This is a genomic window from Bradyrhizobium sp. LB8.2 (assembly GCF_040548035.1).
Classification (GTDB): Bacteria; Pseudomonadota; Alphaproteobacteria; order Rhizobiales; family Xanthobacteraceae; genus Bradyrhizobium.
Genome location: NZ_JBEPQV010000007.1, coordinates 57,161 through 114,831 on the forward strand (window position 1 = coordinate 57,161; position 57,671 = coordinate 114,831).

A 57,671-nucleotide genomic window follows, 5' to 3' on the forward strand; every position below is an offset into this window, starting at 1 on the left:
CTTCGTCGTCGCCGGCATCGGCGTCACCGTGCGCGGCGATGGCAAGAGTGGCGGTGTGACGCGTGTCGCCGGTCTCGTTGCCACAGGGCAGCCCGGCACGCTCCAGATCCGGCTGGTCGATCCGGTAACTAACGGTGTTCGCGACGGAATTGGCGCCTGCACCGGCGATTCCGGCGGCCCGGTGTTCGAGGACAAGCCGAACGGGCCTGTGCTTGTCGGCGTCATCAGTTGGTCCACCGGGCCGAACGGCGCCGCCGGCTGCGGCGGATTGACCGGGGTCACGCCGCTCACGCTCTATCGCGACTGGATATTGCAGACCGCGCGGGGCTGGGGTGCGGCGCTGTGATTTGACCGCGATTTGATCTATGCCATTTTAAAGCGGAAGCGCGATGGGCGACCACGCCCGTCGCGGAGGAAATGCGCCGTCCGGTCAAGGGCGGCCACAAAAACAAGCAAGGCAAGTAGCAACAATGAATGTCGCTGTTCGCAGTCACGCCACGACCAAACAAGCTTCTGAACATTTCGATGTGCTGATCGTCGGCGCCGGCATCTCTGGCATCGGCAGCGCCTATCACATGACAAAGCAGCTTCCGGGCGCGAGCTTCGTCATCCTGGAAACGCAGGCGACGTTCGGAGGCACCTGGACCACGCATCGCTATCCCGGAATTCGTTCGGACAGCGACCTCCACACCTTCGGCTATAGCTTCAAGCCCTGGGTCGGGCCGCCGATCGCGACCGCCGAGGAAATCCTCACCTACATGAACGAGGTGATCGACGACAACGATATCGCCCGCCACATCCGCTATAAGCACAAGATCATTTCGGCGAGCTGGTCGAGCGAGCAGAATCTCTGGACCATCGAGGCGGTGACGACCGACACCGGGGAATCGAAAACTTTCACGGCGAACTTCCTGTGGATGTGCCAGGGCTATTACCGCCATTCAGAAGGCTACACGCCGGAATGGAAGGGCACGGACCGCTTCAAGGGCCGCATCGTTCATCCGCAGACCTGGCCTGAAGATATCGACCTCACGAACAAGAAGGTCGTCGTGATCGGCTCGGGCGCGACGGCCGCAACGCTGGTTCCGAATATTGCGGACAAATGCGCGCATGTCACCATGCTGCAGCGGTCGCCGACCTATTTTCGCCTCGGCCGCAACGCAATCGAGATCGCGGAGGAGCTGCGCAGGCTTCAGGTCGACGAGGAATGGATCCACGAGATCGTCCGGCGCAAAATCCTGTTCGAGCAGGACGCGTTCACCAAGCTTTGCCTGTCAAAACCCGAGCAGGTGAAGCAGGAGCTGATCGGCCAGATCAGCGCGGTGCTCGGTCCGGACTACGATGTCGACACACATTTCACGCCGAGCTACCGGCCGTGGCGGCAGCGCATCGCCTTCGTGCCTGATGCCGATCTGTTCAAGGGCATCGCCAGCGGCAAGGCGTCCGTCGTCACCGACGAGATCGAGTGCTTCGTCGAGAACGGCATCCAGCTCAAATCGGGCAAAGTGCTGGAAGCGGACATCGTCGTCACCGCGACCGGCTTCCATCTCGCAGCTCTTGGCGATATCGCCTTCGAGATCGACGGTAAGCCGCTCGCCTTCGGCGACACCGTGACCTATCGCGGCATGATGTTTACGGGCGTGCCGAACCTGGTCTGGGTGTTCGGCTACTTCCGCGCCAGCTGGACGCTGCGCGTCGATCTCGTCGCCGACTTCGTCTGTCGCCTGATCGGACACATGAAGGGGAAGGGCGCGAAGAAGGTCGAGGTGCGCTTGCGCCCTGAGGACCACAACATGCCGATCCTGCCTTGGATCGATCCGGAAAACTTCAACCCGGGCTACATGATGCGCAACATGGACCTGCTGCCCAAGCGCGGCGACAAGCCGGAATGGCAGCACAGCCAGGACTACTGGACCGAAAAGGACGAAATCCCGAAGACGGATCTGGATGACGCGGCGTTTGTGTATGGCTGAGGATAGCTTGTGCTAGCGGCGGACAACGCCATTTACTCGACTGGCAACGTCGCACCTCATTCGCAGCAAGACTACGAATTCTGCCGCGTCGCATTCGTCGCAATCGCCGCCGCGGCGGTGCGGTTCTCCACGCCGAGCTTGGCGTAGATCTGCTCGAGATGCTTGTCGACCGTGCGCGGGCTCAAGCCCAGAATCTGCGCGATGTCGCGGTTGGTCTTGCCTTTGCTGAGCCAGGCCGGCACCTCGCCTTCGCGGGTGGTGAGGCCGAACTCGCTGGTGCCGGCAAGCAGCACTATCTCGACGTCACCATTGGCGCCACAGGCCATCGCGCGCATGAAACAGCGCGTGCGCGAGCTGACCCGGCGCAGTGCCGGACGAAGGCTCGCGCAGGTGTGCAAACCGCGCTGCCGAACAACCACTTCAAACAGCTGGGAGTCCCCAAACTTACCAGTTGACCTAAGCCCATCGAACCGCCCGGTGCGGACCCGCATGCCGGGTGGTGTGGCAGGGACGCGGAGATACCATCTCCGCGCTCCTATGCCGATTGAAGTTGAAGACGCCATGGCTGGCGACGAACATCGCTCTGGGCTGCCAACCATCAATGTGAACGGCCGTACACGCGCGTAGACATTCTGACGCAGGACCACGCGTGTGGAATGCGAATTTATGGTGCAAAACCGTGGCGCGGTTGCAACATGAGCTGTTGAATCTGCCTAAGTTGCAGCCTCATTGGCGGATTCTCGCCTTGCCGTAGTTCTGCTGGTCGCCCCCATGCCCTAAGTTCCGCGCGGCGCCGCTGAGAGCGCCGTTGGTAAGGGGCTGAGCGTGGGGGCTGGATTGCCGTCGAGCGGGCAGGGGTGCTCGCGCCGGAGTGCTACCGCGGTTCGCACGGCACTCTGGCTTGGCCTTTTGAGTGCGGTCGCTGTGACGAGTCCCGCAGCAGCGCAGCAGATATTCAACGGATCGCAGACCACGCCGAACGGCGCCGTCAACGGCGGCGGCGGCGTCTGGAACAACACCACGACCAACTGGACGGACTTCGGCGGTTCGGTCAGCACCGCCTACGATCCCTTGTCAGCGGGCACGGTGTTCGGCAGCAGCGGGCCGTCCACGCCGGCAACGGGTGGCACGGTGACGGTCACACCGGGCGGCGTGCAGCTCGGTAGTCTCTTGGGCTTCGACATTACCGCGGATAATTCGGTCTACACCATCCAGGGTGGCGACCTGAGGCTCGCCTCGGGTGGGACGACGTTCTACACCGCCGATGTCACCGGCACCACGGATCCGTCCGCCGTCATCGCATCCCGCATCGTCGGCAGTGGCGGAATCTCCGTGCAGGCGCCGGGTATATTGGCGCTGCTTGGCGCCAACACCTATACCGGCGACACCTTCATTTGCTCCTGCGCGTCATTGCAGCTCGGCGACGCGACGCATACTGCGAGCATCCTCGGCGCCGTTACCAACGAAGGTACGTTCAATATCGTCAATGCCAACACCACTGGTATTACGTCGATCCTGAACGACGGAATTGGTGCTATCACGACGTTCCTGAATGCGACCAGCGCCAGTTCGATCGCGATTGCCAACAATGGCGGCCAGATTTATTTCGGTTCGTTCGGTGGGATCGACACGGCGACCGCGGGCGACGCGACCATCCTCAACGATGCCGGTGTGACTATCTTCTTCGCCAAGACCACGGCTGGTTCGGCCACGATCACCAATGATAACGGTGGGACGCTCTTCCTGGACCAGTCCTCGGCCGGCTCTGCGACCATCATCAACCAAAACTTCGGCTTCACCTGGTTCGGTCAATCTCCGACCGATACGGTGAGCGCCGGGAATGCTACAATCATCAATAACGCCGACGGTTTGACTGAGTTCAACGGCTATTCCACCGCAGGCAACGCCACTATCGTCACCAAAAGCGGCGGCGAGACAGATTTCTTTGACAACGCGACCGGCGGGAACGCGCGTTTCATCACGAACGGTACCGGCATCGTCGATTTCAGTGGCAGCTTCGGTCCAAATGGCGACGGTCGCATCACCGCGGGCTCCATCGAAGGTTCGGGCAACTATTACATCGGTGCCGGCAACACGCTCGTCGTCGGCAGCAACAATCTCTCAACGGAAGTTAGTGGCGTTATCGCCGACTCCTGCGGCTGCGGTCCCGGCTCTGGCTCCTTGGAAAAAGTCGGTAGCGGGACGCTGATCCTTTCGGGTACGAATACCTATACTGGCACGACGACGGTGAATGGCGGCATCCTGCGGGTCGATGGTGACATCTCCCAATCGAGCCTGACCACCGTGAACGCGGGCGGCGCACTGTTCGGCGCCGGGATCGTCGGTAACACCACCATTGCTGCCGGCGGCATCTATGCGCCCGGCGACGGCGGGCCGGGCTCGAGCATGGCGGTTCTCGGTGACCTCGCGTTCCAGTCTGGCGCGCTCTACCTCGTGCAGGTCGGTAGCGGAACCACCGCCAGCTTTGCCAATGTTTTCGGCAACGCCGGCCTGAATGGCACCGTCGGCGTCTCGCTGTACGCTGGCAGCGCCATCTTGCCGCAATACAAGATCATGCAGTTTTCCGGCGCTGCCACCGATAACTTTGCCGGTGTCGCCGCTCCCGGCGGCCTGATTGGTACGACGACCGTAGATCCTGCCGGCACTGTCTATCTCAATTTCACACTGGACTATGGCGCGAAGTACGCCCTCAACGTCAATCAGAAGAACGTCGCCACCACGCTTCAGAATTTCTTCAACGCGAACGGCTTTCTGCAAGCGGAATTCGCGGGCCTCGGCCCGGCCGGCCTGACACAGGCCTCCGGCGAGCCGGCGACGGGTTCGCAGCAGGCGACCTTCAGCGCGATGAACCTGTTCCTCGGCCTGCTCACCGACGTGTTTGGCTCGGGGCGTAGCGGGACGCCGGGTGCGACGCCCTTCGCCGACGAGACGCGCGCGAATGCGTATGCCGCGACCGGCAAGAGCGCACGCGACGCCCTTGCCTCGATCTATCGCAAGGCGCCGCCGGCGAATTTCGAACAACGTTGGGACGTGTGGGCCGCCGGCTATGGTGGCTCGCAGACCACCGACGGCAATGCCGGCCTCGGCTCAAACAACACCAGCAGCAGCGTCTACGGCACCGCCGTTGGCCTCGACTACCGCTTCTCGCCGTCGACGATCGCCGGCTTTGCGCTTGCGGGCGGGGCGACCGGCTTCAACGTCAACGGGCTCGGCTGGGGCCGCTCCGACCTGTTCCAGGCCGGCGCCTTCGTGCGTCATACCGCCGGACCAGCCTATGTCACGGCCGCACTGGCCTATGGCTGGCAGGACGTCACGACCAACCGCATTGTCACCGTCGCCGGTGTCGATCAGTTGCGTGCGCAGTTCAACGCCAACGCGCTCTCGGGCCGTATCGAGGGCGGCTATCGCCATGCCTCGCAGTGGATCGGCCTCACGCCCTATGCGGCGCTCCAGGCCACCGTGTTCAGCCTTCCGAGCTATTCGGAGTTCGCGGTGGTCGGCAGCAACGTCTTCGCGCTGAATTATGCCGCCAAGGACGTGACCAGCACCCGCACCGAACTCGGTCTGCGCGCGGACAAGTCATTCGCCGCGGCTGGCGGCCTGATGACTCTGCGCGGCCGCGTCGCCTGGGCGCATGACTACAATCCGGATCGCACCGTCGGTGCGGTCTTCCAGACGTTGCCGGGATCGGCGTTCGTCGTGAACGGCGCCGCTCAGGCGCACGATTCCGCGCTGACCACAGCGGCGGTGCAAATGAGCTGGATGAACGGCTGGTCTGCGTCGGCGACCTTCGAGGGCGAGTTCTCGAACGTCACCCGCTCCTACGCCGGCAAAGGTGTCGTTCGCTACGCCTGGTAGGCTTTACCGCTTCTGCTGCGTGGGCTTGCGCGGCGGGCGCGGGGCGGCGGCGGACGTCCCGCTCATCTTGTTGGCGGCCTCGCTGACGTCGAGCAGCGAGCGACGGATGTCCTCGAGGAAATTCGCCGATTTCTTTCTCATGGTGTCGGCGAGCTCGTGCAATCCCTGTATCTTTTCGAACAGCTCATCCGCCTTGCCATCGGCGAAGCCGGGCACCACGCCCTCGATCTTTGTGACCGCCTTGTCGAAGCCCGCGAAAGCGCTGTCGACCTTGGCCATGACGGAATCGATTTCGCCGCCCTTGCTCCTGAGATCGGCGGTGTAGTTCTCGAACGTGCGCAGGCCCTCCTTGATCGCCGGGGCGTTGCTGACGATGGTGCGATCGACACTATGCAGGGTGTCGACGATGGATTCGGCGTCGCTGAGATCGGCGGTCAGCACGGGGATGCCGTCGGCGTCGAGCGGCACCGGCGGAGCGGAGGGGGCGCCGCCGATCAGCGACACCGCGGCGACGCCGGTAAGGCCTTGGAACTCGATGCCGGCCACAGTGTCCTTGCGGATCGGCGCTGCATTATCGAGCGACACGAGCGCCACGACCTTGCGGGGATTGTCGAGCTTGATCGACAGGATTTGGCCGGCGGGAACACCGTCGAAATTGACCGGCCCGCCGCGGCGCAGTCCGCTGGCCGAACCGCCCTCGAACACCACGCGCAACTGGCTGCGGCTCTGGGCGGTGCGCCATTTCTGCACACCAAGCAGGCCGCCGAACGCCACGGCGATCACCGCCAGCGTCGCCGTTCCGATCACCAGATTGCTCGCGCGTGCCATGCAGGGTGATTTTACGGCCAAAGCGGGGAAGTTGGAAGGATGATGCTGCGGCCGTAATCCTAAGTGGGACGGGTTAGGGAAGCGTAACCCGCCACTTCCTCTCGCGTTTGTCGCAAGGATTGGCGGATTACGCTGTGCTAATCCGCCCTACGCGACATCAATGCCCGGCGGCGCGTTTGGCCGCAGCATTGTTCAGCACGATCAGGGCATCGACGGCGACGCCTGTTTTGGCATTGATCAGGAACGGATTGACGTCGATCGAGGCGATCCGGTCGCCGGCGTCCGCGATCAGATTGGACAGGCCGACCAGCGCTTTCACCGCGGAGGCGTCGTGCAAGGCCGGCTTGCCGCGATACCCACGCATCTTGATGCCGGCCTTGGTGCGGCCGATCAGAAGCCGCGCCTCGGCCTCGTCCAGTGGCGCACCGGCGAGCGCCACGTCCTTCATCAGCTCGATGTCGATGCCGCCGGTGCCGAACAGCACGACCGGACCCATTTCGGCATCGAGCGAGGCCCCGACCACGAGCTCGAGATCGGCCTTGACCTGTTGCGCGATCAGAATGCCGTCAAGCTTCGGTTTGCCCTTCAGCTTGTTCACCCGCGCGGTGATGTCGGCGAACGCCTTTTTGACCTCGGCCGCGTTGTTGAGATTCAGCACCACGCCGCCGATGTCTGATTTGTGCAGAATCTCGGCGCTGACGAGTTTGGCCACGACAGGGAAGCCGATCTGCTTGGCGATCTTCACGGCCTCGGCTGCCGTCTGTGCGATTGCCTCCTTCGAGATCGGGATGCCATAGGCCTTCAGGAGCCTCTTGGAGGCGACCTCGTCGAGCGCGGCGCCGGTTGCCGATTTCAGCGCCTTCTCGAGCACGGCACGCGCGGCAGGCTTCGAGCTCGAGACGATATCGGGCACTTCCTTGCGCAGTTTGGCGTAGTCGAGCAGCGACTTGATCGCGGTCACCGCGCGATCCATGCCCTGCATGACAGCGAGATGCGGCAGCGATTTGCGCAAGGTCTTGGTGAACTCGGTGAAGCCGATCGACATCGCGCTGATATAGATCACCGGCTTGCCGGCCCGGCTCGCCATTTCGTTGACGATGCGCAGGTTGCGCTCGCGCAGCTCGTGCGGCGCCTTTGGCAGCTCCGCATCGACGATGACGATATCGATATCGGGGTCTTCGATCATCAGCTCGATCGATTTCATGTAGACGGAGGGATCGACCACCGCCGCAAAGCCGGCGTCGAGCGGATTGCCGACGATCGAGCCTGGGCCGAGCATTTTTGCCAGCTCGGAGCCGACGTGCGGGCTTAGCGGCGCAAAATTCAGGCCTGCGGCATAGAAGGCGTCGAGCAGCATGCCGCGCTTGCCGCCGGATAGCGTCACCGCGGCAAGCCGGTCGCCTTCGGGCACCGCGGCGTGGACGAAGCATTCGGTGGCTTCGATCAGCTCGTCGAGCCCGCCGACCCTGATGACTCCTTCGCGCGTTGCGATGGCGTCGAACGTCTCGATCGAGCCCGCGAGCGCGCCGGTGTGCGCCATCGCCGCCGCGCGGCCACCCTCGGACGCCCCGAGCTTGAGCGCGATCACCGGTTTGCTCGCGGCGCGCGCCGCCTTGCAGGCGTCCCGGAATGCCTTGGTGTTGCGCACGCCTTCGAGGTAGACCACGATCACCTTGATGCTCGGATCCTCGGCGAAATAACGCATCAGGTCCGGCGTCTCGAGCCCGGCCTCGTTGCCGGTCGTCACCATGTAGCCGACCCCGACGCCGCGATCTTCCAGTGCCTGGCGGATCGCCATGACGATGGCGCCCGATTGTCCGGCAATCGCCACCACGCCCTGTTCCATGGTGACGATACGGTCGTCGATATTGGTGAAGAGCTTTTCGCCGGCGCTCAAATTGCCGAGGCAGTTCGGGCCGGTGACCGCCAATCCCGTCTCGCGCACGGCCGCTTGCAGTTCAGCGGCGAGCTTCTGGCTCCCCTCATCCTGCAACTCGCTGAAACCCGAGGTGACGATGGTGGCCGAACGCGCGCCGGCCGCGGCGGCGTCGCGGATCACCTGCACGGCAAAGCGCGCCGGGACCAGCACCAGCACGTGATCGGGCTTTTCCGGGAGGCTGGCAAAGTCCTTGTAGCAGGGGACGCCCCAGATGCTGTCGCGTTTGGTGTTGACCGGATAGAGCCCGCCCTCGTAGCCGTATTTGACCAGATTGTTCCAGATGCGCTCGGCATAGTTGCCGGGCTTGTCGGTCGCGCCCACCAGCACGATGTTGTGCGGGTGCAGCATGGCGTGGATGCCCTTGACGATGTCGTTCGCATCGGGCGGTGGAGACCACGGGCGCGGAGAAACGGACGCAGCAGACACCGGGGCTTCCATGGCGTGACCTCACCTGTTGTTGTTCTTGGCGGCGCGTCACGCTGTTCTATGGGGAGTTGTTCGGAGTGGCAACCGTAAGCGTGTTAATGCCGCGCGATGGAATGAGCGATGCATCAAGCGTCGGTGATCGACGCGCTCGGAACGCGATCCGCGTTGTCGTTCAGTATTTCAGTATCGCGAGCTTGCAGGCGTAGTGAGAGGCCAGCTGCTTCGCGAGATAGGGAGCGATGGCGCGCCGGATCTGCATCTGTGTCGGATCGAAGCCGAGAACGCGCCGCCGCAGGATGCCCATCTCCCTGACGCCGACCGCATAGGTGGATGCCGTCTTTTGTGCATCATGGATTCGGAAGCAGGCGAGAAAGCGCGGCAGGCGTACGAATTTGAATCCCGCGGCTTGCGCCCGCAGGATGAAGTCCCAATCCATCGCGTAGTGTAAGCTCTCGTCGATGGGCCCGATCCTGTCCCACACGCGTTTGCGCCAGAACATCTTCTCTTGCGGAATGTATTCGGCATATCGCAACGCCTTGCCCGTCATGGGACGGCAGCTCCGATCAAGGTGGCATGAAGGATGTAGCGCTCCGGACCGGACGTGACGGCGTCGAACGGCCAACAGGTGGCGAGCACGAGTTCGGCATCCCGTGCCGCAGGATCGATGCCCGAGGCATCGAAGCGAACCACAGCGGAGGAATCCGCGCGATAGCGAAAGCGTTTACCGTCACTGCGTGTGACATCGATCACATCACCAATGGTGACATTCCGCAGGAAACGGAAATGAGTGTCGCGGTGCGCTGCATATACGGCAACACCACGCTCGCCCGCGTCAGCCGTTTGGCGGATATGGCCGGGCCCAAAAGCAAGCGCCTGGCCGCTGATACCTTCCAGCACAATCGCGCTGGCGCCGATCCGCCTCACCTCGATCCGCGCGACCGGCCAGGTATCGGCCCATGACCATGGCTTGACCACCTCGCCGGTCGCAACGCTCCGGTCGAACGCGTGCTCCAGCAGCACCTGCGCGAGCCACGCTTTGGCATGGATATAGGCGCCGTCGCCGAACAGGATGACGCCGATCAGCGCGAGAACCAGGGGAGAGATGAAGCGAGGCATGGCAAATTTTCCCGTCATTGCGATGAGTGAAGCGACGAAGCAATCCGGACTGCGTCCCTGGAGGGATTTCTGGATTGCTTCGCTTCGCTCGCAATGACGAATTCGGTTGAGGCGGCGTGTTCAAAAAAGGCGCGCGCGGCCGTTGGTGTGGGACGGGCAGCCGCGCGCGCTAACAGAGGAGATCGGGGGGCTCCTCTCTCAAGCGACGTCAGTGAGCAAGGTCTGACGTCGGTTGAACACGAACAGGATCAGGGCGAGCACGACCAGCATCAGGCCTGCGATCATCGTCAACTCGGCCGAGGTTGCGGTCTTGGGCAGGCGGATCGCATCCGGTGCGGAGGGCGTCGGCCGCCTCGTGCCCGTCTGGTTGCGCGCATCGGCGTGACGTTCGCGGAGCTGCGTCGGGACCTGCGGTCGTTCGCCAAAGACCTTCGCGAAATCCCAGCCGGCCGGCAGGTTGATCGGCAATTCGCTGAGCTTGAGCGGCTCGCCTTCGGGACGGCTCGGCGTTTTGTCCACCGCGACGAGGCTGGTGAGCCGCGTGACGATCTGATGGTCGAGCGCCAGCGCCAGGATCGCCTTGTCGGAGTCTTCGGGAGTCATCTCGCGCAGGGTGCGCGCCACTTCGGCGTCGTCGATCTTGCGCTTGGCCCAGAGCTTCGACAGGCCTTTGCCTTCGGCTGCATTTTGCAGTGGCAGCGTCACCGACCATGGACGGTCGCCGACGCGGCCCCTAATCTCGACCGAGCCTGCGAGCTTGTCGAGCTTTGCCGCCAGCACCAGCGGCTCGTCGCGATAGACGTCGGGAATGATCGCCGGTGTGACGTCGGCCTTTGCTTCGGAGAACTTTGCGCTGAGGCCGGTCACGGCCGGATTCTCGAGCTTGGCGAACAGGCCGCGCATGCGCTCCTCGACCTGCTCGACGGAGCCGATATGAGTGAAGGCACCGCGACCGAGCTCGGCGGCGCGCGTCATCAGATAGGTGTTGGGCGTGGACCCGATGCCGACCATGTACACGCGCGAGCGGCCGCGCATCGCCGTAATCGTTTCGAACAATTGCTGCTCGTTGCCGATCGCGCCGTCGGTCAAGAACACGATTTGGCGAACCATGCTGGTATCGCCGAGCTTGTCGGTCAGTGCGGCCCGCATCGCCGGCACCATCTCGGTGCCGCCACGCGCCTGCAGCGCGCTGACGAACGAGGTGGCTTCACCGACGCGCGCGGCATCCGCCGGCACGGAGGCCGGAAACAGCACGTCCATGGTGTCGTCGAAACGGATGACGTTGAAACGGTCGGTCGGCTGGAGACGGGAGAGCGCGTAGGTGAGGCTCGCCTTGGCCTGGACGATCGACGTGCCGCCCATCGAGCCGGAATTGTCGATCACGAACACCACTTCGCGCAGCAGTGGCTTCTGCGTTGCCTGCTCGGCGGTGGGCGGAGTGACGAAGGCGAGTAAATAATCGGCGTCGCCGACGCGTTCGCGGAACAGACCGACCGACGGCGCCTTTACAGCGGCCGGCTTCCAGGTCAGTTCGAAATCGCGGTCGGCAGGCACGGCACCGTCAGCAAGCGTGACGATTCGCGTCGTGTCGTCCGGGCTCGCGACCTTGACGTTATGATGCGGGCTCTTGACCTCGCCGAGCGTAAAGCCGGCATTCAGGCGCACCGTGACGCTGGTCGGATTGACCGGCGCATTCCTGGCGGGATCCAGCACGGGCGGGGAGGTTTGGTCGCGGTCCGGCACCGGGTCCGAATTCGTCGCGCCCCAACCGGAGCCGTCGTTGCGGAAGTCGACGCTCTGCACGATCGGCGTCGGATTGTAGCGTGGTCCGACCACCAGCGGCAGGCGCAGCGAATATTCGTTGCCGGATTGGTGCACCGGCTCCTGATATTCGATCTGCACCAGCACGGTTTCGCCGGGGCCGATATTAGCGACCGAGTTGGTGAAGATGTTCGGCCGCTCCTGTTCGGTGAGCGCGGCCTTCTGGCCGGCGCGGCGCGCCTCTTCATAGATCACGCGCGCCTGCTGCCGCTCCTTGATGTCGCCGACGATGACGCGGTCGCCGACCACCATCTTCAGCGTATCGACGGCGCCGCCGGTGGGGAGCGGATAGACATAGGTCGCCTCGACCCAGTCCTTGGTCGGGTTGCGGAAAACCTGGGTGACGCGAGCGCGCAGCGTCGGGCCCGACACCGTGATGTCGACGTCGGTGCCGAGGCGGATGGCTTCGGTGTAGGCGCCGTCCTCCTTCAGGAGGAGAGATCCGGATTTGGCGTCGCCGGGCTGGAGCAGGCTGGGCTGCTCCAGCGTCGCCGACCAGCCCGGCTCGAAGCTCACCAGCAGCGCCACGAATGCGACCAGGGCCACCGCGATGCCCTGCACCAGAAGAAACAATCCGACCTTGATCAGCCGCCCCAGCATGGGGTGCTCGTCGATCTCCATCGTGTCGTAGGTGTCCATTTGGTCTGCTCCCACAGCATGTTTGCTGGTCTCAGCATCCGCCGGGACGGCCCGATTTCGCGAGCAGAATGATCGGCAATGTTCCGCCGCGGCTGGCCCGCGTTGGCCGCCTCTGCGGCAGCCAAGTGTGGTTTTGTGCTGGTTTGTCCGCCCTGCTAGAATGGCCGTCCTGGAGCGGGGCCACGATGCAGACGCAAGACAAATTCGCCGACAAGCAGCTTTCGGACGAGCAGAGCCGCGAGATTGCGGAGACCATTCGCGAGGAGCTCGCCAGACGCCGGATCTCGCGGCAGTCGCTGGCCGAGCAGGCCAAGCTCAGCCTGTCGACGCTGGAGAAGGTGCTCGGCGGCCGGCGGCCGTTCACGCTGGCGACCACGGTGCGGCTGGAGCAGGCGCTGGGCGTCTCCTTGCGCAAGAGTCCCGTCGCGGTGACGCCTCCGACCGCAAGCGATGTCGCGCCTGACAGCCTCGGTTCCTACGCCCATCGCGCGGTGACGTGGATCGAGGACGTCTACATCACGCTGCGCCCGTCGTTCGGCGACAAGGACGCAATCTTCGCCTACCGCACCGAGATCGTCTGGGAGCCAAAGGTCTCTTCACTGGTATTCCGCGAGGGTGAGCGGACCGATGCCGCCTATGAGCACACCGGCGAGGTCGCGGTGCCGCATCAGTCCGGCTTCATCTATCTCGTCATCATCAAGCACGGCCAGCATCGCGTGATCACAGTGTCGCGGCCGACGGTTGCGGGCGAGATGTACGGAATCATATCGACGCTCCGCGCCGGCCCCGGCTCGCAGCTGACGCCGATCGCAGCGCCGATCGCCTACGTGCCGCTCCGGAACTTCCCGAAGCCCTCGCTGGGACGGGTCGCGCCCGGCGACGCCAATCATGAATTGTACCAAAAGCATCTGCGTCGCACGGTCGACGAATCGTTCGCGCTGTTTCTGTCGGCATAGTCCGCGAGCACTATCCGGAATGGCATCGCAAACGTCTATGAAAGAAGGCATGCAGGACGTGCCCGCACCCTGCGGCGGTGAATCGCCGCTGTTCTCCGTCATCATTCCCCTCGAACATCATCGCGGGCAGCGGGAGCTGTCCTGGCGTGGCAGAGGCCGCCATGTACCAGGCCGACATCGAGTTCGGCATGAAGCAACATCCCTGGCGCAAGGTGCTGGATCAGTGCTTCTCGGCGCGCGCACAGCAGCGCATCTCGCGGCCGCACACGCGCGCGCTGTCTTGACGGCGCTGAAGCGCGTCGGGTCAAGTCACACGTTCCGCTGGAGCGAGCCGCAGGCTGCCGTGCGGGTCAAGGGAGAGCCGGGCCACAACACCGTCCGCCTTCCGAGCCCTGCGCTTCGCGCGCCACTTGACAGGATCGGAACGCATTTCTACCTCGACGGCGCGCCGATCGATCCCGAAGCGATCGTGACCGGTTGCGACAGCTACACGCTGAGTGTCGATTTTCCGCCAACCGGCATCGCCACTCTTGCGTGGTCATGCCCCGTGCTCAGGGGTCTCGGAGATTCGCGTCGCCTCGGCCTGTCCCATCGTGGCGATCGACGTCGGCCAGGACATCCCGCAGGCTGAATGCGCCGCAAGAGAATAGCGGCCCTTCGGCCGCTATTCTGCATCTGCATGTATTTTCAGTCGAACTAGCCGCCTGTCTCGGCGCTGATGATATCGCCGAACAGCTCCCACTGGCCCTTCTTGAACCGCCACATCTTGAGCTGCTCGATCGGCGCGAAGTCCGTGGACGAGGTGTTGATCTTGATGCCCGGGATCAGCGTGTCGGGGACGAAGTCCTTGAGGCTCGCGGCCTGCTTCATCACGTTCTCACGGGTCAGATTGTCGCCCGACTGCTTCAGCACCTGCACCATGGTCTGGGCTGCGGCATAGGCGTACACCAGATTGGCGTCCGAAATGTTTGCACCGGGTATGTATTTGTCGACGAAGACCATGAATTTCTTCATACCCTCATCGTCCTTCCACTGCGGATCCGACGCGTCCTTCAGGTAGCCGGCCGACAATACTCCTTCGGATGCATCGAGGCCGGCCGGCTTCATCACCGCGCCGATCGACACCGAGACGTCGGTCATCAGGTGCATCGGCTTCCACTCCAGTTCGGCGATCTTCTTGATCGCCTGTGCCGCAAACTTCGGGGTCGCGATGTTGACGAAGACGTCGGCGCCGGTGCCCTTGAGCTTGACGATATGGGCGTCGATCGAAGGCTCCGATGTCTCGTAGCTCTCTTCCGCCACGATCATTTTCGATGCCTTGTCGCCGAACACGTCCTTGATGCCGGCGAGGTAGTCTTTGCCGAAATCGTCATTGGCATAGAAGATCGCGACCTTCGCGTCCGGCTTCTCCTTCAAAATATACTTGGCGAAGATCTGTGCCTCGACGCGGTAGCTGGGCTGGAAGCCCATGGTCCAGGGAAAGCTCTTCGGATCGTTCCACTTGCTGGCGCCTGTGGCGAGGAACAGCTGCGGCACCTTCTTGGAATTGTGATATTTCTGCACGGCGGTCTGGGTCGGCGTGCCCAGCGCGTTGAACACCAGGAAGACCTCGTCGCTCTCGATCAGCTTGCGGATCTGCTCAACGGTCTTCGGCGGCGAGTAGCCGTCATCGTAGGAGATCCAGTTGATCTTGCGGCCATTGATGCCGCCCTGGTCGTTGATCATCTTGAAATAGGCTTCCTCAGTCTTGCCGATGACGCCGTAGGCGGAAGCCGGGCCGGAATAGGCCTCGACATTGCCGATCTTGATCTCGGTGTCGGTGACACCGGTGTCGTACGCTTTTTGCGCATACGCGGTTTGGGTTGTGAGTAGCGCCAACGCTGTTGTTGCGGCAAGCAGGGAGAGTTTCTTGTTCATGAAAATTCCTTAAAATCCCTTGGGGTTCTTCCGGGTTGGAGCAGGCACGTCGAAAAAGAAAAGCGCCCGTGAGAGGGCGCTTTGATCAGGCATTGGCGGCTTTCTTGTCGACCTCCAAGTCCACCGAAAACTCCTTGCGCAACGTCGGCTTGTGGATCTTTCCGGTGGCGTTGCGAGGCAGCGCGTCGACGAAGTGAACCTGTCGCGGGCATTTGAAACGCGCCAGATTCGCCGCACAATGCGCGAACACATCGGCCTCGGTCAGCTTTTGGCCCGGCTTGACCGCGACGATGGCGAGGCCGACCTCGCCCCATTGCGCATCGGTCACACCGATCACGGCGGCTTCCGCGATGGCGTTGAGTTGGTGTAGGACGTTCTCGACCTCGGCCGGATAGACGTTCTCGCCGCCGGAGATGTACATGTCCTTCCAGCGGTCGACGATATAGTAGAAGCCTTCGTCGTCGACGCGTGTCGCGTCGCCGGTGTGCAGCCATCCGTCGGTGAACGACGTTTTGTTCGCCTCGGGCTTGTTCCAGTAGCCGGGCGTGATGTTCGGTCCCTTGACCCAGAGTTCACCGAGCTCGCCGACATCGGCGTCGCTGCCATCGGGACGCACGATGCGCACTTCCGTGTGCAGCACCGGCTTGCCGGCGGAGCCGGCCTTCCGTGCCGCGTCCTCGCGGTCGAGCACCAGCACGGCCGGCGAGGTCTCGGTCATGCCGTAGCCCTGCTGGAGCGCGACGCCGCGCGCCTCCCACACCTTGAGCAGAGGTACCGGCATCGGAGCGCCGCCGACACCGCCAACGATCAGCCGGCCGAGATCGGTGGTCGCGAACGCCGGATGCTGCGCCATGAACTGGTAGATCGCGGGCACGCCGAAGAACACGTTGATTCCCTGCGCGGGATCGTTGATCAGGCCGAGCGCCGTGCCGGGATCGAAGGCGCGCATGATCATCACGGCACCGCCGGCGTGCAGCACCGGATTGGTGTAGCAATTCAGCCCGCCGGTGTGGAACAGCGGCAGCACGGTGAGCAGCACCGAGGACGGTCCGATGCAGGCAGGGCCGCCGAGATTGACGCAATTCCAGAAGGTCATGCCATGGGTGATGGTCGCGCCCTTGGGATGCCCCGTGGTGCCCGACGTGTACATGATGGTCGAAACATCATCGAGCATGACCTCCTCGATTGCCTCGAGCGGCTTTGCCGCCGCGATGCCGGCCTCGTAAGAGCCGCCGGGCCCGAGCAGCAGGCTGCTGGTGACGCCGCACAGTCTCGCCACTGCGAGCGCCGTCTCGGCCAGATCGGTATCGTGGATCATCACCTTCGGCGCACAGTCGCCGGTAATGAACTGAAGCTCGGGAACGGTTAGGCGAGTGTTCAGGGGCACGAAGATCGCGCCGAGCCGGCCGCAGGCAAACTGCACCTCCAGCGTATCGGTCGTGTTCAGCGCCAGCACCGCGACGCGGTCGCCGCGCGAGACTTTCAGCGTATGACGCAAAAATGAAGCGAGACGAGAAATACGCGCATCCAGCTGCGCATAGGTGAAGCGCCGCTCGCTCGCGAGATCAATCACCGCAACCTTGTTCGGCGTGCGGCGGCCATGATGGACGATCCAGTCGTAGTAACGAACGGCCAAAAATGCCTCCCTCGGCGGTCTGGTGCCGCCTGCGTCCCTATTGCTCGCACCATGCCGGCGCGGCCCTGAGGCCAGCCGGAGTTTGTGCATCACGCTTTTTTTGATCAGGAGTTGGCGCGCGAGCGGTGAAAATCGTCTTGCGTTGAGTTGCTAGGCCGGTCCTGCTCGGAGGGGGCCCGGCCAGCCACTCCGCGCAAGTGAGCCGCCAGGGTTCCGGCCATGGTGGATGAGACGAATCCGCCAGCAAGGCGAGAGTGCGATGAAAAGCCCGTTCTATACTGCCGAGCACGACGCCTTTCGCGACGTGATGCGCCGCTTCGTCGACAAGGAGATCGCGCCGTTCGCCCATGAGTGGGACGAGGCCGGCGAATTCCCCCGCGCGCTCTATCGCAAGGCGGCCGGGATCGGGCTGTTGGGGCTTGGATTTTCCGAGGAATATGGCGGGATCGCCGCCGATCAGTTCATGAAGATCGTCGCCAGCCAGGAGCTGGCGCGGGCCGGCGCCGGCGGGATCAGCGCCAGCCTGATGAGCCACACCATCGGTGCGCCGCCGATCGCGCGCGCGGCACGCCCTGAGGTTAGGGCGCGTGTGCTGCCTCGGGTGCTCGCGGGTGAGAAAATCTCCGCGCTCGCGATCACCGAGCCAGGCGGCGGCTCTGACGTGGCGGGCCTCCGGACCAAGGCGCGGCGCGACGGCGATCACTACGTCGTGAGCGGCGAGAAGACCTTCATCACCTCCGGGATGCGCGCCGACTATCTGACCGTTGCGGTGCGCACCGGCGGCGAGGGCGCCGGCGGCGTCAGCCTGCTCCTGATCGAGGGGGATACGCCCGGCCTGGCGCGGACAAAGCTGAAGAAGATGGGCTGGTGGGCCTCCGACACCGCAAGTCTGCATTTCGACGCGTGCCGCGTACCGGCGGAAAACCTGATCGGGGAGGAAGGCCAGGGCTTCAAGATCATCATGCATAATTTCAACAGCGAGCGCATGGGCATGGCGGCGGGCTGCACCGCCTTCGCGCGCGTGTGCCTCGACGAAGCGATTGCCTACGCCAAGGAGCGCAAGACTTTTGGAAAGCCGCTCGCGCAGCATCAGGTGATCCGCCACAAGATCGTCGACATGGCGCAGAAGGTCGCGGCCTCCCAGGCGATGCTGGAGATGCTGGCCTGGCGGCTGGAGCAGGGTGAAAGCCCCGTCGCCGAAATCTGCATGATGAAGAACCAGGCGACCCAGACCATGGCGTTCTGCGCCTCTGAAGCCGTGCAGATCTTCGGCGGCGCAGGATTCATGCGCGGCATCAAGGCCGAGCGCATCTACCGTGAGGTCAAGGTCAACGCCATCGGCGGCGGCACTGAGGAGATCATGAAGGATCTGGCGTCGCGGCAGATGGGGTTGTGACGACGAGAGGAAGAAATGCTGTTTACCGCCGACCACGACGAGATCCGCCGCTCTTTGCAAAAATTCATCGCGAATGAGATCAACCCTTACGTCGATGAGTGGGAGAAGGCCGAGATCTTCCCGGCGCACGAGCTGTTCAGGAAGATGGGCAGCCTCGGCTTTCTGGGGCTGAACAAGCCGGTCGAATTCGGCGGCTCCGGCCTCGACTATTCCTATGCGCTGTTGATGGCGGAGGAACTCGGCGCCATCACCTGTGGCGGCGTGCCGATGGCGATCGGCGTGCAGACCGACATGGCGACGCCGGCGCTGGCGCGGTTCGGCTCGGACGAGGTGCGGCGCGAATTCCTGGTACCCTCGATCTCCGGTGACTATGTAGCCTGCATCGGCGTCTCAGAGCCCGGCGCGGGCTCGGACGTGGCCTCGATCAAGACCAATGCGCGCACCGACGGCGACGACTACGTCATCGATGGCGGCAAGATGTGGATCACAAACGGCACCCAGGCCGATTGGATCTGCCTGCTCGCCAACACCGGCGACGGGCCCGTTCACCGCAACAAGTCGCTGATCTGCGTGCCCATGAAGACCAAGGGCGTCACTGTCGCGCGAAAACTCGACAAGATGGGCATGCGCTCCTCCGACACCGCCCAAATCTTCTTCGACAATGTCCGCGTGCCCAGGCGCAACCGGATCGGCGAGGAGGGCAAGGGCTTCACCTACCAGATGATCCAGTTCCAGGAGGAGCGCCTCTGGGGTGCGGCGGCCTGCCTGAAGGCCCACGAATACATCATCAACGAGACCATCGAATACACCCGCAACCGAAAAGCCTTCGGCAAGTCGATCCTCGACAACCAGATCGTTCACTTCAAGCTGGCGGAGATGCAGACCGAGGTCGAGCTGCTGCGCGCGCTGATCTACCGCGCCGCCGAGGCGCTGGTGGCGGGCGAGGACGTGACGAAGCTTGCGACCATGGCCAAGCTGAAAGCCGGCCGTCTCGGCCGCGAACTCACCGACGCCTGCTTGCAATATTGGGGCGGAATGGGCTTTACCAACGAGACGCCGGTCAGCCGCGCCTATCGCGACAGCCGCCTGACCTCGATCGGCGGCGGCGCCGACGAGGTCATGCTGATGGTCCTGTGCAAGATGATGGGCACGCTGCCCGGCAGCAAAGGAAGCTCTTGATGATCACGCTCTATCACTGCGACGCAGCGCGCTCTTTCCGTCCACTCTGGATGCTGGAGGAGATGGGACTTCCCTACGAACTGAAGATGCTGCCGTTCCCGCCGCGGGTCTTCGCCAAGGAGTATCTCGCGCTCAACCCGCTGGGCACGATTCCCTTCATGGTCGATGGCGAGACGAAGATGACGGAGTCCTCCGGCATCTGCCACTATCTCGGTATCAGGCACGGGCCGACGCCGCTGATGGTCGGGCCGGAAGATCCCGCCTATGGCGCCTTCCTGAACTGGATGTATTTCAGCGACGCCACGTTAACCTTCCCGCAGACGCTGGTGCTCCGATACACCCAGCTCGAGCCGGAGGAGCGCCGCAATCCGCAGGTCGCTACCGACTATGCAAAGTGGTTCCTGGGCCGGCTGCGCGCCGTCGAGGCCGCGACCGCCAATGCCGAAACATTGTGCGCGGGTCGCTTCACCGCCGCTGACATTGTCATTGGTTATGCGCTCCGCCTCGCCAGCAACATCGGGCTCGCCAAGGACTTTGGGCCAAATGTCGCAGCTTATTGGGCGTGTTTGCAGCAGCGCGATGGATTCAAACGTGCGGTTGCTGCGGAGCAGAAGGCTGGAGTCGAACAGAACATCGCGGCGCGTGTGAGGGCGTAGCTCCGTCGCCTGGACGAAATTGTTGCTTGCCGGTTCCGGGTTCGTCCTCTGGACGTCCGGGAACGCCGATGTTTTGCGCTCCATGACAGCGCTACCGCGCCGTGACAGCGCCCAAATTTCCGCTAAGGTGACCCCCGTCCGCAGTGGCCAAAGAGCCGCGCGAGGAGGATCCCAATGGAAGATAAGGGTCGCGAATCCGACCATTTGATGCTGATCACGCCGGAGCGGGTATTCTATGCCGGCCTGCTCGGCCGCCCCCGCAAGCGGACGCCCGGCTGCTGCCACGTCTATGTCGCGGTCAGGGGTAGCCTGCATCTGACGCTCGACGAAGTCCTCGCCACCGGCGAGCTGTTCGTCACCCTGCCGAACCAGCGGCATTCCATTGCCAGCGACTACCGCACGGCGATCAGCGTGACGCTGGAGCCGGAGAGCATGCCTGATGGTGTGATCGAGGCCTTGGCCGCGCGGCTCACCGGACCCGACAGGGCCGTCTATGCCCGCAAGATCCTCGCCGGCTACACGCTGTTGCGCCAGCGCCGCTACGGCGACATCACCACCGCCGAATTCGACGAGATGTGTTTTGGCGAAGCGCTGCCGCGGCGCGTGCTCGACCCGCGCGTGACGCGTGCGGTGGCGCGCATCGGCCGCTTCACGGGCGAGCCCGTGACGGCGGACACATGCGCGGCGGACGCCGGACTTTCCGCTTCGCGTTTCCTGCATCTGTTCAAGGAAGAGACCGGCATCTCGTTTCGCTCCTTCCGCGCCTGGAAGCGCGCGCGGCATCTGCTGCACTTCGCCAACCAGGACCTCAACCTCGCCCATCTCGCGCAGGATATCGGCTATCCCGACAGCACCCATTTCAGCCATTCGATCCGCCGCTTCTACGGCCTGAAGCCGCGCGCGATCTTCGTCGGCTCGCGGGATCTGGCGATCTATCGCAGCAGCGAGACGGTGAGGCTGGCGGAGGCGAGCTAGCTCGCTCTTGCAGGGTGGGTTAGCTCGCGGCTGTGCGAAGCGCAGTCCGACAGCGTAACCCACCCTGCGATTTCTCGCTTTTTTCCAGCTTCTCCGCGCAAGAAGCCGCGTGCCGCCCATCACATGATCGCAAGCGTTGAATTATCAACGTGCGAGACATTCAAGGCATGAGCGACAAGGCCGTCATCACCTGCGCGCTGAACGGCGTGCTCACTGACCCCAGGCAGCACAATGTGCCTGTGACGCCCGAGCAGATGGCGCGCGAGGCCAAGGCTGCGTTCGATGCCGGCGCGTCCATCATGCACATCCATCTGCGCCAACAGGCACCGGACAAGGGGCATCTACCGTCCTGGGACGTGAACGTTAGCAAGGAAATCCAGCAGGCTATCCGCGAAGCCTGCCCGGGCGTCATCATCAATCACACCTCGGGCGTCTCCGGGCCGAACTATTCAGGCGCGCTCGATTGCATCCGCGAGACCAGGCCGGAGATCGCGGCCTGCAACGCGGGCTCATTGAATTACCTGAAGGTGAAGGCCGACAATAGCTGGGCCTGGCCGCCGATGATGTTCGACAATGCGGTCGAGAAGGTGAAGGACTATCTCGACGTCATGAATGCGGTCGGAACCATCCCCGAATTCGAATGTTTCGACGTCGGCATCGTTCGTTGCGTCGGCATGTACCGCCAGGTCGGCATGTACAAGGGTCCGCTCGAGTATAATTTTGTCATGGGCGTCGCCTCCGGCATGCCGTCCGATCCCGATCTGCTGCCGATCCTGATCAAGCTGAAGCGTCCCGAGGCGCATTTTCAGGTCACGGCGATCGGCCGCGAAGAGATCTGGCCGCTGCATCAGCGCTGCGCCGAGCTCGGCGGTCATCTCCGCACCGGTCTCGAAGATGCCTTCTATCTCGCCGACGGCAAGAAGGTGACGTCCAACGGCCAGCTGATCGAAGCCCTCGCCGCCTGCGCCCGGCGCGCGGGCCGCGAGATCGCGAGCCCGGCGGAAGCGCGGAAGATTTTTGGGACGAACAGGTAAGTTATCGGCCTCAACCGTCATTGCGAGCGCAGCGAAGCAATCCAGATTCTCTCCACGGAAGCCGTCTGGATTGCTTCGTCGCTCCGCTCCTCGCAATGACGAGCAGGATAGAGTTATGTCCATTCTCGAAAGCACCATTGCCCCCGGCAGCGCCGCCTATCACGCCAACCGCGACGGCATGCTCGGCCTGATCGACCGCATGCGCGCGCTGGAAGAGCGAACGCGCGCTGCGTCAGCCGCGGCAAAAGATCGCTTCCACAAGCGCGGCCAGCTGCTGCCGCGCGAGCGCGTCGCATTGGTGCTCGATCCCGGCGCGCCCTTCATCGAGCTGTCCACGCTGGCCGGCTACATGTTCGACGTGCCGGATCCAAGCAAGAGCGTGCCCGGCGGCGGCGTCATCGCCGGCATCGGATTCGTCTCGGGCATCCGCTGCATGGTCAGCGCCAACGATGCCGGCATCGATGCCGGCGCGCTCCAACCCTACGGCCTGGACAAGACGATACGCGTGCAGGAGCTCGCGCTGGAGAACAAGCTGCCTTATGTCCAGCTGGTCGAAAGCGCCGGTGCCAATCTCCTGCGCTACCGCGTCGAAGACTTTGTCCGTGGCGGCAACATCTTCCGCAATCTCGCGCGGCTCTCGGCTGCCGGGCTGCCCGTCGTCACCGTGACGCATGGCTCGTCGACCGCCGGAGGCGCCTATCAGACCGGCCTGTCCGATTACATCGTCATGGTCCGTGGCCGCACTCGCGCCTTCCTCGCGGGTCCGCCGCTGCTGAAGGCTGCAACTGGCGAGATCGCGACCGAGGAGGAACTTGGCGGCGCCGAGATGCACACGCAGATTTCCGGTCTCGGCGACTATCTTGCCGAGGATGACCGCGACGCATTGCGCATTGCGCGGGAGATCATGGCTGCGCTGGAGTGGGAGCGGCCGGGCAAGGCGGCAGCACAGTTCAAGCCGCCACGCTACCACCAGGAAGAGCTGCTCGGCATCATGCCGATGGACCACAAGCGCTCCGTGGACATGAAGCAAGTGATCGCGCGCATCGTCGACGATTCCGATTTCACCGAGATGGCGCCGAACTACGGCCCGGCCACCGTCTGCGGCCATGCCCGCATCGAGGGCCAGGCGATCGGCATCGTCACCAACAACGGTCCACTCGATCCCGCCGGCGCCAACAAGGCGACGCATTTCATCCAGGCTTGCTGCCAGACCCGCACGCCATTGCTGTATCTGAACAACACCACCGGCTACATGGTCGGCAAATTCTACGAAGAAGCCGGCATGATCAAGCACGGCTCCAAGATGATCCAGGCGGTGACGTCGGCGACGGTGCCGCAGATCACCATCTATTGCGGCGCCTCGTTCGGCGCCGGCAATTACGGCATGTGCGGGCGCGGCTTCCATCCGCGCTTCTGCTTCTCCTGGCCCAACGCCAAGACTGCCGTGATGGGCGGCGAGCAGGCCGCCGAGACCATGGCGATCGTCACCGAAGCCGCCGCAGCTCGCCGCGGCAAGCCGGTCGAGAAAGAAAAGCTCGATGCCATGAAGGCGCAGATCATAGGCGTGTTCGACGGCCAGATGGACGTGTTCTCGACCAGCGCGCGCGTGCTCGACGACGGCGTGATCGATCCGCGCGACACCCGCGCGGTCCTGTCTGAGGTGCTCGCGATCTGCCGCGAGGGCGATGCGCGCACGCCCCAGCGCATGCAATTCTCGGTGGCCCGCCCATGAGGAACGGATCAGTGCAGCACCGGCCGTTCTCTCGGGTTCTGGTCGCCAATCGCGGCGAGATCGCGCTGCGGGTGATGCGGAGCGCACGGAAGCTCGGCCTCGGCGTCGTTGCGGTCTATTCGGATGCGGATCGCGACGCGCTCCATGTGCGGCAGGCCGACCAGGCCGTGCACATCGGCGAAGCGCTGCCGGCGCATTCCTATCTCAACATCCCCGCGATCATTGCGGCCGCAAGAGCCAGCGGCGCGGATGCAGTGCATCCCGGCTATGGCTTCCTCGCCGAGAACCAGGAGTTTGCGGAGGCCTGCAAGGATGCCGGCCTGGTCTTCATCGGCCCCTCGCCGCAGGCGATCGAGTCGATGGGCAACAAGGCCGGCGCCAAAGAGATCATGAACAAGGCCGGCGTGCCCTGCGTGCCCGGCTATCAGGGCGCCGACCAAGGCGACGAGGTCATGCTGGCGGAAGCCAAAAAGATCGGCTTCCCCGTGATGATCAAGGCGGTCGCCGGCGGTGGCGGCCGAGGCATGCGGCTCGTCACCGACGCTGCATCCTTCGGCGATGCCCTGCGCAGTGCACGGTCCGAGGCGAAGGCGGCGTTCGGCGATCCCTCCGTCATCCTCGAACGCGCCATCCACAATCCCCGTCATATCGAGATCCAGGTGTTCGGCGACAGCCACGGCAATGTCATTCATCTCGGCGAGCGCGATTGCTCGGTACAGCGGCGGCACCAGAAGCTGATCGAGGAGGCGCCGTCGCCCGCGGTCACGCCCGATTTGCGCGGAAAGATGGGCGAGGTCGCGGTCGCCGCGGTGAAGGCGTTGCGTTACGAGGGCGCCGGGACGCTGGAGTTCCTGCTCGATACGAGTGGCGCGTTCTACTTCATGGAAATGAACACGCGCCTCCAGGTCGAGCATCCCGTGACCGAGGCGATCACCGGGCTCGATCTCGTCGAACTGCAGCTGCGCGTCGCGCGCGGCGAGCAATTGCCGGTGAAGCAGCAGGACATTCGCTTCACAGGCCACGCGATCGAGGTGCGGCTGTGCTCGGAGGACGCCGCGCATGATTTCATGCCGCAGTCCGGGCGCATGGCGCGCTGGCAGGTGCCGGATGGCATTCGCGTCGAGCATGCGCTGCAATCGGGCTCTGAGATTCCGCCGTTCTACGATTCCATGATCGCCAAGGTGATCAGCCATGGGGCGACACGCGAGGAGGCAAGGGGGCGGCTGATCGTCGGTCTGGAGCAACTGATCGGATTCGGTGTGACCACCAATCAGGCGTTCCTGATGTCATGCCTGCGCCATCCCGGCTTTGCCAAGGGCGAAGCGACGACGGCGTTCATTGGTGCGCATCGCGACGAATTGCTGGGGCCGGTTGCGAGTAGCACATTCGGCGCCGCGCTTGCGGGCCTTCTGCTCTACGTCACGAGCCCGCAGGCACCGTCGTGGCGCAGTGGGCGAAGCCTCGCGGCAACGTTTCCGCTACCGGCAAAGATCGATATCGCCGGCCAGACGCATGAGCTCGAAGTCACCCGGGAGCGCGATGGCAGCTACACCGTTGCCATCGACGGCCGGCAGGACAAGTTCGAGGTCGATCAGCTCGACCTCGACGTGATCCGCTTTCGCCATGACGGCGTGATGGACAGCGCAAAATTCCTGCGCGACGGCGACCGGCTCTACCTCCAGTACCGCGGCATCCCGCTCGCGGCGACCGATCTCACCTTAGCCGCGCCGAAGGCCGCTGCAACAAATGGTGGCGACGGAAAAGTCCGTGCCGCCATGAACGGCCGTGTCGTTGCCGTGCTGGTCAAGCCGGGTGAGCGCGTCACCGCCGGTCAGCCGGTGATGACACTGGAAGCGATGAAGATGGAGCACGTCCACAAGGCCGGCATCGACGGGATGGTCGCGGCGATCGACGTCGCCGAGGGCGAGCAGGTCACGACGGGGAAAATCGTGGCTGAGATCGGGGCTGGGTAGAGCGGCAGCTCGTCATTGCGAGGAGCGAAGCGACGAAGCAATCCAGACTGCATCCGGGGAAAGATTCTGGATTGCTTCGCTGCGCTCGCAATGGCGATGGGGAGATAGTGCCGTCTCGCACTTCGTCCCGGCAAGGCGTGCGCCTAATCAAGAGCCCCGCCCCGTCCCCTCATTGAGCAAACACGCCACCTTGTGCCCGTCGCCCGCACCCACCAGCGCCGGCCGCTCCGTCTTGCACCGCTCCATCGCAAACCGGCAGCGGGTGTGAAAGGCGCATCCGGACGGCGGATTGACCGGGCTTGGCACATCGCCGTCGACCAGCGGCGCGAGCTTTTTGGCGAGTGGGTTGGCGATCGGCACGGAGGCGAGCAAGGCCTGCGTATAGGGATGGCGCGGGTTCCTGAACAGCTCGTCCTTGTCGGCAATCTCGACGATGCGGCCGAGATACATCACGGCGACGCGGTGACTGATATGGGCGACCACGGCGAGGTCATGCGCGATGAAGAGATAGGAGAAGCCGTGCTCGCGTTGCAGATCGATCAACAGGTTGATCACCTGCGCCTGGATCGAGACGTCGAGCGCGGAGACCGGCTCGTCGCAGACGATCAGCCGCGGCTCCAGCGCGAGCGCCCGCGCGATGCAGATGCGCTGGCGCTGGCCGCCGGAGAATTGGTGCGGAAAATTGCGCATCTGGTCGGGCCGCAAGCCAACCTGCTCGAACAGCTTTGCGGTACGCGCCTCCAGTGCCTTGCCGGTCGCGAGTCCGTGCACGAGCAGCGGCTCGCCGACGATGTCGCCTGCGGTCATGCGCGGATTGAGCGACGCGAACGGATCCTGGAACACGATCTGCATCGAACGACGGTGCGGCCGCAGCGCAGCCTTGGAGAGGCGAGTGATGTCCTCGCCGTCGAGGCGGATCTGGCCGGAGGTCGGCTCGACCAGCCGCAGCACACTGCGTGCCACCGTCGACTTGCCGCAGCCGGATTCGCCGACAAGGCCGAGCGTCTCACCGGTGCCAACCGAAAATGAGACGCCGTCGACCGCATGCACTGTGCCGATTTGTCGGCGCAACACGCCGGCGCGCACCGGATAGTGTTTCTTGAGGTCAGTGATTTCGAGCAGCGCCTCGGTCATGCCACCTCCGCCACTTCGGCCGCGCGCCAGCAGGCCGCGAGATGACCGCCGCCCCAATCGATGAGCGGCGGATATTCGGCCTCGCAGCGCTTGATCGCGAGCGTGCAGCGCGGCGCGAAGGCGCAACCCTTTGGCAGTCGCACCAGCGACGGAACTGTGCCGGGAATTTCGTTCAGCCGTGCCTGCGCGGCGACGCCCGGCGCCGGCACTGCCGGGATCGACGCCATCAATCCGCGCGTGTAGGGATGCTTTGGTGCGGCGAACAGCGCCTCGACGCTGGCTTCCTCGACCTTCCGACCCGCATACATCACGATGACGCGCTGCGCGGTCTGCGCGACGACGCCGAGATCATGCGTGATCAGCACGAGCCCGGTGCCGAGCTCCTTCTGAAGGTCCAGGATCAGCGCCAGAATCTGCGCCTGGATGGTGACGTCGAGCGCGGTGGTGGGCTCGTCCGCGATCAGCAGCGCCGGCCGGCACGCCAGCGCCATCGCGATCATGGCGCGCTGGCGCATGCCGCCTGAGAGTTGATGCGGATATTCCCGCGCGCGCCGAGCCGGCTCGGGGATGCGCACCAGGCGCAGCATCTCGATCGCGATGTCGCGGGCCTCTTTGCTCGACATGTTCCGGTGCAGCCGCACCGCCTCGACGATCTGGTCGCCGATCCGCATCACCGGATTGAGCGAGGTCATCGGCTCCTGGAAGATCATGGAGATGCGATTTCCGCGGATCGCGCGCATCTCAGCTTCGTCCAGCGCCAGAAGATCAGTGCCTTCGAGCGTGACGGAGCCGCCGACGATGCGGCCGGGCGGATCCGGCACCAGCCGCATCAGCGATAGTGCCGTGACGCTCTTGCCGCAGCCGGATTCGCCGACGATCGCGAGCGTCTCGCCGCGCCTCACCGTGAAGGAAACGTCATCGACGGCCTTGAAGAGACCGGAGTTGGTGAAGAACACCGTCTTCAGGTTCTTCACATCGAGCACGAGATCGGATTTGTCCGCCATCAGCCGCGCTGCCGGGGATCGAGGATGTCGCGCAAGGCGTCACCGAACAGATTGGCGCCGAACACCGCGAGGCTGATCGCGATGCCCGGGAAGATCACCAGCCATGGCGCGGTGCGGACATATTCGGCGGCGGATTCAGAGAGCATGCGGCCCCATGACGGATAAGGCTCGGGAATGCCGAGGCCGAGGAAGGAGAGCGAGGCTTCAGTGAGGATGGTCGAGCCGAGCTGGGCGGTCGCGAGCACGATCAGCGGCGCCAGCGTGTTCGGCAGCACATGGCGCAGCGCGATCCGCACCTCGCTCATGCCGATCGACTTGGCGGCCTCGATGAACGGCAGCTCGCGCAGCGCCAGCGTGTTGGCACGGATGACGCGCGACACGGTCGGGATCAGTGGAATGGCGATCGCAATGATGACGTTCGGCAAGGAGGGACCCAGCGCGGCGGTCATGATCAGGGCCAGGACCAGCAGCGGTAACGCCTGGAGAACGTCGGAGACGCGCTGGAACACGAGATCGACCCAGCCGGAGAGATAGCCTGAGGTCAATCCGACGATCACGCCGATGGTGCCGCCGAGCGCAGTCGAGCCGATCCCGACCGCCAGCGAGATCCGCGCGCCATGGATGATGCGGCTGAAGACGTCGCGGCCGAAGGAATCCGTCCCCATCCAGTGCGACAGGCTTGGGCGGCCCAGCGCCCGAGCGGCGTCGATCGTCAGGGGATCATAACGCGCGATGAAGTCGGCGAAGACCGCGGTGAACACGAACAGGGTCATGATGACGAGCCCAGCCGCGCCCAGCACGTGCCGCTGCGCCAGGAACAGCACGCGCCGCCAGCCGCCGGGCGCGTAGGCGCCGGCGCGCCTCAGTTCAACATCATAGTCGATCGCGGCCAAACTGATCTCCTAATCCGTGAATCGGATGCGCGGGTCGAACACAGCGTAGAGCATGTCGACAATGAAATTCGCGCTCACCACCACAATCGCAATCAGCATCACGAGGTTCTGCACGATCGGATAATCGCGCCAGCGGATCGCCTCGACCAGGAAGCGGGCGACGCCGGGGATGTTGAACACGGTCTCGGTGACAATGAGGCCGCCGATCAGGAACGCCGCCTCGATTCCGATCACGGTGATGACGGGCAGAATCGCGTTCTTCAGCGCATGCTGATAGTTCACGGCGGCATCCGATGCGCCCTTGGCGCGCGCGGTGCGAATATAATCCTGCCGCAGCACCTCCAGCATCGAGGAGCGGGTGATGCGCATGGTCAGTCCCGCGCTGCGGAAGCCGACGGCGGCGGCGGGCACGGCATAGGTTGCGAAGGCTTCCAGCCATGTCGCCGGATTCGGGTTGAAGATCGGCATCTGGCCGAACATCGCCACCGACGCGGTGAGGATCAAGAGGCCGAGCCAGAACGAAGGCAGCGACAATCCGCTGAGGCTCACCACACGCAACGCGTAATCGAGCCTCGTTCCCTGCTTCACCGCGCTGATGACGCCCAAGGGAATGCCGATCGACGCCGAGAACAACAACGCCAGCCCGGCGAGCCGTGCGGTGATCGGGATCCGTGGCAGGATCTCCTGAAGCGCCGGCTTCTCGGAAACATAGGAGTAACCAAAGTCGCCGCGCAGAAAACCGCTGATCCAGTGCCAATATTGCACCACCAGCGGCTGATCGATGCCGAGCTCCTTCTCCAGACTGGCCTTGTCGGCGGGATCGACATAGCCGGCCGCGGCAAACAGGATGTCGACGATGTTGCCGGGGACGATGCGCAGCAGGAAGAAGATGACGACCGAGATCCCGAACAGGGTCACGAGCATCAGGAACAGGCGCCGCACCAGATAGGCAAACATGCATCGCCTCCCGTCGAACCCGTCCGCTGCTAGCGCTACTTGTCCATCCAGACATCCTCGTACCGGTATCCATTATACGAGCTGTTCGACATCACCGTCACGCCCTTGACATAAGGCTGCCAGCAGCTGCCGGTCCGTGCATGGAAGATGATCGGGCGGGCGACGTCCTCCTGCAACTTCTTGTCGATATCCCACACCAGCTTCTTGCGCTTGTTGAGGTCGGTCTCCTGCGACTGCACGTCGAACAGCTTCTCGATCTCCTTGTTGCAGTAATTGGTGTAGTTGCGCTCTGAGCCGCAGGAATAGTTCTCGTAGAACGACTGGTCGGGATCGTCGACGGCATTGCCGGTCAAATTGAGCCCGAGCATGTAATCCTTGCGCGCGATCTTCGGGAACCAGTTTGCGGTCTCGACCACGTCGAGCTCGCCGTCGATATAGATGCTCTTGAGCTGGTCGATCAGGATCACCGCGGGATCGCGGTAGACCGGGATGTTGCGGGTCGAGACCTTGACGGCGAGGTGCTTGTCGGGGCCGTAGCCGGCCTTCTGCATCAGCTTCTTGGCTTCTTCGCGGTTGGCGGTGATGTCGGGGCCGTAGCCCGGAATGCTCTCGAGCATCTCCTTCGGCATGGCCCAGAGGCCGGCCGGCGCGGGCTCCATGGTGCCCCCGACGTCGCCCTGGCCCTCGAACATGATCGAGATGAACGCCTTGCGGTCCAGCGACAGCGCCATGGCGCGACGGATGTCGATGTTGTCGAACGGCGGCGCGGACGAATTGACGATGATGTTGGTCGCAACGTTGTTGGGCTCGACCACGCAGACCGCGTTCGGCGCCTGCGATTTGACGTCCTTCAACAGCGGAATGCTGACCTCGGTCGGGAAGGTCATGTCGAACTTGCCCGCGACGAAGGCGAGGATGGCGGTCGAGCGATTCGGGATGATGGTGAACTCGATGCCGTCGAGATAGGGCCGGCCCTTGCGCCAATAGTCCGGATTGCGGGTCAGCTTGATCGATTCATTGGCCTTGAACTCGACGAACTTGAACGGCCCCGTGCCGATCGGATGGGTGCGCATGTCGCCGGGCGAGACGTGGCAGGGATAGACCGGCGTGTAGCCCGAGGCGAGCAGGGCCAGCAGCGAAGGCTGCGGCCGCTTCAGGTTGAAGGAGACTTCGAGATCGCCGTTGGTGGAGACGTCGTTGACCTGTTCATACCAGCTCTTGCGCGGATTCTGCCGGAACTTCTGCTGTGACTTGCCCATCAGCATGTCGAAGGTGCATTTGACGTCCGCCGAGGTGAACGGCTTGCCGTCGTGCCACTTCACGCCCGCGCGCAGCTTGAACGTCAATGTTTTGTTGTCGTTGACCCAGGCCCAGCTCTCGGCGAGTTCGGGCACGATGGTGTCCATGCTGTTCTGCGCCACGTCCTGCTTGTAGATGACGAGGTTGTTGAACACCGGCATGAAGGGAACATTGAGCGAGTAGGTCGCGCCTTCGTGGATCGAGGCATTGCCGGGACTGTCGCGGTGGTACATCCGCAAAATCCCGCCCTGCTTGGGCTCGCCGGCCAATGTAATCGTCGAAAACGCCAGCAAAGATAGCGCCGCCGTTGCGGCGAGCGCTCGTACGCTCCGCATCCTCGTCCTCCCTGGACCTCGGCCTTTCGCGGCCTGTTTGAATGGACGATAGCGACGCTGGCGGAGGGAGGCAACCGGCAAGGCCGCCCACGCTCTCGACAATTCGGATGACGGAAGGCCGCAGGCGATTTCCTCTCGCGATGTGAGAGAAGTTCCTCCGGCATCGTTGGCGAACGCCGGGACGACATCGGGGCTCACACGATCCTCGACGCCTTGTTCCCCCAATACCGGTCCCTTAGCAGGCGCTTGTACAGCTTCCCTGTCGGCAGCCGCGGCAATTCCTTCTCGAAATCGACCGAGCGCGGCACCTTTTGCCGCGACAGCGACGCCCCGCAGAAGGCGATCAGCTCTTCGGCGAGTGCCGGGTCCGGCACGACGCCGGGCATCGGCTGCACCACCGCCTTGACCTCCTCGCCGAGATCGGGATTGGGCACGCCGAACACCGCGGCGTCCGCGACCTTCGGATGGGTGATCAGCAGATTCTCGCATTCCTGCGGATAGATGTTCACCCCGCCGGAGATGATCATGAAGGTGGCGCGGTCCGTTAGATAAAGGAATCTGTCCTTGTCGACATAGCCGACGTCACCCACCGTGCTCATACTGCCATCGGCCGAGCGCGCCTCTTTCGTCTTCTCGGGGTCGTTGAAATACTCGAATGGCGTGGCCGTCTTGAACCAGACCTGTCCCGGAGTGCCGGTGGGGCATGGCTTCATGTTCTCGTCGAGAATATGGAGGTCGCCGAGCAGCACCTTGCCGACGGTGCCGCGATGGGCGAGCCATTCCGCGCTGTCGCAGGCGGTGAAGCCGAGGCCTTCGGTCGCGCCGTAATATTCGTGGATGATCGGTCCCCACCATTTGATGATGTCGTCCTTGACCAAGGCCGGGCAGGGCGCGGCGGCGTGGATCGCGATCTCGAGCGAGGAGAGGTCGTAGCGCTTTCGCACCCCCTCCGGCAGCTTCAGCATGCGCGAGAACATCGTCGGCACCAGCTGGGTGTGGGTGATGCCCCATTGCTCGACGAGCTGGAGGTAGCGCTCGGGATCGAACGTCTCCATGATGATCACGGTCCCGCCCATGCGGATCGTGAGGTTCACGGCGGCCTGCGGCGCCGAATGATAGAGCGGCGCCGGCGAGAGGTAGACCATGCCCTCGCGGTATTGCCAGAGCTTTGTCAGGAGATCGAACAGCGGCAGATTGTGCTTCGGCGGCTCCTCCGGCAGTGGCCGAATAATACCCTTCGGCCGCCCCGTCGTGCCCGATGAATACAGCATGGCGGTACCGAGCCATTCATCGTGGAGCGGCGCCGTCGGCTGATCGGCGGTCACCTCCGCGAGGCCGACGATGCGCTCACTCTCGCCCGGGCCGTCGGCGACGATGCACAGCTTGATCTCGGGGCAGGCGTTGATCGCCTCGCGGGCGATATCGAGCTTCGCCATCGAGGTGATCAGGATTTTCGACTGGCTGTTGACGAGGAGATAAGCGAGCTCGCCCGGTGTCAGGAACGAGTTGATGCAGGTGTAGTACAGCCCGGATCGCTCGCCCGCGCCGCAGGCTTCGAGGTAGCGGGAATTGTTCTCCATGAAGATCGCGTAGTGGTCGAGCCGCTTCAAGCCGTGCTTGCGAAACAAATGCGCCAGCCGGTTGCTGCGCGCATCGAGCTCGCGATAGGTGACGGCCTCGCCGGTCGCCGCCATGATGAAGGCGGGCTGGAGCGGGCGCAGGCGGGCATGGTAACCTGGGTACATCAGTCCTCCGGCTTTAGATCATGCGGCAAGAAGCAGGATTTCGCGCAACTGCGCAGGGCCGTCGATCTTGCGCGGGTTGCGCGGGATCCAGTTCGTGCGCATTGCAGCCTCCGCGATGGCGTCGAAATGCTCCGGCGAGACGTGAACCTCAGCGAGGCTGCGCGGCATGCCGAGCGAGCGGATGAAGGCATCGAGCACATCGGCTGCCTTGTGGCCGGGAAAGCCCATCGCGGCTGCGACGATCATCTGGCGCTCGGCATTGTCGCGCGCATTCCAGCGCATCACCGCGGGCAGCATGACGCAGGAGGTGTAGCCATGCGGCACGTCGAAGGTCGCGCCCAGCACGTAGCCGATGCCGTGGCTTGCCCCCATCGGCACGCCGGCGGCGAGCGCGCCCATCGCCAGCCAGGTACCGATCTGCGCATCCATCCGCGCGTCGAGGTCGGACGGGTCAGCCTTCACCCGCGGCAGCGCGTCGGCGAGCATCGCGAGGCCTTTCACCGACTGTGCGTCGGCATAAGGGTGCGTCTCGCGCGAGCAGATCGCCTCGACACAATGATCGATGGCGCGGATGCCGGTCGAAAGGAACAGCCATTCCGGCGTGTGCACGGTGATGGCGGGATCGAGGATGGTCGCGCGCGGCACCGCGAGCGGATGCCGTAGCATCTGCTTCACATGCGTGGTGCGGTTGGTGACGCCCGCGATGGAGCTGAACTCGCCGCCTGCGATCGTGGTCGGTACGCTGATCTGGCGCACGGTCGGCGCGGTCATCTCGGGCGCGACGCCCTTGTGCACGCGGATACGCTCGATGCCGTCGCTATCGTCGATGCCGTTGGCGAGGCAAAGCTGTACCGCCTTGGCACCGTCGGTGATCGAGCCGCCGCCCACCGTGACGATCAGGTCAGTGCCCGCTTCACGCGCCGCAATGGTGGCGGCGATCACCGCCTCGCGCGGGGTGTGCGCCGGCATGGCATCGAAGACGCCCGCGCAGCGTGTGCCCAGGGCCTGTTTGATCTTGGCGATTTCGTCGGTCTGCCGGTTGAGCGTGCCCGACACCATCAGGAAGGCGCGACGCGTCCCCAGCCGGTCCATCTGCGCGACCACGGCGTCGGCCGCGGGGTGGCCGAACACAACCTCCTCGATCGCGCCGTAAACGACACGTCCCTGGTGCACGCCTGTCCTCCCCGGACAATTCGTCTTGTCTTCTGGGGGTAATCTAGCGGAGCCGGCTCCGGCCGTCATGTGCGAAGACGCTGGCCCCGCTCCCACCTCCAGCGGAGGGTGACCCCTTCGACGTACCGCCTCCTGCCATTGATGAGCCCGGCGAATAGCTCCATTCGCATCCCGCCCGCCAATATCGCATGCGAAGCCCGCTATATCCGTGTCAACCCGTCATCCGGCCAGGGCATTCTTCCGAGCATTGCGCGTGCGATGGTCTTGAACAGTTCATCATTGCGACCCATCTTGTGGCGCCCGCGGGTAGAGGCGTACCCTGCCTTTTCCGCGGCTTTTAGGCGAGGACCTGGAATGAGTGGACCGGACGGAAGCGAGCAGTTTGTCAAAATGCACGATCTCGTTTCGCCTCGACCTCGCGCGATCGCCGGGCTTCTCGTTGCGGTATTCGCTCTCGCCGGTTGCGGCCAGCCGACGTCGCAGGCGGGTGCACCGCCGCCCGCGCCGGTGACAGTCGCCCAGCCGGTCAAGCGCACCGTCACCGATTGGGACGAATTCACCGGCCGCTTCGAGGCGACGGAGGAGGTGCAGGTGCGCCCCCGCGTCGGCGGCTTCGTCAACTCCGTCGAGTTCCAGGACGGCGCCATCGTGCATCAGGGCGATCTGCTCTACGTCATCGACCCGCGTCCGTTCGAGGCGGTGGCCGAGCAGGCGGACGGCCAGCTGTCCGACGCACGCGCCAAGGTGGAGCTTGCCAAGCGCGAGCTCGACCGTGGCTTGAGCCTGGTTCAGACCAGCGCGGTTTCCGAACAGGTCGTCGACCAGCGCCGCCAGGCCTTGCAGGGGGCACACGCCGCGGTATCGCAGGCCGAAGGCGCACTCAAGGCCGCGCGGCTCAACATCGAGTTCACGCATGTGACTGCGCCGCTCACCGGCCGCGTCGGCCGCCATCTCGTCAGCCCCGGCAATCTCGTGCAGGGCAGCGACAACGGCTCGTCGACGCTGCTGACCTCGATCGTGACGCTCGACCCGATCTACGTCTATTTCGACATGGATGAGGCGACCTTCATCAAATACAGCAAGCTGTGGTTCGAGGGTCGCCGCCCCAGCTCGCGCGATACCGCGAACCCGATACAGGTGACGCTCGCCGGCGAGACCAAGCCGTCGCATGAGGGCTCGATCAACTTCCTCGACAACCGCCTCGATGTCTCGACCGGCACGTTGCGCAGCCGCGCCGTGGTCAAGAACACCGATCTCTCGATCCTGCCCGGCCAGTTCGGCCGCGTCCGGCTGATCGGCAGCGCGCCTTATGAGGCGTTGTTGATTCCGGACGTCGCGGTCGCGACCGACCAGTCCCGCAAGATCGTGTTCGTGGTGAAGCCTGATGACACCGTCGAGGCGCGTCCTGTGACGCTTGGGCCGCTCGATGAGGGCCTGCGTGTGATCCGCGAAGGCCTGAAGCCCGACGATCGCGTCATCGTCAACGGCATCCAGCGCGCCCGTGTCGGCGCCAAGGTCGCGCCGCAGACTGCGCCGGCCGGTGGCAAGCCGGGTGACAAATCATGAATCTCGGCCGTCTCTCCATCAATCAGCCCATCCTAGCGATGGTGCTCTCGATCGTGCTGCTGATCGTCGGCGCGCTGGCCTATACCACGCTGCCGGTCTCTGAATATCCGCAAGTGGTGCCGCCGACCGTCGTCGTCACCACGCAATATCCCGGCGCCTCCGCGCAGACCGTGTCCGACACGGTCGCAGCTCCCATCGAGCAGGAGATCAACGGCGTCGAGGACATGCTGTATCTCTACAGCCAGGCGACCTCGAACGGCCAGCTCACCATCACCGTCACCTTCAAGCTCGGCACCGATCTCGACAAGGCCCAGGTGCTGGTGCAGAACCGCGTCGCGATCGCGCAGCCTCGCCTGCCGGAGGAAGTGCAGCGCAACGGCGTCACCACGCGCAAGAACTCGCCCGATATCCTGATGGTCGTGTTCATGCTGTCGCCCGACGACACCTTCGACCAGCTCTATATCTCCAATTACGCGCTGCTCCAGGTCCGTGACCAGCTGCTGCGCATCGACGGCGTCGGCGACATCCAGATTTTTGGCGCGCGTGACTATTCGATGCGGCTTTGGCTCGACCCGGATCGAATCGCCAATCTCGGCCTGACCTCGGCCGAAGTGCTCGCCGCGATCCGCGCGCAGAACGTGCAGATCGCGGGTGGCCAGATCGCCGAACCGCCGATTTCCGACCGCGCCTTCCAGCCGAACCTCACCTTCACGGGGCGCCTGAAGGACCAGAAGCAGTTCGAGGACATCCTGATCAAGGCGGGCTCCGACGGCCGTACGGTGCGCCTGCGCGACGTCGCGCGTATCGAGCTCGGTGCGCTGGCATACTCCACCAACAGCTTCCTGTTGCGTAAATCGGCGGTCGCCATGCTGGTGACGCAGCGGCCGGGATCGAACGCGCTCGCGACCGCGAAAAACATCTCGGACACGATGACGAAGCTCAAGGAGAGCTTTCCCAAGGGGCTCGACTACAATATCGGCTACAACCCGACCGAGTTCATCGCGCAGTCCGTCCATGAGCTCATCAAGACCATCTACGAGGCCATGCTGCTTGTGGTGATCGTGGTGCTGGTGTTCCTTCAGGGATGGCGGCCCGCGATCATACCGATCATCGCGATTCCGGTCTCGCTGGTCGGCACCTTCGCGGTGATGGCGGCGCTCGGCTTCTCCATCAACAATCTCACGCTGTTCGGTCTCGTTCTCGCCGTCGGCATTGTGGTCGACGACGCCATCGTGGTGGTCGAGAATGTCGAGCGACATCTCGAGCACGGCATGAGCCGGCGCGACGCCGCGCTGAAGACCATGGAGGAGGTCGGCGGCGCACTGGTGTCGATCGCGCTGGTGCTATGCGCGGTGTTCGTCCCCACCGCGTTCCTGGGCGGCATTTCCGGACAATTCTTTCAGCAATTCGCCGTCACCATTGCGGTTGCGACCGCAATCTCCTGCTTCTGCTCCTTGACGCTGTCGCCGGCGCTGGCCTCGCTTCTGCTCGTTCCGCACGAGGAGAAGCGGCCGCCGGCGCGCTGGAACCTTCTCGCACGTGGCTGGAACGCTTTCACAGGCGTCTTCAATCGCGTGTTCGACCGTCTCGCGCATGGCTATGCCGGCCTCGCCAATTTCGTGATCCGGCATTCAGTGGTGATGATCCTAATCTATGTCGTACTGATCGGCAGCGCAGGCTGGCTGATCGCGACCACGTCGCAGGGCTTCATTCCGGCGCAGGATCGCGGCTACGTCATTATCTCCGTGCAATTGCCGGGCGCGGCCTCGCTGGCGCGCACCACCGAGGTCGTGCGCGAGATAGAGCGGATCTCGCTGGATACGCCCGGCATCGTCCGCGTCGCCGCTTTCGCCGGCTTCTCCGGCGCCACGCGCACGCAGGCCGGCAACGCGGCGGCGCTCTTCCCGGTGTTCGACGAGCCCGAGGCGCGGATGAAGAAGGGATTGTCTGCGAACGCCATCACGATCGAGCTGCGCAAGCGCCTGGCCGCGATTCAGGGTGCCTTCATCATCGTGATTCCGCCGCCGGCCGTACCCGGCATCGGCACCGGCGGCGGCTTCACCATCCGCATCCAGGACCGCCAGGGTCGCGGGCCTGAGCTGCTCGCCGCGGCCACCGACGAGCTCGTCGCCGCGGCGCGCAAATCGCCCTTGCTGCTCGCTCCGACGGTGTTCTCGCCGTTCTCAGCCAACACGCCGCAGCTCTTCGTCGACATTGATCGCACCAAGGCGCAGAAGCTCGGCGTTCCTATTGCCAACATCAATGACACGATCCAGACCTATTTCGGATCGACCTATGTTAACGACTTCAACCTGTTCGGCCGTACCTATCACGTCACCGCGCAGGCTGATTTCCCGTTCCGCAAGGAGCCCAGCGACCTCGCGCGCCTGCGCACGCGCAACGCTTCCGGCGACATGGTGATGCTCGGCAGCGTGGTCGAGTTCAGGGACGTCTCGGGCCCCGACCGCGTCGCCCGCTACAATCTCTACGCAGCGTCCGAATTGCAGGGCGAGCCGGCGCCGGGCACCAGCTCGACTACCGCGCTCGACACCATCAAGAAGCTTGCCGACAACACCCTGCCGAGCGGATTCACCTTCGAATGGACGGACCTGTCCTACCAGCAGGTCACTGGCGGCAATGCGGGTCTCTATGTGTTCCCGATCTGCGTGCTGTTCGTCTACCTCGTGCTCGCCGCCCAATATGGCAGCTGGACCTTGCCGTTCGCGGTGATCCTGATCGTGCCGATGTGCCTGCTCGCCGCCACCATCGGCGTGCGGATCATGGGGCAGGACGTCAACATCCTCACCCAGATCGGCTTTGTCGTGCTGGTGGGGTTGGCGGCAAAGAACGCGATCCTGATCGTCGAGTTCGCCCGCGACATCGAGAAGGAGGGCAAGCCGCGGCTGGAAGCCGTGATCGATGCCTGTCGATTGCGCCTGCGGCCGATCCTGATGACGTCCTTCGCCTTCATCCTCGGCGTTCTGCCGCTGGTGATATCGTCAGGCTCGGGCTCGGAGATGCGGCAAGCCGTCGGCGTCGCCGTGTTCTTCGGCATGATCGGCGTCACCTTGTTCGGCCTGTTGTTCACGCCGATCTTCTACGTGGTGGTGAGGAATCTGGCGGAGGGGAAGAACGAGAAGAAGCCGAAGGTCGCGGCGTGATGTTCCCACAGCGTCGTCCCTGCGAAAGCCTGGATGACGGCGCATTATGGTGCCGCCCTTCATACTAACGACCAACATGCAATGGATGGGCAGGCGCGGGGTTCTTCACTAATATCTGCGCGATTTCAAAATAAAACACTGCTGGGAGCTAACGAATGAAATCAGCACTTTTGGCCGCCGTCGCAACCTCTGCCCTGCTGCTGGCGGCGCCAGCCTTCGCGCAAGGCGTCAAGATCGGCATTCTCAACGACCAGTCCGGCGTCTATGCCGACTACGGCGGGAAATACTCGGTCGAAGCTGCCAAGATGGCGATCGAGGATTTTGGTGGCGAAGTGCTCGGCCAGAAGGTCGAGATGATCACCGCTGATCACCAGAACAAGCCTGATCTCGCCACCTCCATCGCGCGGCGCTGGTACGACACCGACAACGTCGACATGATCACGGAACTGACGACGTCGTCGGTGGCGCTGGCCGTGCAGGAATTGTCGAAGGAAAAGAAGAAGATCGACATCGTGGTCGGTGCGGCTTCCTCGAGCATCACCGGCGCTGCATGCTCGCCCTACGGCTTCCACTGGGCCTTCGACACCCATGCGCTTGCGGTTGGCACCGGCGGCGCGCTGACCAAGGCCGGCGGCGACTCCTGGTTCTTCCTCACTGCCGACTATGCGTTCGGCTACGCGCTCGAGAAGGACACCAGCGAGATCGTCATCCATAATGGCGGCAAGGTGGTCGGCTCAGTGCGCGTGCCGCTCAACTCTTCGGACTTCTCCTCCTTCCTGCTTCAGGCGCAGAGCTCGAAGGCGAAGATCGTCGGTCTCGCCAATGCCGGCCAGGATACGACCAACTCGATCAAGCAGGCGGCCGAGTTCGGCATCGTGCAGGGTGGCCAGAAGCTGGCCGGTCTCCTGATGACTCTCGCCGAGGTGAACGGTCTAGGCCTGCAGGCGGCACAAGGCTTGGTCCTGACCGAAGGCTTCTATTGGGATCAGAATGACACCACGCGCGCCTTCTCCGAGCGCTTTTTCAAGCGCACCGGCCGGATGCCGAGCATGATCCATGCGGGCACCTATTCGGCGACGCTGAGCTATCTCAAGGCGGTCAAGGCGGCCGGCACAAAGGATACTGAAGCGGTTTCCAAGAAGCTGAAGGAGCTGCCGGTCGACGACGCCTTCGCCAAGGGCAAGGTGCTGGAGAACGGCCGCATGGTCCACGACATGTATCTGTTCGAGGTCAAGAAGCCCTCGGAGTCGAAGAAGCCGTGGGACTATTACAAGCAGCTCGCGGTCGTTCCCGGCGATCAGGCGTTCTTCACCGCCAAGGAAAGCGGCTGCCCGCTGACGAAGTAGGCTTCTTGTGTCCCGGACGCGGTGCAGCGCCTTTCGGCGGTGCACCGCAGAGCCGGGGCCCATGCTACTTCACGCTGTCGCCCCTACACCAGCCGCAGCACCAACGCTCCCAGCGCCCCCGCCCACAGCGCAATGGCGGCGATGCCCTGGATCATGAAGCCCGGGCCGCGTTTTGCGGCGGCCTTCGAATAGCCGATGAAATAGACGATACGGCCAGCGATCCAGACCGCGCCGATTCCCGCTGCGATCGCGTCGCCGATATAGATCGCGAACAGCCAGAGAGCCGGCAGGAAGATCGGCATCCATTCCAGCGTGTTCATCTGGATTCGGAACGCGCGCTCGAAATCCGGATGGCCCGACATTGCCGGCACCTTGACGCCGGTTTTGGTGCGCGAGCGTGACACGTTCATGGCTGTGGAGAAGTAGAACAGGATCGCCAGCAGCGTGACGAGGCCGGTGAGGTGATACATCGCTAATCCCTTTGAAGAGGTTCCGGTTCAATACCCGGTCAGCTCGAGATAGCCAACGCCGTCATGCGTGCCGGCAAAGCTGATCGGCCCTTCCCAATAGGAGAAGCCGGTCCCCATCCAGGCTTTTGGATTGAGCGGCTTGCAGAGGATCGAGAACGATCGCGAGGGGATCGCGATCTGCCATTCCACCGGCAGCTTGCGTCCCGCGACCTCGGCGGTCGCCTTCGGACTCATCTGGATGTCGTTGCCCGCGATCATTTGCGTGTCGCCGGCGGCGCTGATCCAGTTGCCGAACGGATAATCCTTGCCGCCCTTTTGGCGCAGCCGGTACAGCATCAGCTTGTCGCCCGACGCGAGATGCAGCGACAGCCAGTCCCAGCCGGTCTGGTCGGTGTCGAGCGGCTGACTGCTCCATTCGCGGTCCATCCAGGCCTGGCCGGAAACATCGAGCGTCTTTTCGTCGATGGTGAGCCTGCCGCGGGCGCGATAGAACGGCTGGCTGTAATAGTAGGAGGCCTGCCCGCGCTCCGACTTGCGGCTGTAGCCGCCATCGCCCTGCAATATCAAGGGACGATCGGCCTCTAACGTCAGCGCGTAACTGAAATCGGCACCCGAGGCCTTCAGCGTCAGCGGCGCCAGGGTTCGGTCGCCGATGCGCTCGGATCCGTTCATCGCCCAATCGTCGATCCAGGCCGCAAACGGCTTTGCCGTGACGCCGGCTTGGCCCACACCGCCGCGCGAAAACAGTTCGCTGAAGCGGTGGGTGTCGGCGCGCGTCACCGCGGCATGCGCCATCCAGATTTGCTGATTGGCCCAGCCCTCGCCTTGCGGTCCCGGCTGCGCTGCCTGGCGGAACAGCGTCCATTGCAGGCCGCAAGCCGCGCCGCCGGCATCGACGAGATTCGCCGTGAGATACCACCACTCGATACGAAACTCCGGGTGCGGCCCGTGATCGTTCGGAAAGGCGAACGTTTTCCCGGGCGTTACCTTCGCAAAGCCGTCGGCCGTCTCGCCGAGCCCGGCATAACCTTGCGCGCTGGCGCGGCGAACAGCCGCGAGCGCGGCGATGCCGCCGGCGAAAGTGCGCCGCGAAATCCTGTCAGCGCTCATTGGCAAACACCTTGACGAGGTTCGCCGGCTGCATCCGTGCCAGTCGGATCATCGGCAGCAGGGCGGCAAGCAACGCGGCGAGCAGCGCGACCGCGACCAGCTCGACCAATTGCAGCGGAAACACGTGGAACGGCAGCCGCCAGCCGAACGCTTTTACGTTGACGATCGCGATCAGGCACCACGCCACCAACAGTCCGAGCGGCACAGCCAAGAGCGACGTGAACAGCGCGGTCGACAGCGTCTTGGTCAATTCGATCGCGGCGAGGCGAGGCCGCGTGATGCCGATCGCCCAGAGCGGCGCGAGCTGCGGCAGGCGCGAGTTCGCCAGTGTCAGCAAGCTGGTCAGAAGCGCGATCCCGGCGACGCCGAGCGTGAACGCATTCAAAGCGGAAGTGACGGCAAAGGTGCGGTTGAAGATGCGGATGGATTCCGCTTTCACCGTCGCCTGGTCGGCGACGCTGCGGTCGTCGAGCGCAAATTGCTTCTGCAGCGCTGCGATCAGGCCGGGGATATTCTCCTTGGCGACAATGAGGCCGATCCGCGTCTGCGGCGTCTGCGGAAATTGCCGGATCAGCGCCGCGACATTCACCGCCAACTGTCCCTTGGGATTACCGTAGTCGGCATAGATGCCGACGATGTCGAGCTCCCAGGTCCCGCCCGGCGCCGGCACCTCCAGGACATCGCCGACGCGGACGTTGAGGCGGCGGCTCAGCTGCTCGCTGATGAAGGCGGCATTGCCGGGCACGAGCTGGGTCCATGCACGTGGCGCGGCCTCCAACAACGGCCAGCGCTCGCGATAGAGCGCGTGGTCGGGCAGGCCGAACAGCTCCACCGGCTGGCCCTGCACTTGCGTCTCGGCACGCCCGCCCGACAGGATCGCCTGGACATCGCTGCGCTCCTTCAGCCAGTTGCGGATCGCGATGGCTTTCGCATTATCGGAGGCGCTGATGTAGACGTCGGCTGCGAGCCGCCCATTGAGCCAACCGACAAAAGTGCGGCTGAACGTTTCCACCATCGTGGAGACGCCGACATTGACGGCGAGCGCGAGCAGCAGCGCCATCAGCGCCAGCGACAACCCGGAGAGCTGTTGCCGGCTGTCCGCCCAGAACCACAGCGCGAGCGGTTTTCGTGCACAACGCTGACCGACGAGCAGGATGAGTTCGAGGAAGGCCGGCAGGATCAGCGCCGCGCCGAGCATCAGTGCTGCCAGCACGCCAAAGCCCGCGATCAGCGACTGTCCGTACTGGAGCAGCAGCAGCGCGACCGCGAACACGGCGCATGCAGCCCCGCTCTGCAGGATCAGCCAGCGGCGCTGCCTCTGTTGCCAGGCGCGCGGCTGCGCGGTCGCCAGCACCGGCATCCTGACCGCCTTGATCAGGCTGGTCGCGGCCGCGACCAGCGCGCCGGCAATGCTGATGCCGATACCCGCGAGCCACCATTCGGAGCGTAGCGTGAGCTGTCCCGGGATTTGCGCGCCATAGAGCCCGCGCAGCGACGCCGCGACGTCGGGCAAGAGCGCGGCGGCAATGAAATAGCCGCACACCAGCCCGATCAGGCCGGCGACCAGCGCCAGTGCCACCAGTTCGACCACCAGCACAATGTTGACCAGTCGCGCCGAGGCGCCGCAGGCCCGCAGCGTGCGCAGCATCGGCAGCCGCTGTTCGAAGGCAAGACCGACGGCCGAATTGACGATAAAGAGACCGACGAAGAACGACAGCAGGCCGAACGCGGTGAGGTTGAGATGAAAGCTGTCGGTGAGGCGCTCCAGCTCGGTCTCCGCATTCGGCTCGACCCGCTGCAACTGGTCGCCGACGACGCTCGCCAATGGCGCGGGCTTGCCCTTCGGCTTGCCGATCAGAAGCCGCGAGATCTGGTCCGGCTTGTTCAGCAGCCGCTGCGCCACGCCGATATCGACCACCAGCACGTCGGGCACGAGCTGCGGCAGCACGCGCAGCGGCGGCAGTTTTGCGCCGTTGCTGATCGGTGGTGCCGCGCCTTCCTGCTCCTGCACATCGCTCAGCGTCTCCCGCGCCACCAGCGTCTGGCCCGGCGGCGCGATGAAGCTGCCGAGATCCGAAGCACCGAGGCGCGGCGCGTTGCCGACATCCGCCGGCAGCGTCACTGGCTCGATCCCGAGCAATCGCACCGAGCGTCCGTTGACCTGGACCCGTCCCTCCAGCATCGGCGAGACCGGCCAGCCGGCGCGGCGGAGCTTGACGAACAGCTCCTGCGAAAAGGTCGCGGCATCAGGTGCGACCAGCATCGCGGTGCGCGCGCCGCCGAAGGTCGCCGCGGCGCGGTCATAGGCGTTGCGTGCCTGCTGGTTGATCGCCTGCACGCCGCTCCACAGCGCGGTTGCCGAAATCAGCCCGATCAGGAGCGTCGCGAACTGCATCTTGTGGCGCCGCCAATGGCTGAGCAGCACGGCGAGGATCCAGAGCGCGCGCCTCATGCGATTCGGCCTGCATGCAGGATGACCTGGCGATCGAGTGTCGCAGCTAGATGCAGGCTGTGCGTCACCATCAGGAAGCCGCAGCCGGTGCGGGTGACGAGATCGCGCGTCAGGGCCAGCACATCCTCGGCGGTGGCCTCGTCGAGATTGCCGGTCGGCTCGTCCGCCAGCAGCAGCGAGGGCTTTGTCGCCAGCGCCCGGCCGATCGCGACCCGTTGCTGCTGTCCGCCTGATAATTGTTCTGGATAACGCTTGAGCAGGCTGTCGAGCCCGAGCCGCTCGATCAGCTCCCTGGACCAGGCTGCATCATGCCGGCCGGCGATCCGCGCCTGGAAGGCGAGATTGTCCACGACCGAGAGCGACGGGATCAGATTGAATTGCTGAAACACCAGGCCGATCCGATCGCGCCGCAGGCCTGCACGCTCCGCATCAGACAGCTTGGTGACCTCTGTGCCTTCCAGCCGGATCGTGCCGCCATCGGCAGCATCGAGCCCCGCGATCAGGTGCAGCAGCGTGCTCTTGCCGCTGCCGGATTCGCCGGTCAGCGCGACCCGCTCGCCGGCCTTGAGGTCGAGATCGACGCCGCGCAGCACGTGGACCGGCTCGCCGGCCGAAGAGAACGTCTTGGAGAGGTTTCGAATGCTCAGCACGATGAATGGCGCCGGACGGAATTAGCGGAATTGCTGCGTAGCACACTTGCTCCGGAAATGCCGGGTTGCGTTGGTCTCGAAGCCGTTGTTAGCTTCCAGGACGGTCAAATCAAAAAAGTGCCAAAAAGACGACGGGGGGAGAATCATGAGCGCTCAGGGAACGGCAGCGGTGGCGGGCAAGACGATGGGGACGCCAAAGGGGGCCTGGACGGTTACCTTTCTGCTGTTTCTGTTCATGCTGGTAAACTTCGCCGACAAGATCGTCGTCGGCCTCGCCGGCGTGCCGATCATGGCAGACCTGAATCTCCAGCCGGAGCAGTTTGGTCTGCTCGGCTCCTCGTTCTTCTTCCTGTTCTCGATTTCCGCCATCGTAGTCGGCTTCATCGTCAACAAGGTGCCGACACGCTGGGTGTTGCTCGCGCTGGCGGTGGTCTGGGCGCTGGCGCAGTTTCCGATGGTCGGCACCGTCTCGTTCACCACGTTCTTGATCTGCCGCATCGTGCTGGGCGCCGGCGAAGGCCCCGCCTTCTCGGTCGCCGCGCACGCGATCTACAAATGGTTCCCCGACGAGAAGCGGACGCTGCCGACCGCGATCCTGTCCCAAGGTTCGGCCTTCGGTGTGATCCTCGCGGTGCCGGCGCTGAACTGGATCATCGTCAACCATTCCTGGCACTATGCTTTCGGCGCGCTCGGCGTCGTCGGCCTGATGTGGGTTTGTGCTTGGCTCGCGTTCGGCCAGGAAGGCCCGCTGGAGGATACGCAGGCTCTGGCAGCGACCCAACCGAAAATCCCCTACTTGCGCCTTCTAACCTCACGCACCTTTCTCGGCTGCGTGATCGCGACCTTCGGCGCCTATTGGGCGCTGTCGCTCGGCCTCACCTGGTTCACGCCATTCATCGTCAAGGGCCTTGGGTTCACGCAGAGCCAGGCCGGCTTCGTCTCGATCCTGCCCTGGGTGTTCGGCGCCACAATCGTTATTCTCACGGGCTGGATCTCGCAGGTGATGAATGCGCGCGGCTATACCACGCGCATTTCGCGCGGCGTGCTCGGCTCGGTGCCGCTGATCATCGGCGGTCTGATCCTGGCGACGATGCCGCATGCGCAGGGCGCGGGCTTGCAGATCGCGCTACTCGTCGTCGGCTCGGGCCTGTGCGGCGCAATCTATGTCGTTTGCCCGCCGATGCTCGGCGAGTTCACGCCGACGTCGCAGCGCGGCGCGATCCTCGCGATCTATGGCGCGCTCTACACGCTCTCCGGCATCATCGCGCCGAACGTCATGGGCGCCGTGATCCAGCGCTCCGGCAGCATGCTCGACGGTTACATGACCGGCTTCACCATCAACGCGGCGGTCATGGTCGGCTCCGGTCTGCTCGGGCTGCTCCTGCTCTGGCCGAACACGGAAAGGGCCAGGCTGACCGGTAGTGCAGCCCCGCAAGCTGCGCCGCTGAAGAGCGCGGTATCGGCGACGTAAGGAGCGCGCCGCTCGTTCCAACCAACACTCTCGTTCCAACCAACACTGTCGTCCCGGCCTCGTGCGCAATTGCCCATTAGGCCGGGACGATACCGGAGATAGAGGCAGCGCCTCCGCGCCTTAGCGCTACTGCATCCCCTGCGCACCCCGAATCAACTTCCCCGGCCGTCTTCCCGTGGCCTCGCCCTGCCGTCGCGTCACCACGCCCGACACGATCGTCGCCTCATAACCATCGACATCCTGCAACAGCCGCCGTCCGCCGACCGGCAGATCGTAATGCACCTTCGGCGGATGCAAATGCAGCCGGTCGTAGTCGATCACATTGACGTCGGCTTTATAGCCGGGAGCGATCAGCCCGCGATCGGTGAGGCCGACCGAGAGCGCGGTCTTGCGCGATTGCGCGGCGACCACGAACGGGATCGTCAGCTGCTCGCCGCGCTTGCGGTCGCGTGTCCAGTGCGTCAGCAGATAGGTCGGAAAGCTCGCGTCGCAGATGATGCCGCAATGCGCACCGCCGTCGGAGAGGCCGGGCACCGATTGCGGATCGATCAGCATCTCGCGCGTCGCGTCCAGATTGCCGTCGGCATAGTTGAGGAACGGCACGTAAAGCATGCCGCGGCCGTCGTCCGACAGCATCGCCTCATAGGCGAGCTCCTCCGGCTGCCGGCCCTGCTTGCGCGCCTGCGGGCCCAGCGCGTTCTCCGGCGGCTGCTCGTAATCGGGGGGATCGCCGAGCAAGAACATCTTGTCGTAGTTGGGACGGAAGAACAGCGGATCGTCGGTCGCGGTCGCCGTCTCGCTCAAAATTGCCTCGCGCACCTCGCTATGATGCAACCGCGCCAGCCGCTCCTTCAGCGGCAGATGCGCGATCGCCTTGTAGCTCGGATGGGTCTGGAACGGGTTTCGCGACAGCTCGAGCCCGAGCAGGAGGCCGACGGGCCGCGCGGCGATCTGCGCGGTGATCGAGAGGCCACGCTTCGCTGCCGCATTGATCTCGTCCAGCGTCTGGCGCCAGCGCTGCGGCGCCTTGTCGTTCTGCGTGATCGAGAACGAGATCGGGCACTTCGTGGCGTCAGCCACCCGCAGCATCATCGGCAAGTCTTCGTCGATGGTGGAGAGATCGAGCACGAATTGCAGAACGCTGCGTCCCTCACGATGCATCGCGCCCGCAATCGCTGTGAGCTCGTCCTCGCCGGCCTTCAGCGTCGGCGTGAAATCGCCGGTCGAGGTGCGGTGGTTGAGGGTGCGAGAGGTCGAGAAGCCCAGCGCGCCCGAGCGCACCGCCTCGCCCGCGAGCTTTGCCATCGCCGCGTTGTCTTCCGCCGTTGAAGGATCGCGGCGCGCCCCGCGCTCGCCCATGACATAGACCCGCAGCGCCGCATGCGGCAGCTGCGCGCCGACATCGATGTCGAAATCGCGCTTTGAGAGCCATTCCATGTAATCCGGAAAGCTCTCCCATGCCCAGGGGATGCCGGCGCTCAGGACAGGCTCGGGAATGTCCTCGACGCCTTCCATGAGCTGGATCAGGCGGGTGTGGTCGGCGGGCTTGCACGGCGCAAAGCCGACGCCGCAATTGCCCATGATCGCGGTGGTGACGCCGTTCTGCGAGGACGGCGTCATGTCCTGGCTCCAGGTGACCTGGCCGTCGTAATGGGTGTGAACGTCAACGAAGCCCGGCGTGACGAGCTTGCCGCGCGCGTCGATCTCGTCCCGTCCCTTTGAAGCGACCTTTCCGATCTCGCTGATTCTGCCGCCGGTGATGGCGACGTCAGCCTCGAACAGCTCGCCGCCGCTTCCATCCGCGACCGTGCCGCCGCGGATCACGAGATCAGGGTTGCTCATGGTGTTTCTTCCCGGTTTGTTGTTGTTTCTTGTCGTCCCCGCGTTGCAGCTACGCTTTGGCTTGCCGCTTCCGCTCCGTAAACGGCGATAGCACGACCGTCGCCAGCATGAAGATCACCGAAGCCCCGAACACCCAATGCGGCGCGCTCTGGTCCATGATCCAGCCGAACAACAACGGACTGACGATGCCGCCGAGATTGAAGCCGGTGGAGACGATGCCGAAGGCGCGGCCTGCCGCGCCGGGAGGTGCTGCATTGCGCACCAGCATGTCGCGCGAGGGTGCGATCACGCCGGAGAGGAAGCCCGCCATCATCATCGCGGCCGTCAGGATCCAGCCGGGCAGCGTCACCAGCGCGATCAGCAGCACGATCAGCGCGTTCGCAGCGAAGCAGGCGGCGGCGACATAGCCGTGGCGCTCGGTGTGGTCGGCAAGGAAGCCGCCCGCGAGCACGCCGACGGCGCTTGCACCGAGGAACGCGGTGAGCGCGACATTGGCTGCGGAATAGGTCGCGCCATAGCCACTCATCAGCGCCACCACGCCGAAATTGTTGATGCCGGCCACCGACAGGCTGAGCAGCATGAACAGCGCCGTCAACGTGATCAGCGCCGGCGTGATGACGGCCTGCTTCGGTGCGTTCTCGTTGCCCGGCTTTGACTTGTGCGCGCCGGCATCGGGAATGTTCATGGTCACCAGCAACAGCGCGACCAGAACACCGATCGCGCCCGATGCGATCAGCGCACCGCCACCGCCAGACACCGTGACGAGCGCAGCAACGATTGCGGGTGCGACCGCGCCACCAAAATAGCCGGCAAAAGTGTGGATCGAGAACGCACGGCCCATCCGCGCTTCGTCCATGTGCTCGGCGAGGATGGCGTAATCGGCGGGATGGTAGACGCTGTTGGCGAGCCCGAGCAGCACGGCGCAGGCGATCAACGAGGTGTAGCTCAGGTGCAGGCCGAGCAGGATCAGCGCGATCCCGCCGAGGGTGAGGCCGCCGAGCAGGATCTTTCGCGCGCCAAAATGGTCGACGAGATAGCCGGTCGGCGCCTGCGTCAGCCCCGATACCACGGCGGACACGGTAAGCGCGAAGCCGAGTTCGACATAGCCGACGCCGAGCTGGCTTTTCAGGAACGGGAACAGCATCGGCAGGACCAGCAGATGAAAATGGCTGACCCAATGCGCGATCGAAATTCCGGTCAGCGTGCGTAGCGCGCTGTCCGCCTTGCCTTGCTGCGGTGCGGCAAGAACGTCAACCATTGCAGTTCCGTTTCACGTCACTTGGAGACGCGCAAACTATCGGGGACAGCGGTTATTTGTCCATGAACGCAGGCGCATGGCAGGTAGCAGAGGTGACTGGCTGCGATCTCGATCATTCAGCGGTCGTAGGGCGAACATCACCCCCTCACAACGGCTCATCGTCATTCCCATGGCGATCACGCTTCGGTGTAGCAAAATCGCCGTCTTCGTAATCGTCGTCGATCTCGCGCGGGGGCGGAGGCTGCTTTGCCTTGTTCTCGGCCGTCTTGGTCTTCGTTTTTGGCGGCTCGCTCGGCTTGCCGATCTTGGCCATGGCTGCTCCCGGATGGTGATGCTGCATCCGTCCTAGCCCGACTATATGGGCGGTTCCTGATCTATCTCAAGAATGGCGGCGAGGCCGTCGTCAGTGCACCACCGGCCCGCCGGCCTTCTTCCAGGCATCGATCCCCCCGGCGATATGCGCGGTGTTGGTGAGCCCGGTCTCCTTGGCGGCGGCCACAGCCATCGCCGAGCGTTCGCCGAAGGCGCAGAAGAACACGACGCGGCGGCCGGTGGCGGCCGCGACCTCGCGCAGCATGCCGCCGGGCTTGAGGCTGTCTTCAATTGATGGATAGGGCGTATGCAGCGCGCCTTCGAGCATGCCGTGCTTCATCCGCTCATTGGTCTCGCGCAAATCGACCAGCAGGATGTCGGGCCGGCCGAGCGAGCGGATCGCCTCGATGGCGCTGAGCGCGCGGCCCTCTTTCTCGAGCACCTCCTGATGCAGGCCGACATGCATGTTGGCGGGCACTGCGACGTCCATCATCTTCGGATTGGGCAGCTTCAGATTGGCCATCAGCTCGATATAGTCGTCGACTGAGCGCACCTGAAGCCGCGGATTGTAGCGCTTCTCCTCGCCGATGGTGGAGACGGTGTCGCCCTTGTAGTCATGCGCCGGGAACACCATCGTCTCGTCCGGCAGCTTCAGCAGCCGATTGAAGATCGACTCGTATTGTGCGCGCGAAGATCCGTTCTGGAAATCGGTGCGGCCGGTGCCGCGGATCAGGAGCGTGTCGCCGGTGAAGACGCGGTCGCCCATCAGATAGGAATAGGAATCGTCGGTATGGCCGGGCGTGTACATCACGTCGAGCGACAGGCCCTCGATCGTCACCTTGTCGCCGTCGGCAACCCGCATCGCCACCACGTCGGCCTTGGTCTGGTCGCCCATGACGGTCATGCAATGGGTGCGGTCGCGCAGCTCGCCGAGCCCCGTGACGTGGTCGGCGTGCAGATGCGTGTCCACCGCCTTGACCAGCTTGAGGTCGAGCTCGCGCAGCAGCTGGCAGTAGCGGTCGACCTTCTCCAGCACGGGATCCAGGATCAGCGCCTCGCCGCCGGGGCGGCTCGCCAGAAGATAGCTGTAAGTACCCGAAACACTGTCGAAGAGCTGGCGGAAGATCATGACGAGACCCGGCGTGAACTACCTCGAAATTCTACTACACTTCGGGCCAAAAAGAGAAGTAATTGACTGTCTAAGTAAGGTAATTTAGAAGATTTTTATTCCCGCGATGGGCGGGTGGGCGTCACCTCAGCCACCGCTGTCATTCCCCGCGAAGGCGGGGAATCCAGTACGCTGCGGCCTTTCCGTACCCCTCGCGGTCTCGGAGTCCTGGATCGCCCACCGCGGGCGATGACACCGAGTGTGCCGCGACGTTTTGCCCCGACAAAAGGCTCAGGGCCGCACCACCGTGTACCCGTTCTCGCTGAGAAACAGGATCTGCCCGACCCCGACTTGCACCGGTATCGCCGCGGGAATGAACTCCGGCCGCTTGCCCGTCTCCCGCTCGATCGTGTCGACGGTGTTGAGGCAGATGTCGAAGCGTACGCCTTGCGCGATCAGGCTCTCGACCTGCTTGCGGCGCTCGCTGCCTGACAACAGCAAATCGATGCCGGGACCGAACGCCACCACCTCGATCGCAATTTTGTCGGGGTCGTAGGCCTTCAGCAAATTGTTGGCGACGCTCAGCACCAGCGCCTGCTTCTTGGCATCGCCATCGGAGAGCTGCAACACGACCTTGTGCTCCGCGAACGGCTTGTCCTGGAGCGGCACCTGCTGCGCGTAAGCGAGAGGCGTAGTAGCGAAGGCGAGCAGCGCCAGCAGCATCGCGGATAAGATCTGCGATCGCATCATCCCTGTCCTGCAATACCTGGATTGCCCTCGACGCCTTTCAGCGTAACGCCGGAGCCGAGCCGCTCCTGTAACATCCGGCCCGAGCGCAGATATTTGGCGACGACCTCCCACACCGGCGCGCCTTGCTGGCCGTTGACGGAGGCCCAGCCCGCGACCTTGTAGCGGTGGTTTGCGGAAACCGCCTTGCCGCCATTGAGCTTCAGCTCGGAGATGCGGCTGCCGATCGCAGCCGTCGGCGTGCAGGTGTAGCTGAGCCCGCCGGCGCGCACCATGTCGCCGCCCTGCTGGTAATAGGGATCGGCATTGAAGAGATTGTCGCAGATGTCTTCCAGCACGTCCTTGATCTGCGTGCCGGTCATCTCCTGCACATAGGTCTCGGGATAACTGATCGCGGTTTCCGCAAGCAAATCCTCCATGGTCAGCGCCTGGCCGGACAGCGCGGTGACGCCCCAGCGGAAGCCCGGCGACAGCGCGACCTCGGCATCGAGCTCGCTGCGCAGCGCGGTGCAGATCAGCTCGTCGACCGGGCCGGCGAAATTGTCGCGGCGATACAGCAGGCGGTCGGGCGTTGCGATCTTCTCCGACCAGTCGGTGACGAAGGGCGCCCGCAACCGGCCGATCAGTTCGGCCATCCCGGGATCGGGTTTCAACAGCTCGGAATAGACCGGCAGCAAATGATATTTGATATCGCTGACCTTGCCCTTGTCGAGCGCGAGGTCGAGCACGGCCAAAAATTTTCCGTTGGAGCCGGCGTTGGTGACGAGCGTGGTGCCGCTCGCGTTCTTCACCGCGATCGGCTGCGGGATCGCATCATGGGTGTGGCCGCCGAGAATGACGTCGATGCCGGTGACGCGGCTTCCGAGCTTGAGATCGACGTCCATGCCGTTGTGCGACAGCAGGATGACTGCGTCGACCCTGTCGGTGCCGCGCAAGCCATCGACATGCTTCTGGAGCTCTTCCTCGCGGATGCCGAAGGTCCAGTCCGGCGTGAACCGTTTGGGATGCGCGATCGGCACGTATGGAAAGGCCTGGCCGACGATCGCGACGCGATGGCCGCCTAGCTCCTTGATCACCGAGGGCTTGAACACGCGCCCCGTCGCCTTGTCGAAGGCGGGCGCGTCGTTGAATGCGGCTTCCTCGGTGAGAAAAACGTTCTGCGCCAGGAACTCGCCCTTGAAGCGCCTGAGATTGTCGCGCAGCGCCTGCTCGCCATAGGTGAATTCCCAATGCCCGGTCATCGCCTCGATACCGAGCAGGTTTGCGACCTCGACCATGTCGCGGCCCTGCATGATGTTGGTGAGCCCCGTGCCTTGCCAGAGATCGCCGCCGTCAACGAGCACGGAGTGCTTTTCTCCGGCATCGCCGCGCAGGCGGTCGATCAGCGTCTTCAGATGGGCGAAGCCGCCGAGCTTGCCGAAGCGGCCTGCGGACTTCTCGAACTCGAAGCAGCTGAAGGCATAGGCATCCGCGCTGTCGGGCCGGATGCCGAAACGTTCGAGGAAGGCGCGGCCGACCAGATGCGGCGGCCGCCCCGCCATCTCGCCGATGCCGATATTGACGCTGGGCTCGCGAAAATAGACCGGATTGAGCTGCGCATGCGTGTCGGTGAGGTGAAGGACGCGCGCATTGCCGAACCGTTCGAGGTCGTAAATGCTCGCGGCCTCGGCTCCGCGCGCAAGCCGCGGCAGGCTGAGCGATGCGGCGGCGAGGCCAGCATTCTTCAGGAAATCGCGGCGGCGGATCGCCATCCAGAAATTCTCCGCGCCCTCTAATGGTCGCAAGGCTGTTGCACGAGCGAACAGTCTAGCGGATTTCCATCGCCTTCCAGGCTTCTTTTTCGGAAATGGCCTGGAAGATCGACGCCTTCGCCAGCGCCTCGGCCTGCTTGGCTGCGGCCACGGCGCGGTCGAAATCGCCGCCATCGCCCGCCTTCTTGGCCGCGGCCAGCGCCGAGACGGTCACGGTCCATTGGTGGCGCAAGCTGGCGGCCTCCTTCGATGCGGCTTCGGCGGCGGAATAGGCCGTCTTGTAATCCGCCTCATTTGCCGCGCGCGCCGCCGGCGCGAGGCCCAAGGCGAGCAGCATGGCGAGAGGAAGTGACCGCTTCATGGCCGCGCTCCCGGGCCCGATATCGGCAGGCCGTTGGCGACGTAGGACAGGAAATACTCGACGTCGCGATATTCATCCGCCTGCGGCTCCAGCGGAACCGCACGGGTCTGGCTGTTGCAGGTGACGAAGCGGCGGGTGGTCGTGCCCATGCCGCTCCATTCGGAGCGGTAGATCGGCATCGCGTTCAAGATGCCCAGCGCCGGCGCCAGGATCTCGGCGCGGATGCGCTCGCCCGGGCTCTGCACATGGCAGCTCGCGCAGGAGAAATTCATCTGGCCACGTCGGGTGTAGAAATACCGCTTGCCGTTCTCGAACGCCGCGAGCGCGCGGGGATCATCGGGAATCTTGATGTCCATCGGCTTGCCGCGCGAGGTGAAGGCCATGTACGCCGTGAGCGAGGCCATCTCGTCCTTGACGTAGGAATAGGGCGCCTCGCCATTGGCCTCGCGGCAGCGGTTGAGCGCCAGCTCCAGCGTGACGACGTTGCCTTCCTTCTCGTCGAAGTAAGGATAGTTCTGGCGGACGCCGATGCCGCCGTTCGGGAAGCAATCGGCATAGGTCTTGCCGTTCTTGAACGGGGTCGCGAACATTTCCTTGCCGGCGTCGAGCGCGAACTCGTAAGGCGGGAATTCCTCCTTCTCCTGCCACTGCCGTTTCATGTCCTCGTTCATGGAATAAGGACCGTTGACGAAATCCTCGTGCTTCACGGTCGGAAACTTCTGGAAGAAGAAGTTCTGGAACGCTTTCGCATCGGCAATGGGATCGACCTTGTCGGCCGCGACCACACGCGGAGAGGCGAGGGCGAACGCGACGAGCGCGGCACTCAACGAGCCAAGCAGGAGAGAGATGCGGGCCTTCATCACGCGATCTTCGCGGTGGTGGTGTCCGAGCCACCCTTGTTGTCGGTCCAGGAGATCTTGAGATCGTCGCCCTTCTTGGCGCCCTTGAAGCTGAACTTGACGTAGGGGTCCTTGGAAATGGCGGTGCCCCAATCGGCGACGAAGACGTCCTTGCCGTTACATTCGAACTTCAGCTCCTGGATGTAATGCGCGGGGATCAACTCGCCCTTGGCATCCTTGACGAAGCCGGTATCCATGGGATGCTGGATCAGCGCCTGAACCTCGGTGATGTCGCCGTTGGCGGTGGCGCGGACGCGAATGCTGGATGCCATGTCGAACTTCCTCGCTTAGCCGCCGCAGCCGCCGACGGTGACTTTGACTTCCTTGGTCGCGCTGTAGAGCTTGCCGTCGGCCTCCACGATTGCGACGACGTTGGTGGTCTTGGCCATCTTCAGGCGGTTGGCGACACCAGGGATCGTGCCTTCGGGAATCTTGTAGCTCGCGGCCAGTGCGCTCGGGTTCTCGGCCACGAAGAACGAGATCGAGGTGACCTTGTCGAGCGTCGTCGTCACCGAGATCGGCACGACGCCGCCGTTCTCGGCGATCTCGGGGGCATCCAGCTTGACTTTGTCGGACGGCTCGGCGGTCCTGCCGTAGAGCGCCTTGATGGCGTCCGCTTCGCTCTTCTGCCTGAAGGCCTCTTCCGGATATTTGTCGTTGGCCGCGGCGCGCGCGGGAGCGAACGGCAGATTGCCGAGGCCGAGCAGCGCGACCGAGGCCGCGCCCTGGAGGATCAGGCGCCGCGTCGCGCGTGGGCCGGTGAGTGCGGTCATCTCAGGTCTCCTGGCGTGCCGGCGGTCACAGGGTTTGCAGGAAATCAACGATCGCGCTGATCTCCTGTTCGGTCAAAATCCGGTTCCGGCCGAACGGCGGCATCATGGTCTGCGGATTACGCTTGGTCTCGTCGAAGATGATCGCGGTCAGCTCGTTGCGATCGGGGTACTTGGCCTTGAGGTCCTTCAGTTCCGGCCCGATCGTTCCCGGCAGGTCGCCACTCTTGATGACGTGGCAGGTCAGGCAATTGCCCTTGCCGCGGTCGAAAGCGAGTTTCTGGCCCTCGGTCACGGCGGATTGCGCCCGTACCGGGGTCGCGGCCGCCAAGAGCCCCAAGGCGGCCAGCGCAACGAGCAGGGCGGGTTTGCAGGGAAAGGCGGTCAAGGCGTCGTCCCGAAACATGATCTGGTGTACCAAAGATAGTGCTCAAAAGCACACCCGGCTCGTTCTGACAATCAAGACTATGCAGGCCGCAAAATGGAGTTAATATCTTCTGCATTGCAACTTAAGGAGCTAGTTCGTCCGTAAGGCCTGTTGGGGCCAGTCATTTTTTCTCGGGCGCTTGGCTCTGATCGCGTTTTCGTCTGCTTCTTCTTTTCCGGGGACTTCAATTGGCTGAATATGTCGTCGAATTTGGCAGGGACGGCGGGCGGGTCGAGTCGGATGGCCGCCTCGATGCACCTGCGTTTCATCGCAATCACGAATCGCTCTGGGCGGTATTGGAAAAGCATCTCGCCGGCTGCACCGGCGACGTGGTCGAGCTCGGCAGCGGAACCGGGCAGCACGTGGTCCACTTCGCCCGCCACACGCCCGGCCTGATCTGGTGGCCCAGCGATCTCAACCAGCGCCACCTCAAGAGCATCGAGGCCTGGCGCGTTCATGCCGGCCTGCAAAACATCCGCTCGCCCTTGCGGATCGATCTCACGGATCCCGACTGGTGTCCGGAGATGACGAGCGGGCAGGGGCCGACAAGTCTTGCCGCCGTGTTCTGCGCCAATGTCATCCACATCGCGCCATGGGAGGTCGCCGAGGGCCTGTTCGCCGGCGCCGGCCGCTATTTGCGGGCCGACGGCAAGCTGTTCCTCTACGGCCCCTTCAAGCGCGACGGCAAGCACACCGCGCTCAGCAATGCCGTGTTCGACACATCCTTGCGTGAAGGCAATCCCGACTGGGGCGTGCGCGACATCAGCGACGTCGAGAGCCTCGCACGCGGCGTAGGTCTTCGCCTCGTCGATACGATCGACATGCCGGCGAACAATCTGACGCTGGTGTTTTCGCGTGACCTCACGGTTTGATGTAGCTCCAGCCCTGCTCCTGCAGCTCCATAACGCGGACGACGCCGGATTTAACAACCGTCGCCTGAGCAATCAGGTTGATGTCCTTGTTCTCCGCCTTACGCATATTTTCCTGGGTGTTTCCGCAGGCCTTGAAAGAAATTTCGGGATGGCTCATCGCGAGCACCTCGATGCGCGGCTTTACCGGCGAAGTGTCATCGCGCAGCATGTGAAGGCCGGGGCCAAAGGTGACGACCTCGATCGACACAGCCTCACCGAGCTCGCGGTAGTATTGCGCGACGTTGGTTGCATTGTTGAGTACCAAGTTCATCATCGCGGGTTCGTTGGAATTCACTTGCAGGATCAGCCGATGCGACTTGTTGGCGATCTCGGGTCTTGTTGCTTGAGCCAGCCGCGTCTCACTCGCGGGGGCCCGGTCAATTGTTTGATTCTGCGCCGGCTTTCTCGCCTGCCTGTGTCCGCCCGGGTGCTTCTGATTGCTCG

47 protein-coding genes and 2 pseudogenes (2 of these 49 running past the window's edge) are annotated in these 57,671 nt (G+C 64.0%); 18 read left to right on the forward strand and 31 right to left on the reverse strand.

Annotated elements, in window-relative coordinates; translation table 11 throughout:
- Together ABIB06_RS11165 and ABIB06_RS11170 are read left to right on the forward strand one after the other, a co-directional pair.
- On the forward strand, nt 1–346 hold the end of the coding sequence (locus ABIB06_RS11165) for a S1 family peptidase (protein ID WP_354048133.1). It extends 413 nt beyond the left edge of the window; only the last 346 of its 759 coding nucleotides appear in the window; the start codon falls outside the window, past its left edge; the stop codon is at nt 344–346.
- Nucleotides 347–470: 124 nt separating this feature from the next.
- The gene (locus ABIB06_RS11170) at nt 471–1,973 is read left to right on the forward strand and encodes a flavin-containing monooxygenase (protein WP_354048135.1); all 1,503 of its coding nucleotides are present in this window, start codon (nt 471–473) and stop codon (nt 1,971–1,973) included.
- Between the two features lie 71 nt (nt 1,974–2,044).
- On the opposite strand, the pseudogene ABIB06_RS11175 reads toward ABIB06_RS11170, so the two are convergent.
- A pseudogene (locus ABIB06_RS11175) lies at nt 2,045–2,251 on the reverse strand (response regulator transcription factor); the annotation flags it as partial.
- Nucleotides 2,252–2,897: 646 nt separating this feature from the next.
- Here ABIB06_RS11175 and ABIB06_RS11180 point away from each other — a divergent pair.
- Complete coding sequence (locus tag ABIB06_RS11180) at nt 2,898–5,852, forward strand: autotransporter outer membrane beta-barrel domain-containing protein (RefSeq protein ID WP_354048137.1); 2,955 nt, start codon at nt 2,898–2,900, stop codon at nt 5,850–5,852.
- A 3-nt stretch (nt 5,853–5,855) separates the two neighbouring features.
- On the opposite strand, the gene ABIB06_RS11185 is transcribed toward ABIB06_RS11180, so the two are convergent.
- The 5 genes and pseudogenes from ABIB06_RS11185 to ABIB06_RS11205 all read right to left on the reverse strand — a co-directional run bounded on the left by ABIB06_RS11185 (nt 5,856) and on the right by ABIB06_RS11205 (nt 12,621).
- On the reverse strand, nt 5,856–6,680 hold the full coding sequence (locus ABIB06_RS11185; RefSeq protein WP_354048144.1) for an MlaD family protein: 825 nt from the start codon (nt 6,678–6,680) through the stop codon (nt 5,856–5,858).
- A gap of 157 nt (nt 6,681–6,837) precedes the next feature.
- The gene (locus tag ABIB06_RS11190) at nt 6,838–9,057 is read right to left on the reverse strand and encodes an acetate--CoA ligase family protein (protein WP_354048146.1); all 2,220 of its coding nucleotides are present in this window, start codon (nt 9,055–9,057) and stop codon (nt 6,838–6,840) included.
- Nucleotides 9,058–9,217: 160 nt separating this feature from the next.
- Nucleotides 9,218–9,595 (reverse strand): annotated as a pseudogene (locus ABIB06_RS11195) (glycosyltransferase); the annotation flags it as partial.
- Nucleotides 9,589–10,161, reverse strand: coding sequence for a class GN sortase (locus ABIB06_RS11200; RefSeq protein WP_354048148.1), 573 nt, complete (start codon nt 10,159–10,161; stop codon nt 9,589–9,591). The gene ABIB06_RS11200 and the pseudogene ABIB06_RS11195, both read right to left, overlap by 7 nt.
- 198 nt (nt 10,162–10,359) lie before the next feature.
- The gene (locus ABIB06_RS11205) at nt 10,360–12,621 is read right to left on the reverse strand and encodes a marine proteobacterial sortase target protein (RefSeq protein WP_354068724.1); all 2,262 of its coding nucleotides are present in this window, start codon (nt 12,619–12,621) and stop codon (nt 10,360–10,362) included.
- A gap of 185 nt (nt 12,622–12,806) precedes the next feature.
- Between ABIB06_RS11205 and ABIB06_RS11210 the strand changes: the two genes are divergently transcribed.
- The 3 genes from ABIB06_RS11210 (at nt 12,807) to ABIB06_RS11220 (ending at nt 14,208) form a co-directional block, all read left to right on the forward strand.
- Complete coding sequence (locus ABIB06_RS11210; RefSeq protein WP_247442149.1) at nt 12,807–13,577, forward strand: helix-turn-helix domain-containing protein; 771 nt, start codon at nt 12,807–12,809, stop codon at nt 13,575–13,577.
- 146 nt (nt 13,578–13,723) lie between these two features.
- Nucleotides 13,724–13,861, forward strand: coding sequence for a hypothetical protein (locus ABIB06_RS11215; RefSeq protein ID WP_247442150.1), 138 nt, complete (start codon nt 13,724–13,726; stop codon nt 13,859–13,861).
- A complete protein-coding gene (locus ABIB06_RS11220; RefSeq protein WP_354048153.1) occupies nt 13,858–14,208 on the forward strand; it encodes a hypothetical protein in 351 nt (116 codons plus the stop codon). Before ABIB06_RS11215 ends, ABIB06_RS11220 begins: the two co-directional genes overlap by 4 nt.
- 65 nt (nt 14,209–14,273) lie before the next feature.
- Here ABIB06_RS11220 and ABIB06_RS11225 read toward each other — a convergent pair whose 3' ends face one another.
- Both ABIB06_RS11225 and ABIB06_RS11230 read right to left on the reverse strand, forming a co-directional pair.
- A complete protein-coding gene (locus tag ABIB06_RS11225) occupies nt 14,274–15,494 on the reverse strand; it encodes an ABC transporter substrate-binding protein (protein WP_354048155.1) in 1,221 nt (406 codons plus the stop codon).
- An 85-nt stretch (nt 15,495–15,579) separates the two neighbouring features.
- A complete protein-coding gene (locus ABIB06_RS11230) occupies nt 15,580–17,130 on the reverse strand; it encodes an acyl-CoA synthetase (RefSeq protein WP_354048157.1) in 1,551 nt (516 codons plus the stop codon).
- 259 nt (nt 17,131–17,389) lie between these two features.
- On the opposite strand from ABIB06_RS11230, the gene ABIB06_RS11235 reads away from it, so the two are divergent.
- From ABIB06_RS11235 to ABIB06_RS11265, 7 genes are all read left to right on the forward strand, one after another.
- On the forward strand, nt 17,390–18,526 hold the full coding sequence (locus tag ABIB06_RS11235; RefSeq protein ID WP_354048159.1) for an acyl-CoA dehydrogenase family protein: 1,137 nt from the start codon (nt 17,390–17,392) through the stop codon (nt 18,524–18,526).
- 15 nt (nt 18,527–18,541) lie between these two features.
- Nucleotides 18,542–19,705 carry an acyl-CoA dehydrogenase family protein gene (locus ABIB06_RS11240; protein WP_354048161.1) on the forward strand — a complete coding sequence of 388 codons (1,164 nt, stop codon included), beginning with the start codon at nt 18,542–18,544 and terminating at the stop codon, nt 19,703–19,705.
- A complete protein-coding gene (locus tag ABIB06_RS11245) occupies nt 19,705–20,361 on the forward strand; it encodes a glutathione S-transferase family protein (RefSeq protein WP_354048163.1) in 657 nt (218 codons plus the stop codon). Before ABIB06_RS11240 ends, ABIB06_RS11245 begins: the two co-directional genes overlap by 1 nt.
- 174 nt (nt 20,362–20,535) lie before the next feature.
- Nucleotides 20,536–21,336: a helix-turn-helix domain-containing protein gene (locus ABIB06_RS11250; RefSeq protein ID WP_354048165.1), complete on the forward strand. Its 801-nt coding sequence runs from the start codon at nt 20,536–20,538 to the stop codon at nt 21,334–21,336.
- A gap of 167 nt (nt 21,337–21,503) precedes the next feature.
- Complete coding sequence (locus ABIB06_RS11255; RefSeq protein ID WP_354048167.1) at nt 21,504–22,370, forward strand: beta-keto acid cleavage family enzyme; 867 nt, start codon at nt 21,504–21,506, stop codon at nt 22,368–22,370.
- A gap of 115 nt (nt 22,371–22,485) precedes the next feature.
- A complete protein-coding gene (locus ABIB06_RS11260) occupies nt 22,486–24,102 on the forward strand; it encodes an acyl-CoA carboxylase subunit beta (RefSeq protein WP_354068722.1) in 1,617 nt (538 codons plus the stop codon).
- Entirely contained in the window at nt 24,099–26,075 is a 1,977-nt protein-coding gene (locus tag ABIB06_RS11265; RefSeq protein ID WP_354048171.1) for an acetyl-CoA carboxylase biotin carboxylase subunit, read from the forward strand. Before ABIB06_RS11260 ends, ABIB06_RS11265 begins: the two co-directional genes overlap by 4 nt.
- A 147-nt stretch (nt 26,076–26,222) precedes the next feature.
- Here the strand turns inward: ABIB06_RS11265 and ABIB06_RS11270 are convergent, their stop codons facing one another.
- The 7 genes from ABIB06_RS11270 to ABIB06_RS11300 all read right to left on the reverse strand — a co-directional run bounded on the left by ABIB06_RS11270 (nt 26,223) and on the right by ABIB06_RS11300 (nt 34,615).
- Entirely contained in the window at nt 26,223–27,209 is a 987-nt protein-coding gene (locus ABIB06_RS11270) for an ABC transporter ATP-binding protein (RefSeq protein WP_354048173.1), read from the reverse strand.
- Nucleotides 27,206–28,213, reverse strand: coding sequence for an ABC transporter ATP-binding protein (locus tag ABIB06_RS11275; RefSeq protein ID WP_247351779.1), 1,008 nt, complete (start codon nt 28,211–28,213; stop codon nt 27,206–27,208). The genes ABIB06_RS11270 and ABIB06_RS11275 overlap by 4 nt, the downstream gene beginning before the upstream one ends.
- The gene (locus ABIB06_RS11280) at nt 28,213–29,106 is read right to left on the reverse strand and encodes an ABC transporter permease (RefSeq protein ID WP_354048175.1); all 894 of its coding nucleotides are present in this window, start codon (nt 29,104–29,106) and stop codon (nt 28,213–28,215) included. The genes ABIB06_RS11275 and ABIB06_RS11280 overlap by 1 nt, the downstream gene beginning before the upstream one ends.
- A gap of 9 nt (nt 29,107–29,115) precedes the next feature.
- Entirely contained in the window at nt 29,116–30,063 is a 948-nt protein-coding gene (locus tag ABIB06_RS11285) for an ABC transporter permease (protein WP_354048177.1), read from the reverse strand.
- Between the two features lie 35 nt (nt 30,064–30,098).
- Nucleotides 30,099–31,697 (reverse strand): ABC transporter substrate-binding protein, encoded by a 1,599-nt coding sequence (locus tag ABIB06_RS11290; RefSeq protein WP_354048179.1) that lies wholly within the window; start codon nt 31,695–31,697, stop codon nt 30,099–30,101.
- Nucleotides 31,698–31,891: 194 nt separating this feature from the next.
- Nucleotides 31,892–33,442, reverse strand: coding sequence for an AMP-binding protein (locus ABIB06_RS11295; protein ID WP_354048181.1), 1,551 nt, complete (start codon nt 33,440–33,442; stop codon nt 31,892–31,894).
- Nucleotides 33,443–33,460: 18 nt separating this feature from the next.
- On the reverse strand, nt 33,461–34,615 hold the full coding sequence (locus ABIB06_RS11300; protein ID WP_354048183.1) for an iron-containing alcohol dehydrogenase: 1,155 nt from the start codon (nt 34,613–34,615) through the stop codon (nt 33,461–33,463).
- 354 nt (nt 34,616–34,969) lie between these two features.
- Between ABIB06_RS11300 and ABIB06_RS11305 the strand changes: the two genes are divergently transcribed.
- From ABIB06_RS11305 to ABIB06_RS11315, 3 genes are all read left to right on the forward strand, one after another.
- Complete coding sequence (locus tag ABIB06_RS11305; RefSeq protein WP_354048185.1) at nt 34,970–36,181, forward strand: efflux RND transporter periplasmic adaptor subunit; 1,212 nt, start codon at nt 34,970–34,972, stop codon at nt 36,179–36,181.
- Nucleotides 36,178–39,342 (forward strand): efflux RND transporter permease subunit, encoded by a 3,165-nt coding sequence (locus ABIB06_RS11310; RefSeq protein ID WP_354048187.1) that lies wholly within the window; start codon nt 36,178–36,180, stop codon nt 39,340–39,342. Before ABIB06_RS11305 ends, ABIB06_RS11310 begins: the two co-directional genes overlap by 4 nt.
- Nucleotides 39,343–39,497: 155 nt before the next feature.
- On the forward strand, nt 39,498–40,688 hold the full coding sequence (locus ABIB06_RS11315; protein WP_354048189.1) for an ABC transporter substrate-binding protein: 1,191 nt from the start codon (nt 39,498–39,500) through the stop codon (nt 40,686–40,688).
- Between the two features lie 83 nt (nt 40,689–40,771).
- On the opposite strand, the gene ABIB06_RS11320 is transcribed toward ABIB06_RS11315, so the two are convergent.
- The 4 genes from ABIB06_RS11320 to ABIB06_RS11335 are packed head-to-tail and all read right to left on the reverse strand — an operon-like array spanning nt 40,772 to nt 45,370.
- A complete protein-coding gene (locus tag ABIB06_RS11320; RefSeq protein ID WP_354048190.1) occupies nt 40,772–41,158 on the reverse strand; it encodes an MAPEG family protein in 387 nt (128 codons plus the stop codon).
- A gap of 27 nt (nt 41,159–41,185) precedes the next feature.
- Nucleotides 41,186–42,268 carry a lipocalin-like domain-containing protein gene (locus ABIB06_RS11325; protein ID WP_354048192.1) on the reverse strand — a complete coding sequence of 361 codons (1,083 nt, stop codon included), beginning with the start codon at nt 42,266–42,268 and terminating at the stop codon, nt 41,186–41,188.
- Nucleotides 42,258–44,720: an ABC transporter permease gene (locus ABIB06_RS11330; protein ID WP_354048194.1), complete on the reverse strand. Its 2,463-nt coding sequence runs from the start codon at nt 44,718–44,720 to the stop codon at nt 42,258–42,260. Before ABIB06_RS11330 ends, ABIB06_RS11325 begins: the two co-directional genes overlap by 11 nt.
- The gene (locus ABIB06_RS11335) at nt 44,717–45,370 is read right to left on the reverse strand and encodes an ABC transporter ATP-binding protein (protein ID WP_354048196.1); all 654 of its coding nucleotides are present in this window, start codon (nt 45,368–45,370) and stop codon (nt 44,717–44,719) included. Before ABIB06_RS11335 ends, ABIB06_RS11330 begins: the two co-directional genes overlap by 4 nt.
- A 145-nt stretch (nt 45,371–45,515) precedes the next feature.
- On the opposite strand from ABIB06_RS11335, the gene ABIB06_RS11340 reads away from it, so the two are divergent.
- Nucleotides 45,516–46,841, forward strand: a complete 1,326-nt coding sequence (locus ABIB06_RS11340) for an MFS transporter (RefSeq protein WP_354048198.1) — start codon at nt 45,516–45,518, stop codon at nt 46,839–46,841.
- A gap of 126 nt (nt 46,842–46,967) precedes the next feature.
- Here ABIB06_RS11340 and ABIB06_RS11345 read toward each other — a convergent pair whose 3' ends face one another.
- From ABIB06_RS11345 to soxX, 11 genes are all read right to left on the reverse strand, one after another.
- Nucleotides 46,968–48,683: an N-acyl-D-amino-acid deacylase family protein gene (locus tag ABIB06_RS11345; protein WP_354048200.1), complete on the reverse strand. Its 1,716-nt coding sequence runs from the start codon at nt 48,681–48,683 to the stop codon at nt 46,968–46,970.
- Nucleotides 48,684–48,732: 49 nt separating this feature from the next.
- Complete coding sequence (locus ABIB06_RS11350; RefSeq protein ID WP_354048202.1) at nt 48,733–49,941, reverse strand: MFS transporter; 1,209 nt, start codon at nt 49,939–49,941, stop codon at nt 48,733–48,735.
- Between the two features lie 145 nt (nt 49,942–50,086).
- Nucleotides 50,087–50,254 (reverse strand): hypothetical protein, encoded by a 168-nt coding sequence (locus ABIB06_RS11355; RefSeq protein ID WP_247351809.1) that lies wholly within the window; start codon nt 50,252–50,254, stop codon nt 50,087–50,089.
- A 90-nt stretch (nt 50,255–50,344) separates the two neighbouring features.
- Complete coding sequence (locus ABIB06_RS11360) at nt 50,345–51,382, reverse strand: MBL fold metallo-hydrolase (protein ID WP_354048204.1); 1,038 nt, start codon at nt 51,380–51,382, stop codon at nt 50,345–50,347.
- A 270-nt stretch (nt 51,383–51,652) separates the two neighbouring features.
- On the reverse strand, nt 51,653–52,111 hold the full coding sequence (locus ABIB06_RS11365; protein ID WP_354048206.1) for a DsrE family protein: 459 nt from the start codon (nt 52,109–52,111) through the stop codon (nt 51,653–51,655).
- Nucleotides 52,108–53,859, reverse strand: coding sequence for a thiosulfohydrolase SoxB (soxB, locus tag ABIB06_RS11370; RefSeq protein ID WP_354048208.1), 1,752 nt, complete (start codon nt 53,857–53,859; stop codon nt 52,108–52,110). The genes ABIB06_RS11365 and soxB overlap by 4 nt, the downstream gene beginning before the upstream one ends.
- Before the next feature lie 55 nt (nt 53,860–53,914).
- Nucleotides 53,915–54,220 (reverse strand): hypothetical protein, encoded by a 306-nt coding sequence (locus ABIB06_RS11375; RefSeq protein ID WP_247442178.1) that lies wholly within the window; start codon nt 54,218–54,220, stop codon nt 53,915–53,917.
- On the reverse strand, nt 54,217–55,080 hold the full coding sequence (gene soxA / locus ABIB06_RS11380) for a sulfur oxidation c-type cytochrome SoxA (protein ID WP_354048210.1): 864 nt from the start codon (nt 55,078–55,080) through the stop codon (nt 54,217–54,219). The genes ABIB06_RS11375 and soxA overlap by 4 nt, the downstream gene beginning before the upstream one ends.
- Nucleotides 55,080–55,391 carry a thiosulfate oxidation carrier complex protein SoxZ gene (soxZ, locus tag ABIB06_RS11385; protein ID WP_247442181.1) on the reverse strand — a complete coding sequence of 104 codons (312 nt, stop codon included), beginning with the start codon at nt 55,389–55,391 and terminating at the stop codon, nt 55,080–55,082. Before soxZ ends, soxA begins: the two co-directional genes overlap by 1 nt.
- A 15-nt stretch (nt 55,392–55,406) precedes the next feature.
- On the reverse strand, nt 55,407–55,892 hold the full coding sequence (soxY, locus tag ABIB06_RS11390) for a thiosulfate oxidation carrier protein SoxY (protein ID WP_247351821.1): 486 nt from the start codon (nt 55,890–55,892) through the stop codon (nt 55,407–55,409).
- A 25-nt stretch (nt 55,893–55,917) separates the two neighbouring features.
- The gene (soxX, locus tag ABIB06_RS11395; protein WP_247351822.1) at nt 55,918–56,277 is read right to left on the reverse strand and encodes a sulfur oxidation c-type cytochrome SoxX; all 360 of its coding nucleotides are present in this window, start codon (nt 56,275–56,277) and stop codon (nt 55,918–55,920) included.
- A gap of 227 nt (nt 56,278–56,504) precedes the next feature.
- Between soxX and ABIB06_RS11400 the strand changes: the two genes are divergently transcribed.
- Entirely contained in the window at nt 56,505–57,188 is a 684-nt protein-coding gene (locus tag ABIB06_RS11400; RefSeq protein WP_247351824.1) for a DUF938 domain-containing protein, read from the forward strand.
- On the opposite strand, the gene ABIB06_RS11405 is transcribed toward ABIB06_RS11400, so the two are convergent.
- Nucleotides 57,178–57,671: the 3' portion of a DsrE family protein gene (locus ABIB06_RS11405; protein WP_354048213.1), read on the reverse strand. Its footprint extends 121 nt past the window's final position; only the last 494 of its 615 coding nucleotides appear in the window; its start codon lies off the right edge, out of view; it ends in the stop codon at nt 57,178–57,180. The two genes, ABIB06_RS11400 and ABIB06_RS11405, sit on opposite strands and share 11 nt — an antisense overlap.

Bases quoted from the DNA above. Each gene is read 5' to 3' on its own strand.
- ABIB06_RS11310 (WP_354048187.1), top strand. From the start codon at position 36,178: ATGAATCTCGGCCGTCTCTCCATCAATCAGCCCATCCTAGCGATGGTG.
- ABIB06_RS11200 (WP_354048148.1), bottom strand. From the start codon at position 10,161: ATGCCTCGCTTCATCTCTCCCCTGGTTCTCGCGCTGATCGGCGTCATC.
- ABIB06_RS11350 (WP_354048202.1), bottom strand. From the start codon at position 49,941: ATGGTTGACGTTCTTGCCGCACCGCAGCAAGGCAAGGCGGACAGCGCG.
- ABIB06_RS11345 (WP_354048200.1), bottom strand. From the start codon at position 48,683: ATGAGCAACCCTGATCTCGTGATCCGCGGCGGCACGGTCGCGGATGGA.
- ABIB06_RS11285 (WP_354048177.1), bottom strand. From the start codon at position 30,063: ATGTTTGCCTATCTGGTGCGGCGCCTGTTCCTGATGCTCGTGACCCTG.
- ABIB06_RS11290 (WP_354048179.1), bottom strand. From the start codon at position 31,697: ATGCGGAGCGTACGAGCGCTCGCCGCAACGGCGGCGCTATCTTTGCTG.
- ABIB06_RS11210 (WP_247442149.1), top strand. From the start codon at position 12,807: ATGCAGACGCAAGACAAATTCGCCGACAAGCAGCTTTCGGACGAGCAG.
- ABIB06_RS11185 (WP_354048144.1), bottom strand. From the start codon at position 6,680: ATGGCACGCGCGAGCAATCTGGTGATCGGAACGGCGACGCTGGCGGTG.
- ABIB06_RS11375 (WP_247442178.1), bottom strand. From the start codon at position 54,220: ATGAAGCGGTCACTTCCTCTCGCCATGCTGCTCGCCTTGGGCCTCGCG.
- ABIB06_RS11330 (WP_354048194.1), bottom strand. From the start codon at position 44,720: ATGAGGCGCGCGCTCTGGATCCTCGCCGTGCTGCTCAGCCATTGGCGG.
- ABIB06_RS11275 (WP_247351779.1), bottom strand. From the start codon at position 28,213: ATGGCGGACAAATCCGATCTCGTGCTCGATGTGAAGAACCTGAAGACG.
- ABIB06_RS11265 (WP_354048171.1), top strand. From the start codon at position 24,099: ATGAGGAACGGATCAGTGCAGCACCGGCCGTTCTCTCGGGTTCTGGTC.
- ABIB06_RS11240 (WP_354048161.1), top strand. From the start codon at position 18,542: ATGCTGTTTACCGCCGACCACGACGAGATCCGCCGCTCTTTGCAAAAA.
- ABIB06_RS11315 (WP_354048189.1), top strand. From the start codon at position 39,498: ATGAAATCAGCACTTTTGGCCGCCGTCGCAACCTCTGCCCTGCTGCTG.
- soxY (WP_247351821.1), bottom strand. From the start codon at position 55,892: ATGACCGCACTCACCGGCCCACGCGCGACGCGGCGCCTGATCCTCCAG.
- ABIB06_RS11260 (WP_354068722.1), top strand. From the start codon at position 22,486: ATGTCCATTCTCGAAAGCACCATTGCCCCCGGCAGCGCCGCCTATCAC.
- ABIB06_RS11170 (WP_354048135.1), top strand. From the start codon at position 471: ATGAATGTCGCTGTTCGCAGTCACGCCACGACCAAACAAGCTTCTGAA.
- ABIB06_RS11205 (WP_354068724.1), bottom strand. From the start codon at position 12,621: ATGGACACCTACGACACGATGGAGATCGACGAGCACCCCATGCTGGGG.
- soxB (WP_354048208.1), bottom strand. From the start codon at position 53,859: ATGGCGATCCGCCGCCGCGATTTCCTGAAGAATGCTGGCCTCGCCGCC.
- soxA (WP_354048210.1), bottom strand. From the start codon at position 55,080: ATGAAGGCCCGCATCTCTCTCCTGCTTGGCTCGTTGAGTGCCGCGCTC.
- ABIB06_RS11355 (WP_247351809.1), bottom strand. From the start codon at position 50,254: ATGGCCAAGATCGGCAAGCCGAGCGAGCCGCCAAAAACGAAGACCAAG.
- ABIB06_RS11305 (WP_354048185.1), top strand. From the start codon at position 34,970: ATGAGTGGACCGGACGGAAGCGAGCAGTTTGTCAAAATGCACGATCTC.
- ABIB06_RS11295 (WP_354048181.1), bottom strand. From the start codon at position 33,442: ATGTACCCAGGTTACCATGCCCGCCTGCGCCCGCTCCAGCCCGCCTTC.
- ABIB06_RS11360 (WP_354048204.1), bottom strand. From the start codon at position 51,382: ATGATCTTCCGCCAGCTCTTCGACAGTGTTTCGGGTACTTACAGCTAT.
- soxZ (WP_247442181.1), bottom strand. From the start codon at position 55,391: ATGGCATCCAGCATTCGCGTCCGCGCCACCGCCAACGGCGACATCACC.
- ABIB06_RS11255 (WP_354048167.1), top strand. From the start codon at position 21,504: ATGAGCGACAAGGCCGTCATCACCTGCGCGCTGAACGGCGTGCTCACT.
- ABIB06_RS11340 (WP_354048198.1), top strand. From the start codon at position 45,516: ATGAGCGCTCAGGGAACGGCAGCGGTGGCGGGCAAGACGATGGGGACG.
- ABIB06_RS11190 (WP_354048146.1), bottom strand. From the start codon at position 9,057: ATGGAAGCCCCGGTGTCTGCTGCGTCCGTTTCTCCGCGCCCGTGGTCT.
- ABIB06_RS11235 (WP_354048159.1), top strand. From the start codon at position 17,390: ATGAAAAGCCCGTTCTATACTGCCGAGCACGACGCCTTTCGCGACGTG.
- ABIB06_RS11365 (WP_354048206.1), bottom strand. From the start codon at position 52,111: ATGATGCGATCGCAGATCTTATCCGCGATGCTGCTGGCGCTGCTCGCC.
- ABIB06_RS11320 (WP_354048190.1), bottom strand. From the start codon at position 41,158: ATGTATCACCTCACCGGCCTCGTCACGCTGCTGGCGATCCTGTTCTAC.
- ABIB06_RS11245 (WP_354048163.1), top strand. From the start codon at position 19,705: ATGATCACGCTCTATCACTGCGACGCAGCGCGCTCTTTCCGTCCACTC.
- ABIB06_RS11270 (WP_354048173.1), bottom strand. From the start codon at position 27,209: ATGACCGAGGCGCTGCTCGAAATCACTGACCTCAAGAAACACTATCCG.
- ABIB06_RS11250 (WP_354048165.1), top strand. From the start codon at position 20,536: ATGGAAGATAAGGGTCGCGAATCCGACCATTTGATGCTGATCACGCCG.
- ABIB06_RS11325 (WP_354048192.1), bottom strand. From the start codon at position 42,268: ATGAGCGCTGACAGGATTTCGCGGCGCACTTTCGCCGGCGGCATCGCC.
- ABIB06_RS11225 (WP_354048155.1), bottom strand. From the start codon at position 15,494: ATGAACAAGAAACTCTCCCTGCTTGCCGCAACAACAGCGTTGGCGCTA.